The sequence below is a fragment of the Candidatus Accumulibacter contiguus genome (assembly GCF_012940005.1).
Taxonomy (GTDB): domain Bacteria; phylum Pseudomonadota; class Gammaproteobacteria; order Burkholderiales; family Rhodocyclaceae; genus Accumulibacter; species Accumulibacter contiguus.
Window position 1 is genome coordinate 1 of record NZ_SPMX01000033.1, and the last position, 57671, is coordinate 57671.

Annotated in this window: 51 protein-coding genes and 6 pseudogenes (1 of these 57 running past the window's edge); 28 read left to right on the plus strand and 29 right to left on the minus strand. The window is 60.7% G+C overall.

Annotation, left to right across the window (positions count from 1 at the left end; genetic code table 11):
* From E4Q08_RS12230 to E4Q08_RS12250, 6 genes and pseudogenes are all read left to right on the plus strand, one after another.
* Positions 1 to 383: pseudogene (locus E4Q08_RS12230) on the plus strand (transposase); the annotation flags it as partial.
* A gap of 314 nt (positions 384 to 697) precedes the next feature.
* The gene (locus tag E4Q08_RS12235; RefSeq protein WP_308240126.1) at positions 698 to 2524 is read left to right on the plus strand and encodes an O-linked N-acetylglucosamine transferase, SPINDLY family protein; all 1827 of its coding nucleotides are present in this window, start codon (positions 698 to 700) and stop codon (positions 2522 to 2524) included.
* A 48-nt stretch (positions 2525 to 2572) separates the two neighbouring features.
* Complete coding sequence (locus E4Q08_RS12240; protein WP_169070584.1) at positions 2573 to 3241, plus strand: class I SAM-dependent methyltransferase; 669 nt, start codon at positions 2573 to 2575, stop codon at positions 3239 to 3241.
* The gene (locus tag E4Q08_RS24745; RefSeq protein ID WP_248594867.1) at positions 3241 to 3768 is read left to right on the plus strand and encodes a hypothetical protein; all 528 of its coding nucleotides are present in this window, start codon (positions 3241 to 3243) and stop codon (positions 3766 to 3768) included. Before E4Q08_RS12240 ends, E4Q08_RS24745 begins: the two co-directional genes overlap by 1 nt.
* A 44-nt stretch (positions 3769 to 3812) precedes the next feature.
* Positions 3813 to 4091, plus strand: coding sequence for a hypothetical protein (locus E4Q08_RS24750; protein WP_248594868.1), 279 nt, complete (start codon positions 3813 to 3815; stop codon positions 4089 to 4091).
* A 12-nt stretch (positions 4092 to 4103) separates the two neighbouring features.
* A complete protein-coding gene (locus E4Q08_RS12250) occupies positions 4104 to 5381 on the plus strand; it encodes a hypothetical protein (RefSeq protein WP_169070585.1) in 1278 nt (425 codons plus the stop codon).
* 407 nt (positions 5382 to 5788) lie between these two features.
* On the opposite strand, the gene E4Q08_RS12255 is transcribed toward E4Q08_RS12250, so the two are convergent.
* The 14 genes from E4Q08_RS12255 to E4Q08_RS12320 form a co-directional block, all read right to left on the minus strand.
* On the minus strand, positions 5789 to 6523 hold the full coding sequence (locus tag E4Q08_RS12255; protein WP_169070586.1) for a PIG-L deacetylase family protein: 735 nt from the start codon (positions 6521 to 6523) through the stop codon (positions 5789 to 5791).
* A 44-nt stretch (positions 6524 to 6567) separates the two neighbouring features.
* Positions 6568 to 7245 (minus strand): class I SAM-dependent methyltransferase, encoded by a 678-nt coding sequence (locus E4Q08_RS12260; RefSeq protein ID WP_169070587.1) that lies wholly within the window; start codon positions 7243 to 7245, stop codon positions 6568 to 6570.
* Positions 7229 to 7855, minus strand: coding sequence for a WbqC family protein (locus E4Q08_RS12265; protein ID WP_169070588.1), 627 nt, complete (start codon positions 7853 to 7855; stop codon positions 7229 to 7231). The genes E4Q08_RS12260 and E4Q08_RS12265 overlap by 17 nt, the downstream gene beginning before the upstream one ends.
* On the minus strand, positions 7794 to 7931 hold the full coding sequence (locus tag E4Q08_RS26135) for a WbqC family protein (RefSeq protein WP_169070589.1): 138 nt from the start codon (positions 7929 to 7931) through the stop codon (positions 7794 to 7796). Before E4Q08_RS26135 ends, E4Q08_RS12265 begins: the two co-directional genes overlap by 62 nt.
* A gap of 103 nt (positions 7932 to 8034) precedes the next feature.
* Entirely contained in the window at positions 8035 to 8478 is a 444-nt protein-coding gene (locus tag E4Q08_RS12275) for a GNAT family N-acetyltransferase (protein WP_372703659.1), read from the minus strand.
* A 42-nt stretch (positions 8479 to 8520) separates the two neighbouring features.
* Positions 8521 to 9588 (minus strand): N-acetylneuraminate synthase family protein, encoded by a 1068-nt coding sequence (locus tag E4Q08_RS12280; protein ID WP_169070591.1) that lies wholly within the window; start codon positions 9586 to 9588, stop codon positions 8521 to 8523.
* Positions 9585 to 10700: a UDP-2,4-diacetamido-2,4,6-trideoxy-beta-L-altropyranose hydrolase gene (gene pseG / locus E4Q08_RS12285; RefSeq protein ID WP_034909308.1), complete on the minus strand. Its 1116-nt coding sequence runs from the start codon at positions 10698 to 10700 to the stop codon at positions 9585 to 9587. Before pseG ends, E4Q08_RS12280 begins: the two co-directional genes overlap by 4 nt.
* Positions 10701 to 10705: 5 nt before the next feature.
* Positions 10706 to 11395: a pseudaminic acid cytidylyltransferase gene (pseF, locus tag E4Q08_RS12290; protein ID WP_034909310.1), complete on the minus strand. Its 690-nt coding sequence runs from the start codon at positions 11393 to 11395 to the stop codon at positions 10706 to 10708.
* Positions 11392 to 12537, minus strand: coding sequence for a UDP-4-amino-4,6-dideoxy-N-acetyl-beta-L-altrosamine transaminase (gene pseC, locus E4Q08_RS12295; protein ID WP_169070592.1), 1146 nt, complete (start codon positions 12535 to 12537; stop codon positions 11392 to 11394). The genes pseF and pseC overlap by 4 nt, the downstream gene beginning before the upstream one ends.
* A complete protein-coding gene (gene pseB / locus E4Q08_RS12300; RefSeq protein ID WP_169070593.1) occupies positions 12534 to 13535 on the minus strand; it encodes a UDP-N-acetylglucosamine 4,6-dehydratase (inverting) in 1002 nt (333 codons plus the stop codon). Before pseB ends, pseC begins: the two co-directional genes overlap by 4 nt.
* A 38-nt stretch (positions 13536 to 13573) precedes the next feature.
* Positions 13574 to 13885, minus strand: a complete 312-nt coding sequence (locus E4Q08_RS26140; RefSeq protein ID WP_372703655.1) for a DUF29 family protein — start codon at positions 13883 to 13885, stop codon at positions 13574 to 13576.
* A gap of 434 nt (positions 13886 to 14319) precedes the next feature.
* Positions 14320 to 14631 carry a PEP-CTERM sorting domain-containing protein gene (locus E4Q08_RS12310; RefSeq protein WP_169070594.1) on the minus strand — a complete coding sequence of 104 codons (312 nt, stop codon included), beginning with the start codon at positions 14629 to 14631 and terminating at the stop codon, positions 14320 to 14322.
* Positions 14632 to 14698: 67 nt separating this feature from the next.
* Positions 14699 to 15187 carry a MarR family winged helix-turn-helix transcriptional regulator gene (locus E4Q08_RS12315; protein ID WP_034909790.1) on the minus strand — a complete coding sequence of 163 codons (489 nt, stop codon included), beginning with the start codon at positions 15185 to 15187 and terminating at the stop codon, positions 14699 to 14701.
* A gap of 148 nt (positions 15188 to 15335) precedes the next feature.
* Complete coding sequence (locus E4Q08_RS12320; protein WP_169070637.1) at positions 15336 to 15590, minus strand: ISAzo13-like element transposase-related protein; 255 nt, start codon at positions 15588 to 15590, stop codon at positions 15336 to 15338.
* Positions 15591 to 15771: 181 nt separating this feature from the next.
* Between E4Q08_RS12320 and E4Q08_RS12325 the strand changes: the two genes are divergently transcribed.
* The 3 genes from E4Q08_RS12325 to E4Q08_RS12335 all read left to right on the plus strand — a co-directional run bounded on the left by E4Q08_RS12325 (position 15772) and on the right by E4Q08_RS12335 (position 19145).
* A complete protein-coding gene (locus tag E4Q08_RS12325; protein ID WP_169070595.1) occupies positions 15772 to 17628 on the plus strand; it encodes a phosphoenolpyruvate carboxykinase (GTP) in 1857 nt (618 codons plus the stop codon).
* 189 nt (positions 17629 to 17817) lie between these two features.
* Complete coding sequence (can, locus tag E4Q08_RS12330) at positions 17818 to 18546, plus strand: carbonate dehydratase (protein WP_248594880.1); 729 nt, start codon at positions 17818 to 17820, stop codon at positions 18544 to 18546.
* A complete protein-coding gene (locus E4Q08_RS12335; RefSeq protein WP_169070596.1) occupies positions 18525 to 19145 on the plus strand; it encodes a histidine phosphatase family protein in 621 nt (206 codons plus the stop codon). The genes can and E4Q08_RS12335 overlap by 22 nt, the downstream gene beginning before the upstream one ends.
* On the opposite strand, the gene E4Q08_RS12340 is transcribed toward E4Q08_RS12335, so the two are convergent.
* The 7 genes from E4Q08_RS12340 to E4Q08_RS12370 form a co-directional block, all read right to left on the minus strand.
* The gene (locus E4Q08_RS12340) at positions 19114 to 20253 is read right to left on the minus strand and encodes a radical SAM protein (RefSeq protein ID WP_169070597.1); all 1140 of its coding nucleotides are present in this window, start codon (positions 20251 to 20253) and stop codon (positions 19114 to 19116) included. The two genes, E4Q08_RS12335 and E4Q08_RS12340, sit on opposite strands and share 32 nt — an antisense overlap.
* A 138-nt stretch (positions 20254 to 20391) precedes the next feature.
* Complete coding sequence (locus E4Q08_RS12345) at positions 20392 to 21078, minus strand: hypothetical protein (RefSeq protein WP_169070598.1); 687 nt, start codon at positions 21076 to 21078, stop codon at positions 20392 to 20394.
* 147 nt (positions 21079 to 21225) lie between these two features.
* Positions 21226 to 21555, minus strand: coding sequence for a hypothetical protein (locus E4Q08_RS12350; RefSeq protein WP_372703656.1), 330 nt, complete (start codon positions 21553 to 21555; stop codon positions 21226 to 21228).
* 134 nt (positions 21556 to 21689) lie between these two features.
* On the minus strand, positions 21690 to 22169 hold the full coding sequence (locus E4Q08_RS12355) for a nuclear transport factor 2 family protein (RefSeq protein WP_169070599.1): 480 nt from the start codon (positions 22167 to 22169) through the stop codon (positions 21690 to 21692).
* 321 nt (positions 22170 to 22490) lie between these two features.
* The gene (locus E4Q08_RS12360; protein ID WP_169070600.1) at positions 22491 to 22913 is read right to left on the minus strand and encodes a hypothetical protein; all 423 of its coding nucleotides are present in this window, start codon (positions 22911 to 22913) and stop codon (positions 22491 to 22493) included.
* Positions 22914 to 23188: 275 nt separating this feature from the next.
* Positions 23189 to 27346 carry a DEAD/DEAH box helicase gene (locus tag E4Q08_RS12365; protein ID WP_169070601.1) on the minus strand — a complete coding sequence of 1386 codons (4158 nt, stop codon included), beginning with the start codon at positions 27344 to 27346 and terminating at the stop codon, positions 23189 to 23191.
* Positions 27339 to 29150: a hypothetical protein gene (locus tag E4Q08_RS12370; protein ID WP_169070602.1), complete on the minus strand. Its 1812-nt coding sequence runs from the start codon at positions 29148 to 29150 to the stop codon at positions 27339 to 27341. Before E4Q08_RS12370 ends, E4Q08_RS12365 begins: the two co-directional genes overlap by 8 nt.
* A gap of 194 nt (positions 29151 to 29344) precedes the next feature.
* Between E4Q08_RS12370 and E4Q08_RS12375 the strand changes: the two genes are divergently transcribed.
* A complete protein-coding gene (locus tag E4Q08_RS12375) occupies positions 29345 to 29863 on the plus strand; it encodes an O-acetyl-ADP-ribose deacetylase (protein ID WP_169070603.1) in 519 nt (172 codons plus the stop codon).
* Between the two features lie 30 nt (positions 29864 to 29893).
* Here the strand turns inward: E4Q08_RS12375 and E4Q08_RS12380 are convergent, their stop codons facing one another.
* Positions 29894 to 30346 carry a rhodanese-like domain-containing protein gene (locus E4Q08_RS12380; protein ID WP_169070604.1) on the minus strand — a complete coding sequence of 151 codons (453 nt, stop codon included), beginning with the start codon at positions 30344 to 30346 and terminating at the stop codon, positions 29894 to 29896.
* Positions 30347 to 30622: 276 nt separating this feature from the next.
* On the opposite strand from E4Q08_RS12380, the gene E4Q08_RS12385 reads away from it, so the two are divergent.
* The 4 genes from E4Q08_RS12385 to asd are packed head-to-tail and all read left to right on the plus strand — an operon-like array spanning position 30623 to position 36278.
* Positions 30623 to 32458 carry an FAD-dependent oxidoreductase gene (locus tag E4Q08_RS12385; RefSeq protein WP_169070605.1) on the plus strand — a complete coding sequence of 612 codons (1836 nt, stop codon included), beginning with the start codon at positions 30623 to 30625 and terminating at the stop codon, positions 32456 to 32458.
* Between the two features lie 11 nt (positions 32459 to 32469).
* Positions 32470 to 34308 (plus strand): 2-oxoacid:acceptor oxidoreductase subunit alpha, encoded by a 1839-nt coding sequence (locus E4Q08_RS12390; RefSeq protein ID WP_169070606.1) that lies wholly within the window; start codon positions 32470 to 32472, stop codon positions 34306 to 34308.
* A 1-nt stretch (position 34309) separates the two neighbouring features.
* Entirely contained in the window at positions 34310 to 35365 is a 1056-nt protein-coding gene (locus tag E4Q08_RS12395) for a 2-oxoacid:ferredoxin oxidoreductase subunit beta (RefSeq protein ID WP_169070607.1), read from the plus strand.
* Positions 35366 to 35381: 16 nt separating this feature from the next.
* Positions 35382 to 36278, plus strand: a complete 897-nt coding sequence (gene asd / locus E4Q08_RS12400; protein ID WP_169070608.1) for an archaetidylserine decarboxylase — start codon at positions 35382 to 35384, stop codon at positions 36276 to 36278.
* Here asd and E4Q08_RS12405 read toward each other — a convergent pair.
* Positions 36238 to 36444 carry a hypothetical protein gene (locus tag E4Q08_RS12405; protein WP_034909888.1) on the minus strand — a complete coding sequence of 69 codons (207 nt, stop codon included), beginning with the start codon at positions 36442 to 36444 and terminating at the stop codon, positions 36238 to 36240. The two genes, asd and E4Q08_RS12405, sit on opposite strands and share 41 nt — an antisense overlap.
* Before the next feature lie 44 nt (positions 36445 to 36488).
* Between E4Q08_RS12405 and E4Q08_RS12410 the strand changes: the two genes are divergently transcribed.
* Positions 36489 to 36674, plus strand: coding sequence for a hypothetical protein (locus E4Q08_RS12410; protein ID WP_169070609.1), 186 nt, complete (start codon positions 36489 to 36491; stop codon positions 36672 to 36674).
* A gap of 127 nt (positions 36675 to 36801) precedes the next feature.
* Positions 36802 to 36981: pseudogene (locus E4Q08_RS26385) on the plus strand (IS701 family transposase); the annotation flags it as partial.
* Between the two features lie 183 nt (positions 36982 to 37164).
* On the opposite strand, the gene E4Q08_RS12415 reads toward E4Q08_RS26385, so the two are convergent.
* On the minus strand, positions 37165 to 37692 hold the full coding sequence (locus E4Q08_RS12415; protein ID WP_248594871.1) for a PEP-CTERM sorting domain-containing protein: 528 nt from the start codon (positions 37690 to 37692) through the stop codon (positions 37165 to 37167).
* 670 nt (positions 37693 to 38362) lie between these two features.
* On the opposite strand from E4Q08_RS12415, the gene E4Q08_RS12420 reads away from it, so the two are divergent.
* Genes E4Q08_RS12420 through gnd form a run of 3 tightly spaced genes read left to right on the plus strand, consistent with a single transcriptional unit; the run spans position 38363 to position 41062 of the window.
* Positions 38363 to 39145 (plus strand): glucose-6-phosphate dehydrogenase (NADP(+)), encoded by a 783-nt coding sequence (locus E4Q08_RS12420; RefSeq protein ID WP_169070611.1) that lies wholly within the window; start codon positions 38363 to 38365, stop codon positions 39143 to 39145.
* A complete protein-coding gene (pgl, locus tag E4Q08_RS12425) occupies positions 39142 to 39858 on the plus strand; it encodes a 6-phosphogluconolactonase (RefSeq protein ID WP_169070612.1) in 717 nt (238 codons plus the stop codon). The genes E4Q08_RS12420 and pgl overlap by 4 nt, the downstream gene beginning before the upstream one ends.
* Positions 39803 to 41062, plus strand: coding sequence for a decarboxylating NADP(+)-dependent phosphogluconate dehydrogenase (gnd, locus tag E4Q08_RS12430; RefSeq protein WP_169070613.1), 1260 nt, complete (start codon positions 39803 to 39805; stop codon positions 41060 to 41062). Before pgl ends, gnd begins: the two co-directional genes overlap by 56 nt.
* 144 nt (positions 41063 to 41206) lie before the next feature.
* Here gnd and E4Q08_RS25450 read toward each other — a convergent pair.
* Positions 41207 to 41365 (minus strand): annotated as a pseudogene (locus E4Q08_RS25450) ((2Fe-2S)-binding protein); the annotation flags it as partial.
* A gap of 233 nt (positions 41366 to 41598) precedes the next feature.
* Here E4Q08_RS25450 and E4Q08_RS12440 point away from each other — a divergent pair.
* A complete protein-coding gene (locus E4Q08_RS12440; protein WP_169070614.1) occupies positions 41599 to 42093 on the plus strand; it encodes a Dps family protein in 495 nt (164 codons plus the stop codon).
* A 50-nt stretch (positions 42094 to 42143) separates the two neighbouring features.
* On the opposite strand, the pseudogene E4Q08_RS12445 reads toward E4Q08_RS12440, so the two are convergent.
* Positions 42144 to 45258, minus strand: a pseudogene (locus E4Q08_RS12445) (efflux RND transporter permease subunit).
* The gene (locus E4Q08_RS12450; RefSeq protein WP_169070615.1) at positions 45255 to 46430 is read right to left on the minus strand and encodes an efflux RND transporter periplasmic adaptor subunit; all 1176 of its coding nucleotides are present in this window, start codon (positions 46428 to 46430) and stop codon (positions 45255 to 45257) included. Before E4Q08_RS12450 ends, E4Q08_RS12445 begins: the two are co-directional and overlap by 4 nt.
* 694 nt (positions 46431 to 47124) lie before the next feature.
* Between E4Q08_RS12450 and E4Q08_RS25755 the strand changes: the two are divergent.
* From E4Q08_RS25755 to E4Q08_RS12460, 3 genes and pseudogenes are all read left to right on the plus strand, one after another.
* Positions 47125 to 47622: pseudogene (locus E4Q08_RS25755) on the plus strand (FtsX-like permease family protein); the annotation flags it as partial.
* Positions 47623 to 48682: 1060 nt separating this feature from the next.
* On the plus strand, positions 48683 to 49084 hold the full coding sequence (locus tag E4Q08_RS24780; protein WP_308240130.1) for an FtsX-like permease family protein: 402 nt from the start codon (positions 48683 to 48685) through the stop codon (positions 49082 to 49084).
* Between the two features lie 125 nt (positions 49085 to 49209).
* Positions 49210 to 50172: a histidine phosphatase family protein gene (locus E4Q08_RS12460; RefSeq protein WP_169070616.1), complete on the plus strand. Its 963-nt coding sequence runs from the start codon at positions 49210 to 49212 to the stop codon at positions 50170 to 50172.
* A gap of 24 nt (positions 50173 to 50196) precedes the next feature.
* Here the strand turns inward: E4Q08_RS12460 and E4Q08_RS12465 are convergent, their stop codons facing one another.
* Both E4Q08_RS12465 and E4Q08_RS12470 read right to left on the minus strand, forming a co-directional pair.
* Positions 50197 to 50463: an RNA recognition motif domain-containing protein gene (locus tag E4Q08_RS12465; RefSeq protein WP_169070617.1), complete on the minus strand. Its 267-nt coding sequence runs from the start codon at positions 50461 to 50463 to the stop codon at positions 50197 to 50199.
* Positions 50464 to 50524: 61 nt separating this feature from the next.
* Positions 50525 to 51935, minus strand: a pseudogene (locus E4Q08_RS12470) (DEAD/DEAH box helicase).
* Between E4Q08_RS12470 and E4Q08_RS12475 the strand changes: the two are divergent.
* The 5 genes from E4Q08_RS12475 to E4Q08_RS12495 form a co-directional block, all read left to right on the plus strand.
* Positions 51840 to 52082 carry a hypothetical protein gene (locus tag E4Q08_RS12475; protein ID WP_169070583.1) on the plus strand — a complete coding sequence of 81 codons (243 nt, stop codon included), beginning with the start codon at positions 51840 to 51842 and terminating at the stop codon, positions 52080 to 52082. The pseudogene E4Q08_RS12470 and the gene E4Q08_RS12475 overlap by 96 nt on opposite strands.
* A gap of 206 nt (positions 52083 to 52288) precedes the next feature.
* Positions 52289 to 53404, plus strand: a complete 1116-nt coding sequence (locus E4Q08_RS12480; protein ID WP_169070618.1) for a phosphoserine transaminase — start codon at positions 52289 to 52291, stop codon at positions 53402 to 53404.
* Positions 53405 to 53445: 41 nt separating this feature from the next.
* Positions 53446 to 54618: a phosphoglycerate dehydrogenase gene (locus E4Q08_RS12485; protein ID WP_034912627.1), complete on the plus strand. Its 1173-nt coding sequence runs from the start codon at positions 53446 to 53448 to the stop codon at positions 54616 to 54618.
* A gap of 151 nt (positions 54619 to 54769) precedes the next feature.
* The gene (locus tag E4Q08_RS12490) at positions 54770 to 54928 is read left to right on the plus strand and encodes a hypothetical protein (protein ID WP_169070619.1); all 159 of its coding nucleotides are present in this window, start codon (positions 54770 to 54772) and stop codon (positions 54926 to 54928) included.
* Positions 54929 to 55177: 249 nt separating this feature from the next.
* Positions 55178 to 57671, plus strand: partial view of a glycogen/starch/alpha-glucan phosphorylase gene (locus E4Q08_RS12495; RefSeq protein WP_034912630.1) — the 5' portion only. Its footprint extends 50 nt past the window's final position; 2494 of the gene's 2544 nt are visible here — the first part of the coding sequence; the start codon lies at positions 55178 to 55180; the stop codon falls past the right edge of the window.

Genomic DNA, 57671 nt, shown 5'->3' on the forward strand with positions numbered 1-57671 from the left:
GCTTTGTTCAAAGGCTTCAAAGGGGGTCGGACCGTGTACGCAAGCGAGTCTGATGGGGGCATTGCCTGAGTTGGGCCAACTCACCCATGCGCAGATTGGCAAGTTGGTCGGAGTCGCTCCATTAAACGCGGACAGTGGTCGCCACAAGGGTAAGCGCATCACCTGGGGTGGTCGAGCGACGGTCCGTACCGCTTTATACATGGCGGCCTTAAGTGCCATACGTTACAACCCCGTCATCAAGACCTTTTATGAACGTTTGCTTGCTAACGGAAAACTCAAAAAAAGTCGCGCTGGTCGCTTGCATGCACAAGATGCTGACGATCATGAACGCCATAGTCAAATCGGGTATTCCGTGGAATCCAGAGCATGCAAAATGCGCCTAAAAAAAGCTTGACTGGGAACACAGTTGCTCTCCCCTCGCGGGAGAGGGCTCGAGGGAGAGGGGAAACGGTCATGACCGTTTGGCTGAAGATGTCCCATGCCATCCTGGACAGTCTTTCGATTGATCGCAAGCTGCGCGTGCAGAATCCGTCTGTCGCCTGATCTACAGCAAACGTACCGCTTGAACGGATGATTTTGTTCAATTATTACAATCAGTTATGATTATCCTGCAAAGATCGCCGAGGCCAGTTTTCAGGATATAATCCAGGCTCGTTGTGACAGTGGATTCGGGACGGCGGCCTTGAGGGGAGTGGTAGTGCGCGACGATGTATTTGTTTCTCTGCTGATGCAGGCATGGAACGGGCAACTCGAACTGCTGCAACTCATCGACCAGTGCAGCAAACTGGAGCAAGAGCAGCGCGCTCCTCTGGCAGCGATCCTCTACCAGACCTGGCTCAAGAGAACCCCTTCAACCCACGCCCATGCGGCGTACTTCAACCTCGGCGCGACGTTGTCGAATCTCGGGGATCTGGCGGCTTCTGAAGAGGCTTACCGGCAGGCGATCGCCCTGTCTCCTGGCTTCATTCAGCCTCGACTCAACCTTGGGCTGGTCCTTGAGCGCCGGGGCCTGCTGGACCAGGCGGTCGAAGAGTGGCTGTGGGTTGAGCGCAATGTTCCCGCCGACACGGATGAATACCAGGCCTTCCTGCTGCTTGCCCTGAACAATCTTGGCCGGGTGCTGGAGATCAAAAAAGAATATCGGGATGCCACGGACTATCTCGACAGGAGTCTGTCGATCGATCCCACCCAGGCGGATGTACTCCACCACTGGGTATTTCTGCGCATGAAACAATGCTGTTGGCCAGTTTATCGACGCACCGGCAAGGTCAGCCCGGAACTGATGGAGAATTCCACCTCCGCCCTGGCCATGCTTGCGATGACCGATGATCCTGCGGTACAACTGGCCGCCTCGCGACGCTACGCGGACAAGAAGGTACTCAAGGATCTGCCATCCCTCGCCAAGCCTGGCGGCTACGGACACCGGAAAATCCGCATCGGCTATTGCTCCTCGGATTTCTGCCTGCATCCGGTCGCGATGCTGATGGTGGAGATGTTCGAATCTCATGACCGAGAGAAATTCGAGGTCTACGCGTATTGCTGGAGCCCGGAGGATGGCTCGGAAGTGCGCAGGCGGGTGATTGCCGCCATGGATCACTTCCAACGTATCGATCAACTCGGCGACGAGGAAGCGGCTTGCCTGATTCGGGAACACGAGATCGATATTCTGGTGGACCTGCAGGGCCAGACTGCCGGTGCCCGAATGAACATGCTGGCCTACCGGCCGGCGCCAATCCAGATCACCTATCTCGGCCTGCCGGCCACCACCGGCCTCCCGTTCATCGACTACGTCATTGCCGACCGCTTCCTCATCCCCGAAGAGGAAGCCCGCTACTATTCCGAAAAACCCCTCTATATGCCTGACATCTACCAGGTCAGCGACCGCAAGCGGGCGCTGGGTCCCTCCCCTAGCCGGGCGAGCTGCGGGCTGCCGGAAGACTGCTTTGTGTACTGCTCATTCAACAACAACTTCAAGTTCACCCCCGAAATGTTCAGCATCTGGATGAACATCCTGCGCCGCGTGTCCGGCAGCGTTTTGTGGTTACTGGCCGACAATCCCTGGGCCGAAGAAAACCTGCGTCAGGAAGCCATCAATCAGGGCATCGAACCCTCCCGTCTGATCTTCACCGAGCGGGTTGCCCCGGAAAACTATCTGGCTCGCTACCAGATTGCGGACCTGTTCCTTGACACCTTCCCATTCAATGCCGGCACGACCGCCAACGACGCCCTATGGATGGGCTTGCCCGTCCTGACCCGGAGTGGACGTACCTTTGCGTCCCGGATGGCCGGTGCCCTGCTGACCGCCGCCAATCTGGGAGAACTCATCACCTACCAGCTCAATGACTATGAAGAAAAGGCGGTTGCCCTGGGTCATCGTCGAACTGAATGCCAACGGATGCGGGCACACCTGATCAGGGAGCGCACTCAGGGAGTGCTGTTCGATACCCCCTTGTTCGTACGCAATCTGGAAAGCCGGTTGTTGGAATTGACCATGCATCCACCGGCAACTTCATCGCCAATGTGAAGCAAATTCAGCCCCCTTGAAAGGATCACCGTGCACCCGGCACAAGCAATGAGACAAACCCCGATCAATCAGATTCATAATCCGGATGTTCTCAACTTCATGCGTAGCGACTATACCGAAGTGGTGGAGGTGGGCTCCAGCAGCGGTGCTTTGGCGCGTGCCTATCGTGACATCAATCCAGGCTGCCGCTATGTGGGCATAGAAATCGATGCGGACTACGCCGAAGCGTCCAGGCAACATTGCACCGAGGTGATCCATGGTAACGTCGAATATCTATCTGCCGAAACATTCCGCCAGCTGGGTGATGCCGAGTGCTGGGTGTTTGCTGATGCTTTGGAGCATCTCTACGATCCGTGGCAACTGCTGGAACGTATCAAGGCCAATGCACGTGGCAACACCGAAGTGATTGCCTGCATCCCGAATGCGCAATACTGGGGCGTCCAGTCCCGCCTCAACGCCGGCCTGTTCATCTATCAGGATTCAGGCCTGTTCGATCGCACCCATATTCGCTGGCTTACCCGTCTGACCATTATCGATCTGTTCAATTCGCACGGATTCCAGGTGATCAACATGATTGCCCGTCTCCTCGATCAACCTAGCGATGAAATGGCGGCAGCGATCCGGCAGATGGCGCGTGCATCCGGTAACGATCCCGAGATGGCCCTGCAAGATGCAACTCCATTTCAGTATGTGGTCAAGGCGCTAGCAGACAGCTGATGCAAACCGGGAATACTACTGACCCGATGCAAGTGATGAGTCCTGCATTGCCTCCGGTCCATCTCTATCATATTGCCTACTCTGAAAAGACCCTGGCTGAAGTCCCTCCGGGATACCTGATCCTGGACAATGTCAATAGCCCTCGCAATGATTGGCGTGAGTATTGGCCGATTCGCAGATTCCTGATCGATGAAGATCTCGACGAGAATGCGTTTTATGGTTTCTTCTCACCACGCTTTCAGGAAAAGACCGGGCTGAGCCATGCCCAGGTAAAAACCTTCGTGCAAGCCGCCGGCGCAGAGACCGATGTGGTTTCATTCAGCCCGCAACCTGACATGGGAGCTTTTTTCCTCAATGTATTCGAACAGGAGGAACTGTTTTCACCAGGTTTTATCGCAGCCAGCGAAACCTTTTTTTGCGGCAGTTGGCATGCCCATCGGTCTGGCGCCGCTGGTCATGGATTCACGGCAGATCATCTTCAGCAATTTTTTTTGCCGCGCGCCCTGCATTCTGGCGCGCCTGGCTGAATCTCAACGAGCAGCTATTTTCCATTTGCGAGGGTGAGGACAGCGTGCTGAAACAGTTGCTGACTGTCGAAACAGCCTATCCGGGCTCCGTGCAGAGAAAAGTCTTCCTCATGGAACGTATTGCTTCAGTCATGCTGACGGTCCATCCCCAGTGGCGTGTACGCGCTTACAACACCTTTGATTGTGCCTGGTCGAATAGCCGTCTGAATCAGTTCAGGACCGAAGCCGTGCTGAGCGATGCGCTGAAGATCGCGATGAAGGAACAGGGCTTCCACGATTACAAGGAAGCCTACTCGCAATTACGTGACAAGTTGCGCGAATAGAAAACTCTTGCGATGGAAAATTTGATCATAATCATCAGTGCTGCCGATATTTCCCCAGCCATACAAATCGCCAGAAACCTGCCTTCGTATACTGTTTACACATTCGACCCGATACTGGTTGACCAAATTTCTTCGAGCGGACTGGAGAATATAAATTTCATTCCTTTCGACAATTGCCCGCTCTATCACGAACTGGATGGCAGCGCTCACTCTGCCGCTTTCGACCTGGAGAGTGCACTTGATCTCGAAGTCAGGGAGATCGTCCCCGAGGTATCAATAGCTGGATGGCAGCATCTGAATCTTTATTATATTCTTATTGCTCTCAAGTGGTACACAGCCCTATGGGAAAATCTGGGAAACAAGCTGGCCGGCACGAAAGTACATCTCTTCATCTGCGATACCCCTGGCTCGTATTACTTCAATTCATACATCCCATCGATCTTGCTCCTGTGGTACCTGAAATGCAGTGACATCGAGTTTTCAGGATTTACCTACGGCAGCAAGGATGAGGATACCCATCTGATCCCCGAATTATCAGAGGAAAATCCTAATGAAGAACTTGAACAGCTACTGATTCATTTGCCGACCTGCTGGTATGATATCAAATATTTTTTCCAGGAAATGATCTCGACCGGAAAAACGCTGATAAATATCGAAGCAACGAATTTCAATATCCCATTACCGGCAATCAGGACGCTGGCACTGGTGGAAGCCGGGAACACCCTCTCCGGTTTACCGGAAGAAATTCGCAATAGGATTCACGATTTCTCCATTGCATTAATGGAAAAACTCGATCAGATATTCGCGCCATATCTGGTCATTCCCAATTACCGCCAGCGCCAGATCCGACATCTCACAAACATTTACTGCGCCCAGCTAGTCACCTATTACCAGCTTTCCCGGTATTTCGAAAAATCGAAACCATCAAGAATAATATTATCCGATCACGATGCCGGATTTCATGGCCCGATCATTTCTTTTGCGCAGAAGCACTCACTACCCGTAATTTTCCTACCCCACTCCAAGTGCGTCAATGACATCGAGTTCAAATACAGAAATATCACGGTACTCAGTCATCCAATACATGGGCAGGAAATTTTCGATGCCAATCGCAAAAGCGTACTGAACTTCAAGATCGCTTATCCGGAAACCTTCAGCGGTTCGACCATCGTTAGCGAAATAAAAAACGATTTCGCTGTTGCTCAATTCGCTGTCTCTCAATGGAGTCTATTTCACACGCTACCAACCCTACATGCACGGAATACGGCAGATCGTTGCCTGGTGCAATGATAATGGCATCGCACTAAAAAATACGTTGCAAACCGAGTTACTCAATTATCAGCTTGTTGGAAAGAGATATTGGAATTTCTGCCGCCGAGTTAATGAAAAATGCCAATGAGACCATGGAGCAACATACAAACGGTTGTGATTTATGCCTGATGTATGATATGCCGACAACCGGTGCACTGCATTTTCTGAATGATTCCATTCCCATTCTCAACCCTATTGTAGAGTCCCTGGCTCCTTCGGAAATGACCCTTGGTAATGCCAGGCTCGTTCCTCAGGAAAGCGTCGAGAATACTCTGCTCCGATTGAAGTGGTTTACCTCGGACCCTAGCAGTTTATTTTACTTTCGCACTGAACAGTTCAGGAATTACATCAGCTTGTTCCAGAATGCTCGGCCATTGCGAGCCTACTTATAGATGCCGCGCCATGAACAGGGCATCTAGCATCCGACCCACCACGAAGGCCTCGGCTGCCTCCACGCCGATACTTGCACCTCGCCATCTCGCCAGATGCTCGCAGGCAGTGACTGAACGCGCATGTGGCCAACCCCTCATTTCCAGGGCATAGCTATCAAGCGCGGCCAGCTTGCGATCAAGCATCGAAGAAATATCACAGAAATAGTTCGGCACAAAACCGTTGTTTCCTGACATGCGCCACTCGGTACTCGAAGGCACCTCGAAAAACAGGACCTGACACAGCCGGTTTCCTGGTTGCGGGCGGCAGGCGGTCTGCACGGCTTCGCTGGTAATCCGGTGATCGATGTTCAGATCGCCAGGGAAATGGGTATAAATGATGTCCGGATCGGCCTTCCTGAAATGGGATTCCACGGCCTTGACCACATCGAGCAAATGCACGCTATCCATCCGGTTATCCGGAAAATCGAGCATTGCCAGGGAGGTTGATCCGAGTCGAGCATGCGCCTCCCTGGCGGCTGCAGAGAGAACCAGCAATTGTTCTCCGGCTGCGGTGCGATCACGCTGCTCCGAACGACTGGTGGCACCTTCTGCCAGGATCAGCACATGGACATGGTCACCCTGGGCAAGATGCCTGGCAATGGTACCCCCGCAACCCAATACTTCGTCATCCGGGTGGGCGGCAACGACCAGAACACTTCTAACGCCCTCTCCCCCGACCCCTCCCCCCACAAGTGGGGAGGGGAGATTCGTGAGTCGCTGACGCGACTTTCACATTAATCATGCGGCTTCCTGGCGACGATGTTCCAGGAGGCGAACTGATGGTTGTCCTGTGGCTCATATCGTCGCATCAGTTTCTCTTCCATGAACAAAATCTCGAAACTCGAAAACAGATCTCGAAGATGGGCTGCATCGGAAAAGTGGACTTTTCCTACCCCAGTGAATTGACCCTTGCTGTAACTTGTTCTTGTAAAATCATCATCAACAGCTTTCCCAGACAAAAAATCACTATGATTCATGGAAAACCAATCAGAGCCGATAAATATGCCATCAGGCTTGAGCGCATCCGAAACGATCTGCAATGCACTTCTTATCGACACTGTGTTGTTGTGGGTCAACGAAGCTCGGTCGAGAACCAGATCAAATCTTTGCTCGAACGGCTGCTGAATTGTAAAATCCGCTTCAATGATATTTGTGATGAGATCAGGATAGCGTTGATGTAGTTTTTTCACTATTGTTGGGCTACCCTCTATGCCATAATAGTCCATACCCAGAGAAATAAATAATGGTATATTCGCACCTGCACCTGAGCCAAGTTCAAGAACACTCCCACCGCCCGCCACAAGGATCGGTTTAAGGTGCCGATGTACCAGGCTGACCACATCGGACCACGGCCATACCGACAGATGAGTGCCTTCTGCGTAACGCTGCTCCCATTCAGAACTCAGACTCATGCCATTTCCCAGTCAAAATCTTATGTATGTCCGAACCGCAGTTCATCCAGTAATCGACGATGCACATATAGGGTTCGAAATCTCCCCATAATTGCGGATAAACTGGATGCTGAAAGTCCTGATAATCGATCGATATTCCGGAGGCTGCGAAACGATCCTCGTCCAGATAGTTTTTCCCCAAAGCACCGGACAAATATTTTTCTGCCCCGAAGTGCTGGCACAGATCCAGGATCAATTGCGATTTTCTGCTGGTTATCGGCAATTCCGATGCACGCACAATCCTTGTGTGTATTTCGAATTCCGCCACCCAGAATCGAAGTTGCTGCCAGCACAACTCGGCAAGATTGGATTCCGGCGTTGCCAGCAACTGTTCGATTATTGGAAAGCACTCCCTGAATCTTGGCGCTTTTCGGTAATTCATTTCCAGCGACTTCAAATGCTTGCTGCGCCAGGGTTGCATCTCGTCGGTCAAGGTTTCACGAAGTGATGCCTGAATATGCCCTTTGACCCTGACCGGAATGGTCAGCCATTGTGGGCCTTGTGCCGTTTTAATCTTGTTGCGGTTGATGAAGCTGTTTTTTTTCGAACTGCACGGTATCGAGAAAAACATAGACATCAGCGCGTGCAATTTTATCAAAATATCCCAGCCATGGGAGATAGGCTGGCTGATGAGCAGAGATAATCACCAATCGGCTAGCTGGCGCTGAACAAGGTCTTGTTCAAATCGCCTTTTATCTTCATCCAGTCCTCTCGAAAAAAGCGCCATCACCACCACGCCGAAAAACCCCATCATCCCTGTATATATGCTTTTGAAGAAATCCCTCCTTGATGAATCCAAAGCGCTGATGAAGGCGAACCACTGCAGTATTGAAATCCAGAACCTCGCAGCAAAGCTTCTCGATGGGCATTTTTTTCAAATACATGTTCGATGGCAAAGTACTCCATCACGGCGCCAAGCCCCTTCTGAAGACTATCCCTTTCGTCTGACAAATTATATGCCCAGGTACAACGACGATCGCGAGCATTGATATCCGTAAAGGACACAAAACCAACAGACCTGCCTTTTTCCTTGAACATGAAATGCCGCGACTTTTCATTCTTCAACTCTCTGCGGAACCACTCGTCGTGCATTTCCGGAGTGATTATCCTGGTGTCGTACATGTAATGGCGAATCGATTCCGAATTACGCCATCTCAAAATCAGATCCTTATCCTGATCGTCTAGTGCTGTCAGCGCATAGTCGGAATGATTAAAAAAAAACCCTGGTGACCATTTTCATCCTTGATTTGAAATATCAGTCAACCGGAGATAGCACCCCTTTTTAATCTGGCGCGCCACTCGCAGACCCATCACCTGATCAATCAGCTCTGGAGACAACCCGGCACCGGGTCGCCGCAAACCAATATTCTCGGCGTTCAATTCTTCACCTATTTCTATATTTCGTAATGCTACGATGCTGCGCCTCGCCTGCAAGCGCATCCCTCTTTCTGCTTTTGTTGGCATGAGAAATGGACTACCCAATATTTCATGCGCGCACTTGATGATTCGTATCCATTCGCGCAGCCCCTCGGTGTCTTCGGCAAACCAGTGATCCGGCCCCGGCAGATCATGGTCCAGAGTGAAGTGCTTCTCGAAGACCCGTGCACCCAGAGCGACGGCCAGTCCTGCAGCCAAGGGACCCTGTGTATGATCGGAAAAACCGACCAGCAGGCCTGGGAAAGCCTGCTGCAGGGTCGTCAGCTTGCGGATATTAACGTCCTGCGCAGGCGTAGGGTACTGGGAAGTGCACAGCAATAAGGCCAGAGGCTTGCCGGTAAACCATCCGACCGTTTCCAGAGCCTGGTGCACTTCGGCCAGATCACTCATGCCGCAGGAAAGAATCAGCGGCAGATTGGCTGCCGCGTAACTTCGGAGTAACGGCAGGTTCGTAAAGTCGTCGGAGCCCACCTTGATCGCCAGCACACCGATCGCCAGCAGCAGATCGAGGTCGGAACGGTTCTGTGGAGTCGAGAAAAAGGTAATGCCTACAGCATCGCAGTGCGCCTTGATTGCACGCCATTGCTGCGGGGCGAATTCGTAGCGCCTGAACATTTCCAGCATGGATTCGGTGACGGTTTGCCCTTGCGATTGATAGGTAAACATCTGTTCAGGATCACCGCAGAATTCTTCCGCTTTGAAGGTCTGGAACTTGACGGCATCGGCACCCACCTCTTTGGCAATTTCTATCATCCGTTTGGCGATTCCAAGATCGCCATTATGATTGATGCCGACTTCGGCGATGCAATAAGGGGGTTCATTGGGGCCGATCCTCCGCCCGGCGATGGCCAAGAGGCTGTCATTCATACGCAGTTCTCATCCTCGAGAATTCTTAATACCTTTTCAACACCTGAACCATCGCACACTCTGCTGGCACAGTCGATCATTGCCGGCAATGCAGCGCTTACGACCTCGTCCAGATATTTCGCATAGCAAGCTGGGGTCAGTTCAGAGGCCACACCCAGTGTTCGTTGAGCCCCCTGCCGATGCATCATCGTGGCAACCGAGCGCTGGTTCTCTCCAAGGATGACGACGAGACTGGGCAGTCCGAGGATACATTTTTCCCAGGTCACACTCCCGCCTGCAGTGACGGCCAGATCCGCAGCCGCCATCAATTTCGCCATATCGGGTGTCTGGATGTGCAGCGTGGCGGACGGGAAGTTCACCAGGGTGTCCTTCAGGGTTTGCAGGGCAGAATGGCTTTCCCCGACGACCACGTCGATATGCTCCCAAGGTTTCCTGGACAGCATCACCCCATCGAGAACCTTGCCGGTTTCATTGTCCGGGTCGCTGCCTCCCATGAAAATCAACAATCGCTTCAAAGCAGGCGTTTTACGCCGGGCAAGACTGGCAGGCCGAAGCATGCTGAACTCTGGTCTCAGCAGTGCGTATTGCGGGCCGACCAGGCAGATACAATGGCCGGGCACTTTGCCCTGGTAGCGGTTTTCCATTCCATCGACCAGATTCTGATCAAGCAAGAGATCAGCAATATGTTCGCGGTCGGCAAGGTCGTCAATGACCATCAGCTTTCGGTATTGCGCCTTGAGCGCAGATTCCCAGCGCGCATCGAGAGCATAATGGTCCACGATGAGCCAGTCCGTGACCAAACCATGCCATACCGCCTGGGTTTGCCCTGCGTCGGTCGCCCATTCGGCGCCAAGCCAGGCCGCATGCGCCAGTTGAAACTGGTGCCCATGAGAAGCAAGGGAAGCGTTCGCAGCCGTGCCAGGCAAGGCAATCGCTGCATGCCCACGTTGCCGGATCAGGCCAAGAAGATGGCCTGGGTGCTCACGACAGATGAAACGGCACTTGGCACCCGCGGATCGTAGGGCATCGGCCAGTGTCAGACAACGCATGACGTGGCCTGTGCCGATTTGCAGGGAGGCATCAACCCGAAAAGAAATTTCTTGCCCGGTCATCCGGGTCATCCTGTCTGCAATGCCTTGAACATCCACTCTGCACGCTCCCAGTCTTCCGGCGTGTCAATGTCCTGTACGCGGTGACGGGGCAGAATCACCGGCATTGCAATCGTTGAAAAGACCGGTTTGTCGGCTATCCACGCCGCAGCACGCCCCCAGTAGAACTGCCCTGCATCATGGAAAGCCTCTTCCAGGTCTTGCGAACGGGTGTTGAAATGTGCGGGTTGAAACATCTGAACCCTCCCTTCTTCAGTCAGCTTGATTGCACGCTGAATCGGGAATGTATAACGGGTGACCGAGAAAGCAAAATCAGAACCGCTGTCAGTCAGCAATTGCAGGCCCCGCTGCAGATCCGCCGTGCTGACGAATGGTGCGGTCGCGTAGATGCAGCAAACCGGGTCAGGCATGCCGCCCTGTGCTCGATACCATTCGATTGCATGCGCAACTACAGGTGATGTTCCGGTGTGATCGTCGGAGAGGGCTGCCGGTCGCATGAACGGCACTTCCGCCCCATACGCCTTCGCCACTTCGGAGATTTCAATATCGTCGGTCGAAACGACGATGTGATCGAAAAGACCGGAGGCGTGTGCCGCATCAATCGACCAGGCGATCATCGGCTTGCCGCAGAACAGTTTGACGTTCTTGCGCGGAATGCGTTTGCTGCCACCACGGGCAGGAATGATTGCCAGCTTCATGCCAGGGCACTCGACAGCGCAGCCACCACCTGGTCCTGCTCATCGTCTGTCATCGAATAGAACAGGGGCAGACTGATGGCGCCACGGTAAAAATGCTCGGCTTGTGGGCACTTCCCGACGCGAAAGCCGAGCATTTGGTAATAGGGCTGTAGATAGACGGGCAGGTAATGCACATTGGCACCGATGCCTTGGGCGCGTAGCGCGTCGAACACGACACGACGCCGCTCGGACGCTACCCAGACCGGGTATAGATGGTAGGCCGAACGGCCGTATCCGGCCTGCCGCGGCAATACCAGCGGCAAGTTGGCCAACAGCCGGTCGTAGCGCGCGGCCAGTTCGCGCCGGCGTGCCACGAACCTGTCCAGACTTGCCAGCTGGCTGAGGCCTAGTGCCGCCTGAAGATCGGTGATTCGGTAGTTGTAGCCCAGTTCGATCTGTTCGTAATACCAGGCGCCTTCATTCTTGTTCTGCAAATCGGCCGGGGCGCGTGTCATTCCGTGCGACCGCAGACGCTGCAATGCCTGGCTCAATGCCGCGCTGTTGGTCATCACCATGCCGCCTTCAGCAGTGGTCAATATCTTGACTGGATGAAAACTGAACACCGTCATGTCGCTGAAGGCGCAATTGCCGACCTTGCCGGCCTGGTAGTCGGCGCCAACCGCATGCGATGCATCCTCGATCACCCGGCATCCGTATTGCCTTGCCAGCGCTCCGATCGCCTTCATGTCGCAGGATTGGCCTGCGAAGTGAACCGGGATGAGCACCGCCGGCAGCACACCATCGAGACTTGCCTGTCGCAGTTTTTCTTGCAGCGCCGCCACGCTGATGTTGTAGGTCAGCGGGTCGATGTCCACAAAGTCGACCCGGGCACCACAATACAGGGCGCAATTGGCCGAAGCCAGGAAGGTGTTCGGAGAGGTCCAGACCCAGTCCCCAGGGCCGACACCGAGCGCCAGGCAGGCGATGTGCAGCGCTGCCGTCGCATTGGCCACCGCCACCCCGTGGGCCACGCCGCAATACCCTGCCAGTGCGCATTCGAAAGCGTCGATACAGGGTCCCTGCGTGATCCAGTCCGAACGTAGCACTGCCACGACGGCAGCGATATCCTCTTCAGAAATCGATTGGCGACCGTAGGGAATCAATTCTCGCGTCCCTGTGCGATCAGCATGCGAATGGCAGCAACATCAAGGAACTCGGGATTGGTGCCGGAACTGTATTCAAAGCCACCGACTACCGGGATGCCGATCTCGCCCAGCCGATTCTTGTGGTAATCGACTTGCAGGGTGAACGAAATCGCTGGCTTGATCACGAAATGGTCATGAAATTCAAGAGTCAGATGAGAATCATCGCCTGGGCACATGGTTTCATGCAGCTTTTCGCCGGGACGAATGCCTATGATCTTCAGTGGCAGGTGCGGGGCAATGGCCTTGGCCAGGTCGAGGATGGTCGCCGACGGAATCTTGGGAATGAAGATCTCGCCTCCATGCATGCGCTCAAAATTCCTGATGACGAAGTCAACCCCATTTTGCAAGGTGATCCAGAAGCGGGTCATGCGCTCATCCGTGATCGGCAATTCGGTGGCGCCCTGCGCAAGCAACTTCTGGAAAAAAGGAATGACCGAGCCGCGCGAACCAACCACATTGCCGTAGCGAACGACCGCAAACCGCGTTCGGCGTGCACCCACGATATTGTTCGCTGCGACGAACAATTTATCGGACGCCAGTTTTGTTGCACCATACAGGTTGATCGGATTGGCCGCCTTGTCCGTCGACAGGGCGATCACCTGTTCCACTTCAGCGGCGATGGCGGCCTGAATCACGTTTTCGGCCCCATATATATTCGTCTTGATGCATTCCATCGGATTGTATTCGGCCACCGGCACGTGCTTCAGGGCCGCTGCGTGGATCACATGATCGACCCCATCCATGGCTTGCCTGAGACGCGGCTGGTCGCGCACGTCGCCAATGAAATAGCGCATCTGCGGCGCATTAAAAATCTGCGCCATTTCATACTGCTTCAATTCGTCGCGTGAGTAGATGATGACCTTTTTCGGCTGATAGCGCGCCAGAATGGTCTTCACGAACTGCTTGCCGAACGAACCGGTACCGCCGGTGATGAGAATCGTCTTGTTGTCGAGCATTGTCTCTCCCGGTCAAAAGCGGGCGTCAGAACACCAGTTTATTGATAATCACTGCTACCGCGTCGATTCGGGTGGTACTTGACCAGGAGGATGGCCATACGGTTGGCCATCCCGCACTGTTCACTCTTGCCCACGTCCTCAATCTCCTCCGCCATGTGCTCCAGGTCGAGCAGATCAAAGCAATCGGCACAAATCAGCCGAGTCTGTTCATTGGCCCATGCCACCACATCCATCTCATATCTTGTGCTCACTTCACCCTCCTGCACCCGGACTCTTGTTCCGGAATCATGCCGTGTGAACTGCGCCAGCAGCTTGTCGCTCCGGCAAATCGGCATGAAATCGTTCGGCACCTTTGGTCTGTTTCACTATAGCGTGTATCCCTTTGAATCGCACCACACGCGCTGAAATTTCGGCCTTGATCATCATTTCGGCCAAGGCCGAGTGCTACGCCCGATGAAAGTCCTGCGGGAGAGTGGCAGGGCCTTCGAAATTTCGTACCCTTGGAAGGGCAAACTAACCGAGGGGAAGAAAGATGCTCGAAGATCCTGCGGGCATTGACTATAGCTCAGACACGAGGCCGGTGCTACTGCGCACGGCACGGTCGTCGATGGATCGGTGGGTCGTGAGGCGCGCTCGCGCCTGGAGCGGGTGAAGTGAAGCAGCGTGGGGCGGCCACTGTGTGCTTGACGCCGGGACAGCCGCAACGGCAGGTAACCGCCCAATCCTCACAGCACTTTGCCATGCCGCCCCTATTCGCTTGCTGAAGCAAGGTGCAGTTGTTGAGTCAGGCCTCCGGCCGGCGACGCCGAATCCACCCCAGGCCGCAAAGCAGGCCCAGACCGGCCAGCGCCAGACTCGACGGCTCCGGAACGGCAGTCGGTTCGGCATAAAGGAAGTCGTCCATCACGACGACATCGTCGGACGGGTTGCCCAGAATACCGTTGGACGTGATGGTGTTCGCGCCGGAGGTCAGCCGGACCCGGGCGATCTTCTCGCCGGCATTGGCAACAGCGCCCAAGAAGCTCAAACCCTGGTTGGCCCCCGCCAGGACGTTTCTCGAAAAAATCAGCGAATTGCTCGGATCGAAGAACCCCATTCGAGACCAGCAGCGGGCAGCGGCAGCCACCGAAGCACAGCTGGTTCTCGGCTCCCGCAGCAGGAACTCAGCCGATTGTGTCTTCGGATTTCCGCGTGTGAAGTTCCGACCGATCAAGTTCAAGGGCTGCTGAGAGACTCGACTTTACGGTTTGCAGGATCTCGGACAAGTACTGTTGTTGTTCCGGTGACAGGCTGTGCAGCATTTCCGTGCGGCTACGGAGAATGACAGTCTCGACCTGAACGAGCAATTGCCGTGCTTGGTCGGTCAAGTAGATGCCCCATACGCGCCGGTCGCCAGGAATTCGACGCCGCTCGATCCAGCCGCTTCTCTCGACCTGATCGATCAGGCGGCCGGCGGTGGATTTCTCGATCTCGAGCTTGGCCGATATTTGCGACTGGGAAAGCCCCTCCTGATTCGACAGGATCGCCAGTATCGACCATTGCGCACGCGACAAGCCCAGTGGCTGCAATCGTCGGTCGATCAGTTTGCGCAGCAGTCGCGCGGATTCGGTCAGGAGGAAGCCCGGGCCCCGTTGGAAATCATCGATGATCATGGATGCGGCCTCAGTGACGATCTAAGGAATGGCCCTTGGCTGCCGGTACGACGGTGCTGTGTTCGGCGCAGGCGTTTTCCTCAGATCAAGGTGATTTCTACGAATATTCATAACGTGCAGGCCGGTCGGATCAAGATGTCCCACTTGGCTAGAAGCGGCTTCGTTCCAGTCGGGACTCGACAGCTTGCATGCCATCCTTGGCCACGGTGACTCCTTTTGCACAGACCGTGTGGCTCAGTTCGACGACGGGATGAACGCCTTTCCGGGTCAGGCTCTTGGCCCACCCCAACATCGTTTGGCCATCGGTCAGCTTGGCCCCGTTGCAGTACTTTTCCAGGATTCGCCAGCAACGCTCCGCCGGATTGTACTTGCTATGGTGCTCCGGATAGTAGTCTTGATTGATGACACCAAACGATTAGTAAGCTTGCTTATGGTAAGTTGACTTCAAGTAGGCTAGCATAGTAATATTTTTCTGCCAACAGTATTTCCATACCGTCGATATACCCCGTTTGCTGATAGCGGGCGGTGAGGTATTTTCGACGCGTCCTGCAAGCTGATACCACTACCCGAGACAAAGGAGAAACATGAACAACGCAACGAAATCCGCCAATGTTCCGACCACCAACCCGAAACTGATCGCCTGGGTCGAGGAGGTGCAGGCGCTGTGCAAGCCGGAGCAGGTTGTCTGGTGTGATGGCTCGAAGGCTGAATACGATCGTTTGTGCAACCTCATGGTAGAAGGCGGAACATTCATTCGCCTCAATCCCGAAAAGCGGGCGAATTCCTACCTTGCACGCTCGCACCCTTCCGACGTCGGAAGGGTTGAAGACCGCACCTTCATTTGCTCCATCAACAAGGAGGATGCCGGTCCAACCAATAATTGGGCGCCGCCGGCAGAAATGCGCGCCACCTTGAATGGCCTGTTCGACGCTTGTATGCGCGGACGAACGATGTACGTGATCCCTTTCAGCATGGGTCCGCTGGGCTCGCCGATCGCCAAGATCGGCATTGAAATCACCGATAGCCCCTATGTCGTGGTAAACATGGGAATCATGACCCGGATGGGCCGTGCCGTGCTCGACGTACTCGGCAGCGACGGCTTTTTCATCCCCTGCGTTCACTCCGTCGGCGCTCCGCTCGCGCCCGGTCAAAAGGACGTCCCGTGGCCGTGCGAGGCGGACATCAGTCGCAAGTACATCGTGCATTACCCGGAAACCTACGAGATCTGGTCCTACGGCTCGGGTTATGGCGGCAATGCACTCCTGGGCAAGAAGTGCCTGGCATTGCGCATCGCCTCCGTAATGGCCCGCGATGAGGGCTGGCTCGCCGAACACATGCTGATCATGGGTCTCGAATCGCCGCAGGGTGAAAAGACCTATCTCGCCGCCGCTTTCCCCAGTGCCTGCGGCAAGACCAATCTGGCGATGCTGGTTCCGCCCAAGGGCTTCGAGGGCTGGAAGGTCACCACGGTGGGCGACGACATTGCCTGGATCAAGAAGGCACCGGACGGGAGGCTGCGGGCGATCAATCCCGAAGCCGGTTTCTTCGGCGTTGCTCCTGGTACCAACAGGAGTTCCAACCCCAACGCAATGTTGACCATACAGACGAACTGTATCGTCACCAACGCTGCGCTGACCGACGACGGCGACGTCTGGTGGGAAGGCATGGACGGTCCGCCGCCGGCGCACGCCATCGACTGGAAGGGCGAGGATTGGACTCCCGGCTGCGGCCGCGTGGCAGCGCATCCCAACGCGCGCTTCACGGCGCCGGCGAGCCAGTGCCCGAGCATCGACGCGGATTGGGAAAATCCGGACGGCGTACCGATCAGCGCTTTCGTCTTCGGCGGCAGAATGAGCAAGGACATGCCGCTGGTGTTCCAGGCCTTCAACTGGAGTCACGGCGTGTATCTGGCCGCCACCATGGGTTCCGAAGCGACAGCCGCGGCGATCGGCCAGGCGGCGATGCGTCGAGACCCCATGGCGATGCTGCCGTTCTGCGGCTACAACATGGCGGACTATTTCAGTCACTGGCTGAACGTCGGTCGCCAAGTACCTAATCCGCCGCGCATCTTCCGCGTCAACTGGTTCCGCAAGGGGGACGACGGCAAGTTCCTTTGGCCGGGCTTCGGTGAAAACATGCGCGTATTGAAATGGATTGTCGATCGTGTGCACGGCCGCGGCTTCGGCATCGAAAGCCCGATGGGCTGGATGCCGCGCCACGAAGACATTGCATGGGACGGTCTCGACTATCCTAGCGATACCTTCTATGACCTGATGTCGGTCGGCCGCAAAGCAGGCTCGGCCGAGGCGCATGCCCACGAAGAGCAGTTCGAGCTGTTCTTTGACCGCCTGCCCAAGGAGTTCATCTTCGAACGCGAACTGCTGCGCTCGCGGCTGTGGCGTTCGCCCGAGAAATGGGAACTGGCGCACGAGACCAATTGAACCGTCGTCGTTGACCATGCTGGCCGCGCCCGCGGGCAATCTGCTGCCGAGGGCGCTGCCCGGACCAGCGTTGCCGGTCGGATTGCCGACAGGCAGTTGCGCTCATTCTTCGTTCGCCGTATCGTGGCGCGGCGTTCGGTGTCCGGCACGTCGCCACAAGCATGCGTCCACTCATGGAAAGACTCCAGTATGAAATATCTGCCTGAACTGTTTGCCGCCAATACCCGCTGGGCTGAGGACATGCGAGCAGCTGACCCCAATTTCTTTGCCGGCCTGGCCGGCTTGCAGGACCCTGACTACCTGTGGATAGGGTGTTCGGACAGCCGGGTGCCGGCGAATCAGATCACCGGCCTGAAGCCGGGCGAAGTGTTCGTGCATCGAAATATCGCCAACGTCGTGGTGCATACGGACCTCAACTGCCTGTCGGTGATGCAGTACGCCATCGATGTGCTCAAAGTCCGCCACATCATCGTTTGCGGTCACTACGGCTGCGGCGGTGTCCGGGCGGCTCTGGAAGGGCCCTCCCTGGGATTGATCGATAATTGGTTGCGCCACATCCAGGATGTGCGCGATCGGCACATGGATTTCCTGGCGGCGCAGCCGGACACCACGACGCGCTGGCGCGCCCTGTGCGAACTAAACGTGATCGAGCAGGTGCGCAATGTTGCCCGCACCACGCTGGTCGGCGACGCCTGGAAGCGTCACCAGCCACTGATGTTGCATGCCTGGATCTATGGCCTGGAAGACGGTCGCCTGCAAGACCTGCAAGCTTCTTTCAACGAGGAAGGCGAAGTTGATTCGGTCATCGCCCAAGCGGTGGCAGCTGCCCATTCGCGTTACACTACGAATCAAACCATCCGAGATGAAAGGACGGGAAAACGAATACTGGCCAACCAATGCCTACCAGAATCTACCTAGTGCGCCACGGCGCCACCGATCTCACCGCCGAAGACCGATTCGCCGGTTCCTCCGATGTGCCTCTCTCCGACGAAGGTCGCAGACAGGCGGCATGCCTGGCGGAGCGGCTGAAACGAGAGAAGCTGGATGCCGTTTACGCCAGTCCGTTACGACGCACCATGGAGACCGCGCACACCTTGGCGATTCCCCACGGTCTGGAGCCGATAGCCGAGCCCGGGCTGCGCGAAATCGATTATGGCCACTGGGAGGGGCTACGTCGATCCGAGGTCGAGAGTACGTTCCAGGCCGAGTACGCCATCTGGCAGGAGGATCCGTTCGCCATCGCGCCCCTGCATGGAGAATCCGGCGTCAATGTGCTCAACCGCGCATTGCCCGTAATGCGCAGGATAGTCGAGCGGCATCGCCACTGCACGGTTCTGTTGGTATCCCACAAGGGAACCAACCGACTCCTGATCAGCAGCCTGCTGGGCTTCGACATGCGGGGCTATCGCGACCGCCTGGAGCAAAGCCCGGCAGCGCTGAACATTCTCGACTTCATGAGCGAGGTACACGCCCGCTTGCACTTGTTCAACGACGTCTCGCATTACGAAGAAAGATAGGAAATCTCGACATTGCTTCCATACGGGCGAAGATCTTCTTGTACAGGTCACAATAGGGATCTTTCGTGAGGATGTCGCCGTGAACGCTGTAGGCTCTCACCGGGCATCCGCCGTGGCAGATGGCGAGGTAGTCACAATCCAGGCACTCTTCGGTTTTTATCAGGGAACCGGGTCTCATCTGGAACTCCCGGCGTGCATCGCTCCGTCGCAGCAGGTCCGAGAGGCTGACCGGATCAAGAATGTTGCCAAAGCGATACTCGGGATAACTGCTGACCCAGCAGTCGCATTGGGCTACGTGCCCACGGGGATCGATACAGACGAATTCGTTTGCGCAGTTCTCGCGCCAGATGCAGAGCAGGTCTTTCGTGCCCTGCTCGAAGTAGGCGAGCAGCTTGTCGAAGGGTCCGATTCGTACACCTGCGTCCCTGCCTCGTCTCTCCCAGATATCGGCCAGATCCAGTAGAAAGCGGCTGAAGTCTTCCGTTTCCAGAGGATGAGCACACTTCACCGCTTTCGACGTGCCTCCCGGGAAGGGCGTATTGACCTGAAAATCCCGGATTCCCAGACGGTCGACGAAATACGAATAGAAGGCCTCCGCTCCGGCTTCGACGGTCCCGGCATTGGGTATCGCGATGACGCCAATCTCGATGCCGGCTTCCCTGGCCTCGAGAACCTTTCTCTCCCACAGATCCTGATACTGTTGCGGCGTGCCGCCCTTGACGCGGCGGTGGAGATTGGGGAAATCCATCGAAGTCCCCAGGCTGTTGCCGAACATTTCCGTGATGACCGGTTTCCATTTCGGGCCGTAACCAATCATGTTGGTCTGCAGGTAATTGCCTATTCGCTTTTCCCGTGCGGTCGCGATCTCCTGGACGAGTTCATGGGCGCGCTCGAACCATTCGGGTGGCTGGGTCATCACCTCACCGCCCTGCCAGTAGATGGACAAGGTGTCGATCTGCCGGTCCTGCATGTGGTCAAGGACCTTCCGGAGCACGACGGCAAGTTGATTCAGGGTGAGTCGATCTTCGGTTCGGGTCTCGAAGCAGTACTCGCAATCGGCGTTACAACGCAGCGTGGGCAGCAGGATGAGGGAAAAAGGAGGCTTCACGCGACTCCTGTCCCGTTCGGCGGGCAGGCAGCGAGATCGCTCCGCAACTCCCTTGCTGCCTCGGCGAGCGTCCGGAAGAGGGCCTTGACGGTGTCGCAGCGATAATTCCTAGCGGGCCATTTGAAATAGCCGGAGCAGCTATCGACGAATTCGCATCCTCGGCATTCCCCCCCTTCCGTGATCAACCCGGCAATCTGCCCGCTGACAAATTCGTTGAAATCGGATGGCGGCGCCATGCCGATGAATCGCTTGCCGACGATCTCTTCGTTCTGGTCGGTTACGTAGCGGATCCGGCGCGGATCTTCCTCCTGCACGGCCCAGAGGCTCACTGGCTCCTGGCGAAAAAAAAGCCAGGAAGAGGCTGTGGACGAACTCGACGGGCACCGAGACACTCGGCCGGTAAAGGTAATCGCTGGCCACGCCAAGCAACTCTTCGGCGAGGGAATGCGCTGGCTGAGATCCTTCGAGCTTCACTGCGAAATCGAGCGATATCGCCAGCCTCACCACCTTGCCGAACCCCGGCGCAAAAGGCACCGAAACCCGAACCGGTCGATCGCTCAGCAAGGGCGAGTACTTGTAGAGTAGCGGTAACTCTTCGGTCGGCTTTTCCACCACCAGATCGAGAGGAGTCCCGCATTCCCAGCGCAACAGGCCGTCCACCGGCGCACTCAGGCCAAGGATCTGCACATAGGCGAGGTCGTCGCGGTCCTTCGTCGAGAGTGCTGCGCCGATCAGGTCCGGATCCCGGGAACGAACCACGAGATGACGTCCCCGATAGGCATCGACCAAGGCAAGCGGGACGTTGTACAAGAGGGAATCAGTCAAGAAGCGTACTTTCGCGGACTACCAAGGATATCGCCGTTGATCGACCGAGGACGTCTTCTTCCCGTGCTGACACGCGGACACCGACGCATGCCCATACCATCCCGCTTCCCGCGTCAGGCAGTACGAGAAGGGGAAAAGAGTGGGCGGCTAGAAGCGGTTGACCCAGGAACCGCCGCCATTGACCCAAGTGCCGCCACGGTTGGCCCAGGCGCCGCCACGATTGGCCCAGGCACCACCACCGCCCGCACGGTTGGCCCAGGCACCGCCTCCGCCCGCGCGGTTGGCCCAGGCGCCCGCCTCGGCGTCCGGCACAGCACCCAGTTTCAACATTGCCCCACCGAAGAGGGCGCTGCCGATGACGACCTTGGACCACTTGTCGAGACTGCGGAGGAAGTCCCTCCGCCCCATCAACGTCGTGTCATCGGCTGTATTGTCGTCAGTTCCCTGCTGTGATTTCATGTCGTCGTTCATGTTCAACCTCGGTTTCCTGCTCGCAAAAATCCGGCCATGGCCCCGTAGAACTGGTCTCAAACCAGAGGCAAAGTACCATGCGGATCGGTTCGATGGCCTCATGCGCTTCACTCAGATGCTTTCGCCGGCTCTGCTACTCGCTACTCGGCACCCAGCCGGGAAAAGTGCACGCTGACAAAACGCCACTGGCCTTTCTCCTTTTGCAAGGTTCCGGACATGTTGAAGGCGCGTTCCCGCGTTTCCTGGTCGACGGGGGCTTTCATCGTGGTGGTCATCGCAAACCAGGCGATGTTACCGCTCGCACCGGTTGAAATCCACTGGTTGCTGAAGCTGATGCTGTTCGGCTTGAACTTGGTAAAGAACTGAGCGTAGGCAGCAGAGATCCCTTCCCCGCCCAGATAGGCTTCGCCAGCACCGGTACCCAACAGGACGGCACCGGGCGACGAGGAATAGGTCGCCATCACGCCCTCGAGATCCTGCGCGTCAAACGCCTTGTTGTGACGTTCCACCAGGGACTGCACCCCGGGCAGGGGGTCTGTTTTCGGGGACTCCGCCAGACAGGGAGAAGCCATTGCCCCACAAACAGCCGTCACCAGGACGAAGCTCCGCATCGCAGACATCAATGATCTCCTTTCGTAATCAAGCCGCTTGGGAAATTACCGGCTGAACCGGCTCGAAAAGTTCAGGCCTCAACACAACCGATGCGTTACGTTCCCGACCCAAGAAGACAGCTAATCAACACATCTTAAAGGGTAGAAGACGCGAAGGGAAAACACAAGACAATTTTTCGGCGGTGTCCGTGACCCCTGTTACTATGAAAGTCGCGAGCGACTCTCGAATCTCCCCTCCCCCTCGCGGGGGGAGGGGTTGGGGGAGAGGGGAAACGGTCATGACTTTCATCATCGGGGGTGTCTTGCAAAGTCATGACCGTTTGGCTGAAGTCAGCCGTCGTTCAAACCACCCCCTGGCCCCCAGCCGGGCTGGGGAGCAATGGGTGGGCCGTTGTAGGGGCTCTTTGGGATGTGACCGCTCGGTGGCACGTAACTCCCTGGCGGATCGTAAGCCTTGGGTTGGCGGTAGGCGTCGCGGTTTCGATACTGCTCCTTGGCCTCCTTCTTGGCCTCCTTCTTGCCACGCTCATAGCCTTTCTCGTAGTCATGCGACCTGTAATTCTGGTTGTAGCTTGAACGTTCGGCATCACGGTAACCGCGCTCGTACGCCGAGTCGCGATCGGCTGCCCAGTAGCCATCGTTGGAGTAGCCGCGGTAAGGGCTGTCGTACGGTGAATTGTAATTGCAAGCAGTCGTTGCGAGCAGGCCACCGATGGCAGCGAAGATGGAAATACGCTTGACGTAAAGGGACATCGATGTTCCTCCTCAATCAACAAACGATCAAGCCGTGGATAACGGTTAACGGTTCGCCAGCGCAAGCGCTGACGACTCCGCAGCCGAAGCGTACGACCAATCTCAGTACAGGATTCGTGAGTCGCTGACGCGACCTGCAGATTAACAGACTTGATTGTATAGCCGGCGCGCTGTGGGCGCGATTCCCATTTCCCAGCCTTGCCCCAGCAATTTCTCCCGAACTCAAGCCGAGGGCAAGCGTACCGGCCCAACCCCGCCCAGCCAAGCGCCGCGTCTCACTCGCCTGCGCCGCGCCCCAGCACCAGCGCCAGCATATCCGCGTAGCTCAGCCGCCCGCCGTCTTCGGTGCCGGCGAGCAGCCCGTCGGCCAAGTCGCGCTTGCCGGCGTGCAGCTGCAGGATGCGCTCTTCGATGGTGTCCTGGGCGACCAGGCGGTAGATGGTGACCGGGCGCTCCTGGCCGATGCGGTGGGCGCGGTCGGAGGCCTGGTCTTCGACGGCGGGGTTCCACCAGGGGTCCATGTGGATGACGTAGTCGGCGGCGGTCAGGTTCAGCCCGGCGCCGCCGGCGCGCAGGCTGATCAGGAACAATTCTCCCTCGCCGGCCTGGAAAGCGGCGACCGCGGCGCGGCGCTGCGCCTCGGCGGTCGAGCCGTCGAGATACTGGTAGCGGATGCCGTGGGCATCGAGGTGGTCGCGGATGAGCTTGAGGTGATCGACGAACTGACTGAAGACCAGCGCCTTGTGGCGGTTGTCGAGCAGTTCGTCGACGATCTCGGCGAAGGCCTCGAGCTTGGCACTTGGCAGCTCGCTGTCGGGAAGCGCGAGCCGCGGATGACAGCAGGCACGGCGCAGACGCATGATCTCGGCGAGGAGCTGCATGCGCTGCTGGCCGGGGTGATCCTCCGGGGCCTCTTCTAGGCGTTCGATGGCCTGCCGGCGCAGGGCTTCGTAGAGCGCCCTCTCGCCGCTGCTGAGCTCGATCTGCAGGGTAATCTCGGTGCGCGCGGGCAGCTCGCTCAAGACCTCGCTCTTCAGGCGGCGCAGAATGAAGGGTCGCAACAATTGGCGCAGCCGCTGCCGGGCGCTTGCATCCTTGGCCTGCTCGATGGGAATCGCGAAGCGTCGGTTGAAGGTCTCCAGCGAGCCGAGCAGGCCGGGATTGATGAAGCGGAAGAGGTTCCACAGCTCGCCGAGGTGGTTCTCGATCGGCGTGCCGGTGGTGATCATGCGAAATACGCCACGCAGGCGCATCATCGCCTGCGAGCGTTTGGTGAGCGCGTTCTTGAAGGCCTGCGCTTCGTCGGCGACGATGGTCTGCCACTGCACCTCGGCGAGGCGTTCGCCCTCGCTCTGCAGAAGGCCGTAGCTGCAGACGATGAGGTCGAAGGGGCCGGCCTGTTCGAGCAGCGCGGCGCGGTCGGCGCCGCCGAAACGCAGCGGCTTGAGCGTCGGGGCGAAGCGCTGCGCTTCGTCGATCCAGTTGCCGCAGACCGACATCGGCGCCAGCACTAGCGTCGGACCTGCAGCGGCCCGCGACACGATCAGTGCCAGCGCCTCGACCGTCTTGCCCAGCCCCATGTCGTCGGCGAGACAGGCGCCGGCGCCCCAGTGGGCAAGGCGGGCGAGCCAGCGGTAGCCCTCGGCCTGGTAGTCGCGCAGCTCGGCCTGCAGCGTCGAAGGGAGTGGCGGTTCGAGGGCCTGCAGCGCAGCCAGCCGGTCGAGCAGCGCCCGCCACGCCGGATCGGCCTCGACTGCCATGCCATCGATGATCTCGTCGATGGCCGGCGCCGCGAAGGGGTGGAAGCAGCCGTCGTCGGCCACCAGTCCGCGCAGCTTGTCGAGGCGCCGGCGCAGGGCCTGGCTGAGGATCAGATAATCGTTTTCGCCGAGGCGGACAAAGCGGCCCTGGGCGGCGGCCGCGCGGTCGAGCAGCTCGCGCATCGCCAGCACGCGCCCGTCGTCGAGGGTCAGCTCGCCATTGATCGCCAGCCAGTCGGCCTGCTGCCGGAGGGTGACGCGCATCTGGCTGAGCTGGGTTTCCTTGCCAAGGCCGATGCGCTTGCCCTGCGGCCAGTCGAGCACGACCGCATCACCGAGGCCATGGAGCTCTTCGAGTGCGCTCAGGGCCTGCTCGAGGTCGTCGAGATGCCAGCTCCAGCCGTCGTTGCCGGCGAGTGCCGGGCATTGACGGATCACCGCGCGGGCCGCAGCCAGCTCGCTTCGGAGGTCACGGGGGCAGCGCAGGGCGCGACCGTCGCGCTCGCTGAACAGGGTCGCACCACCCTGCCCCGGTCGGAACTGCGGGCCGGCGTCACCAGCGGGGTGCACATAGCACTCGAGGCCGAGGCCGCCATCGAAAGCGTTCAGGTGCAGGTGCGGGCGCGGGTCGGCGACGATCGTCTCGGCGACGCCGGTGCCGCCGCCGATGTCGGAATGGACGGTCAGCAGCGGCGCTACCGCAGTGAGCCCTTCGAGCAAGCGCGGCTCGGCACCCTTGGGGACGCTGAGGCCCTTCGGGCCGAGAATGCGGGCGATCTCCCGGTGCCGGACATCGAACTGCACCAGCCGGATGCACTGCGGGGTCTCCTCGACCGGCAACAGCGACCGGTCCTCGGCCGGGAAGGGCTCGATGCTGACCAGAAAGTCCTTGCTACGGCGCACCGCCGCCAGCGTCGGCAGCGCGCGCACCAGTTCGACCGGGGTATCTGTGGTCGCGTCGCGGACGACCAGGGGGTGACCGACGGCGGCCAGCAGGGCGCGCTCGGTATCGATCCGATAAACGGTCCGCGCGTAGCCGCCGTGCCAGCTCGCTTCCTGCTCGCGGACGATGCAGGCGCAAATCTCGCGATCCTGGGGCGTCAGGTAGGGGAAATCTTCGGGGGTCTCGGCGAGCCGCTGCAGCGCCACCGGCCGGCCCTGGCTCCAGCCGCCACGCTTGCTGCGCTTCTGCTCGCGAGGTTCGAGCAGGGCGTCGTTCTGGTGCAATTCGAATACCCAGGCCATGCGCAGATCGGCGGTCTCGGGCGCAACGCTGCCGGGATCGGCCGCCTGGCTGCCGAGCCCCTTGAGCGCATCGAGGGCGATCTCCCAGGCTGCCCTGGGGGCCAGCAGATCGGTCATCCGGACCACGCCGGCGGGCGGATCGCCAAGTGCCGCAAGGGTCGGGGTCGCGCCCTCGAAGCCGAAGGCCACCAGCAGGGCAACGGCCTCGTGTGCATACCAGTCGATCCCGGCCTGCGCCGCCTGCTCGGCACAGGTCGCCAGGACTTGCAGCGCGTCCGCTGCCGGGCGCTCGCCAAGCCAGTGCAGTGCCAGGAAGCGGAGTAGTTTTGGAAATGCGCCGCGCACGCTCAGGCTGGACTGCAGCCAGACGGCGTCGGTCAATTGGCGTTGGCCGGCCAGCACCGCGGCCAGGTCGCCGAGCACCCGGAACCCTTGCTCGAGGGGGTCGGTCACGCTGGCCCGCAGACAGAGGGTCACCTGCCGCTGCATCCGTTCGTAATCGGCCTTGCCGCCGCGGTGCAGCAGGGCGATGAGATAGAGGGCACCGGCGATGCCCGGCGTATAGACGTTGCGCTTGCGGCTCAGCTTGCGCGCCGACAGCTCGGCGGCCTCGATCCTCTCAATGGTCTGTGTGTAATCGCCCTGCAAAAAGTGTAGCCAGCCTTGCAGGGCCAGCGCCTCGGGGTCGCTCTGGCCAGCCAGCAGCGCCGGCACCGCATCCAGGCGGCCGCGCAGCAGGTGTTGCTCGGCCAGGGCGTCGGCAACGTCCGGGCGGGTTGCGGCCAAAGGAGTCAGCAGACGTTCCATCAGCACGTAGTGATCCGGCTGTGGAACCAGTTCCAGAGCCGCCTGGTGCAACAGCGGGGCGAGGGCCAGGATCTGGAGACGGGGATCCAGGCCGGCGATCCATTCCGGGTCCGGCTGGGACAGGCAGACCTCGGCCAATTGTCGAACCTGGTGATAGGGAACCCGGGCCAGCGATGCGGCTGGGCCGATCCCGAGCCCTTGCAAGACCTCGTCTTCGCGCCCGGCGTAGAGCGCGTTGCGCAACACCCGCAAGCGGCGCATCTCGCTCGGCTGCTCCCAGGAGTTGCGCAGCGGCGTCGGGAAGCAGCGCTCTGCGGCTTCGACGATCGTCGCGAAGGTTCCGTCGGCGACGGTCTCGCGGGTCAGGGTTTCGCGCAGGTCGGGACGACAGAACAGAGCGCCCTTCGGTAGATCGATCAAGCCGTCGCTGCACAGCCGCTCGCGCAGGGTCTTGTTCAGCAGGCGACTCAGTGGGGTGCCAGCCCGGTCATGCCAGGCGAGGGCGTCGAGGATCTGCTGCAGCACGGTCTGCCCGACCGATTCGCAGACCACCGACAACACCCGCAGGATGCGTTGCTCGTCGGGACTCAGACGCTCGTAGCGCGCATGCAGCTCAGCCAATGGGGGTCTCGGGAAGCACCAGGCCGAGCCTGGCGAGTCCCTTGCGGAAGGCCGCGAGCTTCGGATCGGGAACACAGACCAGGCGGTCGCCGGCACGCATACAGTGCGGCGCGGTGCTCGGGTCGGAGGCGAGCAGCGCGGCAATGGCGGCGTCCTTGCAGCGGATCAGGCGCGCCGACCCGGCGTCGACGAGAGCGGTGGCACGCTCGCCGACGCTCTCCAGCAATTGGCAAAACTCCGCCGGCAGTTCGCCAACGGTCGCAGCATCTAGGAAGTCGCGGATGCGCCCGCGCTCGTTGGCATCGGCACTCTCTCGTAGCAGGGCATCCGGGTCGAGTCGCCAGCGATCGGCAGACAAATGCTGGGCGATTCGCTCGAGGAGCAGCCGCTCCGCAGGCTCCGGATCGCGCAGCAGGGTCAGACCGAGGTCGGCCCCGGTGGCCAGTAGCGGCGGCTTCTTCTCGACAGTCGGTCGGTAGTCCGGGGTCAATCCGAGGCAAAAAGCACCGAGGGCATTGAGGCGAACGTAGCGCAGGCCATCGTAACGGCTCAGGAACAGGAAGTCGTCGGTTCCCCAGGCCTCGCTGTAGTCGGGTCTGGCGTGGTAGGGGCTGGTGTAGGCGACGTCGAGCAGGCCGAGCGTCGCCAGATACTCGAAGAGATAGACGAGGATGTAGCGCGCCTGCAGGATCTCGAACCCCCCGAAGCCCTCGGTGCCCAGGCTGCCGTAGTTCGGGTCGGAAAAGTACAGGGCCCAGGCATTGTAAGTGACCTCGAAGTCGTGGTTGCGAAACCGCATCTGGCGGAAAAACTCGTCGAGGGAGATCCAGCGACCGACGGGACAGCAATCCTTGAGGGCCTCAGCGATCACCGTACGGCGATCGGCCAGGGCACTGAGCTGTGCCGATCGGCTGGTCTGGCCCTTGATCAGGTCCACGCGGCGCAGTTCGTCCGGCGCCCCCTTCGCCTGCCAGCGCTCGAACAGATGCGAGACGACCGTTTCGAGCGACTGCGACAGCGCCTTGCTGCCGCGGGCGGTCAGTGCCAGCTTGCTGCCGTCCAGCTTTGCCAGCCCAGCGACCTGCAGCAGCAGCGGCCAGGCAAAGGGGCGAATCGGACGGATCGCCCCGCCAGCCCAGCGCTGGCTACCCAGGTCGTCTTCCGGCTGGTACCAGTCGCCGCCGAGCAGGATCGACTCCAGTTTCGCCACTGCGGCACTGCTCGGCAGACCGGTCTTCGGGCCGACCGCGATGCCGCCCTGCCCGATCAGCCGCAGCACCGCCGGCAGGTCATTTCGCACCAGCGCCTCGGTGGCGACGAGGCGCAGCGGCTCGGATGCGCCGGCCGCCCCATTCGACGCAACGGTGGTCGGCAGTTCCTCGTCGCTCAGGGTGGTGATCGCCAGCTCGGCAGGCCGCGGTGCCAGCCCGGCCAGACGCGGCAGCAGATCCTCGGGGATCTCGCCCTGGTAGAAGAAGAGCTTGAGGACGCTGGGTTGTTCGACCTTTAACGTGCCCCAGGAATAGCTGCGCCGCCCGAAGTACTCGGGGATCTTGCCGTACCGGAGCCGGAAGCGCACCGGGTCGAAGCGCCCTCCCCAGTGGTGGACCGCCTCGGCGATGGCGTCGATGTCCAGTGCGGACAGGCGCTGCCAGACGCTGCTCAGATCGCCGGCCAGAAGATACTGGGCGAGCGCCTCGATGATCTCCGCCTTGCGCGTCGAGCGGTCGCCAGTGGGCGTCAGGTCGCGTCTCTGCTTCAGCTCGTCCACCGTCAGGAGATTCAATTGCTCGTGTAGTTTCATGGTCATTTCCGCTGGGTGAATGCATGCGCCTGTGTCGCACGCGCCAGGCCAGGCCAGTAGAGTGCGCCGGGGTGCGTATTTTACACAGCTCACGCGGATGCCGATTGAGTAGGCTCATTGCTTGCCTGCTCGCAGAATGCTGGGCATACTTGCTTTCCTGTTGTTGATCAGAAAGCCTTCGAGATCCTCTGACCATGCCAGCCCTGTTGCAAGCCCTGCAAGCCGACATCACCACGCTCGCGGTGGATGCGATCGTGAACGCCGCCAACTCGTCGCTGCTTGGCGGCGGCGGCGTGGACGGCGCCATCCACCGCGCCGCTGGTCCCGAATTACGACAGGCCTGTCGTCTGCTCGGCGGCTGCCCGACTGGCGACGCCAGGCTCACCCAGGGCTTTCGCCTGCCCGCCCGCTACATCATCCATACCGTTGGTCCGGTCTGGCATGGCGGCAGCAGTGGCGAAGCCGAGTTGCTGGCTGCGTGTTATCGGCGATCGGTCGAACTTGCCACTGCCCAGGGCGTGATGACCATGGCCTTCCCGAGCATCAGCACCGGCATCTATGGCTACCCGATCGAACAGGCGGCGACGATCGCGGTGTCGACAGTGCGTTCTTCGCTACCCGCAGGCGGACCCATCCAGGAAGTATTCTTCTGCTGCTTCTCGCGGCGAGACCTGGAGGTGTATGCAGCACTGCTCGGGGAGAGCCTTCTCTGACTCCCTGAACTCGCCCGCCGCGCAGCGCCGTCAGCAGCGCGTGCCGGCCCCGGCCGCACAGGCGGCGACTGTGCTCGTCGCCGGCGTCAGCGAACGACCTTCCTTCTCCCAGGCACGAATGCCGCCTTTCACGGTGTACACCGTCCGGTAACCCGCCTGCTCCGAGAGAAACTGGCTGGCTGCCCTGGTACGGTTGCCACTTCGACAGATGACGATGAGCGGCTGGTCCGGCCTGGCCACTTCCTGCACTTTCTGCAGCCAGACTGGCGGATTGGAGCGACCGCGCTCGTCGAAATAGGTCAGCAACTTGCTGCCGGCGACGACTCCGGTTTCCTGCCATTCACCGGCAGTGCGGATGTCGATCAGCGGCACCCCTGCAGCAACCAGCCGCGCCAGCTCGGCATTGTCGATATCGACCACCTCGGCGCGAACCAGGAACGAAAAACATACGGCGAAGAACGACAAACAGAACTTGCGGACCATGCTCGATACTCCCGGAACACTGAGGTTCACACATCTTACAGCAATGGTACGCCTGTAGCACAAAGGCATGCGTATTGCAGGTTTCGGCAGCTTTCTCGAATGCCGAAGAATCGCTGACATGAAGTCGATCATTGCACAAAGGTTAGTGCATCCGCAAGAATCACACCGATCAATCTCCACAGCCCTTTTCAGCGCTGCAGCGGCGCGCTAGTATGACGATCTTTGGAGCCAGCGGCCGTGGCTCCGGACCCGTACCGATGAAAGGATACGTTCGTCTTGAAGCCCACCGATATCGGCGCACCCGACTATTTCCACAAAGTCGTTGATTGCCAGTGGGCGTGCCCTGCCCACACCCCCGTTCCCGAGTACATCCGCCTGATCGCCGCCGGCCGCTATAGCGAGGCCTATATGGTCAACTGGGTGTCGAACGTCTTTCCCGGCATCCTTGGACGCACCTGCGACCGTCCCTGCGAACCGGCGTGCCGGCGCAGCCGCGTCGAGGACGAAGCGGCCGATGGTCGCGAGCGCAAGGAACCGGTTGCGATCTGCCGCCTGAAACGCGTCGCTGCCGACTACAAACAGGACATCCGGCCACTGCTGCCGCAACCGGCCAAAGAGAAGAACGGTCGACGCGTGGCCTGCATCGGCGGCGGTCCGGCTTCGCTGACGGTGGCGCGCGACCTCGCACCGCTCGGTTATCAGGTCGTAATCTACGACGGCGACGCCCGCGCCGGCGGCATGATGCGTACCCAGATCCCGAAATTCCGGTTGCCCGAAGCGATCATCGACGAGGAAACGGGTTACGTTCTCGGCCTCGGCGTCGACTTCCGCGGCGGCGAGTACGTCAATTCTCTGAAAAACCTGCTCGCCGAAGGTTACGACGCGGTCTTCGTCGGCTCCGGGGCACCCCGCGGTCATGACCTCGATATCCCAGGGCGCAAGGCAGCGGCCAAGTACATCCATCTCGGCATCGACTGGCTGGCCAGCGTTGCCTTCGGGCATACCACTTCGATCAGCAAGCGCGTGATCGTTCTCGGCGGCGGCAACACGGCAATGGACTGCTGTCGTTCTTCGCGCCGGCTCGGCGGCGAAGACGTCAAGGTCATTGTCCGCTCGGGTTTCGAGCAGATGAAGGCCAGTTCCTGGGAAAAGGAAGACGCGATGCACGAAGGCATCCCGATCCTCAACAATCTCGTCCCCAAGGCGTTTACCCACAACAGTGGCCGCCTCACCGGCGTCACCTTCGAGAAAGTACGTGCGGTTTTCGACGAGCAGGGACGGCGCAGCCTGATACCGACCGGCGAACCCGACGCGCACTTCGAATGCGACGAGGTACTGGTCGCCGTCGGCCAGGACAACGCCTTTCCCTGGATCGAACGCGACATCGGCATCGAATTCGACCGATGGGGACTGCCCAAACTCGATGAGCGGACCCTGCAATCGACCGTTGCGAATGTGTTCTTTGGGGGCGACGCCGCTTTCGGCCCGAAAAACATCATCTGGGCGGTCGCGCACGGCCACGAAGCGGCAGTCTCGATCGACCGGCTGTTGAACGGCGAGGACATTGCCGCCCGTCCTGCGCCAATGACCCATCTGATCTCGCAGAAAATGGGCATCCACGCCTGGCGCTACGACAATGCCATCTCGGCTGATCGCCGCCTGCGCGTGCCGCTGCGCGACATCAGCGCTGCACTCAAAAACATCAGGATCGAGGTCGAACTGGGTTTCGACCCGCAACTCGCTTTCAAGGAAGCGCAGCGCTGCCTGAACTGCGATGTCCAGACGGTATTCACGTCGAAGCTGTGCATCGAATGCGATGCCTGCATGGATATCTGCCCGATGGACAGCATCAGCTTCACCGCCAATGGCGAAGAAAACGAACTGCGCCCGCGGCTGCGCGCCCCGGCGCTCAACCTGAGCCAGGATCTCTACGTGTCGGAGACGCTGAAGACCGGTCGGGTGATGGTCAAGGACGAGGATGTCTGCCTGCACTGCGGCCTGTGCGCCGAGCGCTGCCCGACCGGGGCATGGGACATGCAGAAGTTTCTGCTCAAGATGACATACGCGGGCGCCGGCTGTCGCAGTGCCGGTATGCAGCCAGCAAGCGCTTAAGGAAAACAGCCATGCAGAAGATCGAAGCGGTCAATGATTTCGTCGTCAAGTTCGCCAACATCAACGGCTCGGGGTCGGCATCGGCGAACGAGCTTTTTGCGCGCGCCATCCTGCGCATGGGCGTGCCGGTCTCGCCACGCAACATCTTTCCTTCCAACATCCAGGGGCTGCCGACCTGGTTCGAAGTGCGCGTCACCGAGCACGGCTATCTCGGTCGCCGCGGCGGCGTGGACATGATGGTGGCCATGAATCCGCAGACCTGGGACCAGGATGTCCGGGAAATCGACCCCGGCGGATATCTCTTCTACGACAGCTCGAAACCGCTGCCGCGCGCGAAATTTCGCGACGACATCCACGTCCGCGGCATGCCGCTCACCGAGATCTGCAACCAGGCCTACAGCGACGCGCGCGAGCGCCAGTTGTTCAAGAACATCATCTATGTCGGCGCGCTGACGGCACTGCTCGACATCGACCCGGCCGAGATCGAGAAGCTCTTCGGTGAGCAGTACAAAGGCAAGGAAAAGCTGCTCGACTCCAACATCCAGGCGCTCAAGCTGGGTATCGACTACGGGCATACCCACCTCAAACCAATCGCGATCAAGGTCGAGCGCCGCGACTGCGTCGGCGACCGCATTTTCGTCGATGGCAACCATGCCGCCGCGCTCGGCTGCATCTACGGTGGCGCGACGGTCTGCGCATGGTATCCGATCACCCCATCGTCTTCGGTCGCTGAAGCTTTTCAGCGCTACGCACAAAAGCTGCGCGTCGATCCGGAAACTGGTGCTCATCGCTATTCGATCGTACAGGCCGAAGACGAGCTGGCGTCGATCGGCATGGTCATCGGCGCTGGCTGGAATGGCGCGCGCTCATTCACCGCAACTTCCGGCCCCGGCATTTCGCTGATGAGCGAGTTCATCGGTCTCGCCTATTTCGCCGAGATCCCGGCGGTGCTGATCAACGTGCAGCGCGGTGGCCCGTCCACCGGCATGCCGACGCGCACCCAGCAGGCCGATGTGCTCGCCTGCGCTTACGCCTCGCACGGCGACACCCGGCACGTGCTGCTGTTTCCCGAAGATCCCTACGAGTGCTTCGAGATGTCGGCGCAGGCGCTCGATCTCGCCGAGCGCCTGCAGACGCCGGTGTTCGTCATGAGCGACCTCGACATCGGCATGAACCAGCGGCTATGCCGGCCGTTTACCTGGGACGACAGCCGGTCATATGACCGTGGCAAGGTGATGACCCGCGAGGCGCTCGACGCCGGTGCCGATTTCGGTCGCTACCTCGACGTCGACGGCGACGGCATTCCCTACCGTACCTATCCGGGAACGCATCCGACCAAGGGTGGTTACTTCACCCGCGGCACGACCAAGAACGCCTACGCCGGCTACTCGGAAGCCGGCGCCGATTACATCTACAACATGCAGCGGCTGCGACAGAAGTTCGAGACCGCCAAGTCGCTGCTACCCTTGCCGGTACTCTGTGCCGCCAGATACCCGGCACGCTTTGCCGCCCTCTTCTACGGTTCGACCGGCCCGGCCATGCAGGAGGCACTCGACACGCTCGCCGAGCAGGGAATCTACATCAACGCCCTGCGCATCCGCGCTTTCCCGTTCCAGAACGAGATCGCGGACTTCATCGCTTCGCACTCCAAGGTCTTCGTGTTCGAACAGAACTTCGACGGCCAACTGACGACGCTGCTGGTCAACGAGGCCGGAGTCAACCCGGCCAACCTGATTCCGGTACTGCACTACGACGGCACGCCGATCACCGCGCGCTTCATCACCCAGGAGATCGCCGAGCGCGTTTCGCGCCTGAACGTGCGCCCACTCCGACACGACATGGTGGCCTGAGATGACCTACCTCGCAAAACCCAAGCTGCACCACCCCTCGCTCGCCAAGAACCGTGTCGGCTACACCCGCCGCGACTACGAAGGCCGGATTTCGACGCTCTGCGCCGGTTGCGGCCACGACTCGATCTCGGCCGCCATCATCCAGGCCTGCTGGGAACTCGACATCGAGCCGCACCGCGTCGCCAAGCTCTCGGGAATCGGTTGCTCGTCGAAGACGCCTGATTACTTCCTGGGCAACTCGCACGGTTTCAACACCGTGCATGGACGCATGCCCTCGGTGCTCACCGGCGCCTATCTGGCCAACCGCGAACTGATCTACCTTGGTGTCTCGGGTGACGGCGACTCGGCGTCGATCGGCCTCGGCCAGTTTGCGCACGTCATGCGCCGGGGCGTCAACATGACTTACCTGGTCGAGAACAACGGTGTCTACGGACTGACCAAGGGACAGTTCTCGGCGACCGCCGACAAGGGCTCCAAGTCCAAGAAGGGGCAGACCAACAACGACGCACCGATCGACCTGGTCACTCTCGCCCTGGTCATGGGAGCGACCTTCGTCGCGCGCGGCTTCTCCGGCGACAAGTCCCAACTCGTGCCACTGATCCGCGCCGCGCTGGCCCACCAGGGCGCGGCGGTGATCGACATCCTCTCACCGTGCATCGCCTTCAACAACCATGGCGGCAGCACCAAGAGCTACGACTACGTGCGCGAGCACAACGAGGCGGTGAATCGCCTGGACTTCTTTCCGCAGCGCGAAGAGATCACCGCCGAGTACGGCGCCGGCGAAGTGACCGAGGTACGCCAGCACGACGGTTCGGTGGTGCGTCTGCGCAAGCTGCACGCCGATTACGACCCCGGCGACCGCATCCGGGCGATGAGCTACGTTCAGGAACACGCCGCACGTGGCGAGGTGGTCACTGGCCTGCTCTACCTCGACAGCGACGCCTGTGATCTGCACCAGCAACTCGACACCGTCGAAGCGCCCCTGAACACCCTTGGCGCTGCCGAACTCTGCCCCGGATTGGCCGCGCTTGAGAAGATCAACGCTTCGCTGCGTTAATCTCAGCGCCGCGATCGTGTCCGACCGTCTCGCCGTACTGTTTCAATACCTTCTTCCCAAACAGGCACTGACCACAATCGCCGGCAAGCTCGCCGAGCGTGCAGCCGGCAGCCTCACGACGCATGTCATTCGCTGGTTTGTTCAGCGCTACGGCGTCGACCTGAGCGAGGCCGCCAATCCCGATCCGGCCAGCTACCGGAGCTTCAATGAGTTCTTCACCCGGCCGCTGCGTGCCGGTGCGCGGCCGCTTGCCGACGCCGCTTTTCTCTGCCCGGTCGACGGCGCGATCAGCCAGTTTGGCGGCATCGAAGGCGACCAGATGTTCCAGGCCAAAGGCCATCGCTACTCGACCGCTGCCCTCGTCGGCGGCAACCGCCAACTCGCTGCCCGCTTCGAGAATGGCGCTTTCGCCACCCTCTACCTCAGCCCGCGCGACTATCACCGCATCCACATGCCGGTCGATGGCCGCCTGACGCGAATGATCCATGTTCCCGGCGAGTTGTTCTCGGTCAACCCGACGACCGCACGTGGCGTGCCGGGTTTGTTCGCCCGCAATGAGCGTGTCGTCTGCGTCTTCGAGGCCGAGTTTGGCCCCTTCGTCCTGACCCTGGTCGGCGCCACCATCGTCGGCAGCATGGCCACCGTCTGGCACGGCACGGTCAACCCACCGCGTGTCCGCGAAATTCGCGAATGGCTTTACGACGACCCGCAGATCGTCCTGAAGAAAGGCGATGAAATGGGACGCTTCCTGCTCGGCTCGACGGTGGTCATGCTCTTCCCGAAAGACGCGCTCTGCTTCAATCCCGCCTGGGCGCCTGCCCGCCCGATCCGCATGGGCGAGATGATGGCCAATCCTGCCGAACGATGTGGGCTTACGCCCGGCGGGTCAGGCGACAATTCCGGTAGAACTTGATGACCTGAGCGATTCCCCAGCAGATCAGCGTTGGCAGCGCGGCAATGATTGCGGCGCTGACCGCCACCCTGGCAAAGCTGCCAGCCGTGATCAGCGGAACTTTGGCGGCAATGCCGGCGAAAGCCGCCACGAAGGCGGCAAGGAAGATGATACCCAGGATCCTCATGATCAGGTTTCCTTGCGTGAAACTTTGAGACTGCGGAAGTGGTGATGGCGCTGGCTCGACTGGACGAATCCCCGCGAGCGGGCCGGATGCCGATGCAGAAAACCGCACTGGCGTCGTTCGTGCTCTGTCAGGATTTTCGTTTGAAGCAAACGGATTATGAGTTGCGCTGGCGAGAAAGCGAGGAACTACTTCTCGGTTTTCGAGAACGGCTGAACGACTGTAGAGGATAGGATATGAAACATCACTGAAATTTAGACACTCGCGACCGCCGACACATGCCGGGAGCACTCCGGCGCCGCGAAAAAAACTTGACATGGCTATGGGATAGTGAGCGCGCGGCGCCTAATGAGGGACCGTATCAGCATCCAGCACGATCACAGCCACAAGGCCAATCGTCCGACCTTTGTGAACAGTCCGTGCTGGGTCACCCTGGCCCGGGTGCTCCGGGTACGTCTGGGCTCTGCCCTGACGGTGCCGATTCGCTCGTGGTTGCTCGAAGAATCGGGCCAACGCGGCAAACTCTGGATAGCGCGGCAACCATGCTGAAGGCTGCGCCGGTTCGTTGCCTAGGGTGAGAATTCGTTGGGATCTCCGGTCTTCGGTGCGACGTGCAAAACCAAAATGGGCGCCCGCAACCGACGGACGCCCATCCTCGCAAACCCGACTTGCCTAAGTTCCTCTTGTCAGCCTCCGGGCTCGGGGGTGGTCGATTCCTGCCGGTCAGTTGCGGCGGCGGCGCGCCATGCCAAGGCCGGTCACGGCGAGGCCAAGCAGAGCAAGCGACGAAGGCTCAGGAAGGCCGGGAGGCGGCGTCGTTGAATTGTTGAACGAACCGTTGATCTGGCTGCCTGGGCCAGCGTTCTGCGTGTACGCGGCGGACCAGTACACCGGCGTCGGATCGAAACCGATTCCAACCGTTTGCGTGATCGTACCCACGGCAAGAATGCCCAGCGAGGTCGCGCCAGGGGTGCGCGCCGTCACCGTCAGAGTTTCCAGGAACGTTCCCATCGCCGTGGTGAACTCTTTCGTGAAGACGCTACCGATGGTCACTCCCAATGGGTCGGACAGGGTCACCGGTTGGCCAGCGACCAGACCGACGTTGTTCGCTATGATTGCGCCAACCAAATCCGGAGCACCGCTAGAAATGGTGGCTGCAGTCGTTACATCGCCGGTATTGGCAGTGAAGGCGCCAAGCGCCGCGACGTTGAAGATGACGTCAATCGGAATGGCAGAGGCTGGAGTGGCCAAGGCAGCTGCAGCCGACGTTACGGCTACCGCGCACAAGCGAGAAAATTTCATAGGTTAGTCCTCTATTGGTTGTTTGCTGCGCGGAATTGCGCGGCTGAAGAATACTAAGCAAAGGGTGTGCCAGGTTGATGTATCCATCTTTTTTCAAGCATTTATGTTGCTTCCTCGGTCTGGGGCAAGCCTCAGGTGTAAGATTTGCCGACACTCCTTCGGATTGGCGACCGCCGATCCGGCGCTCTACCTGTCCCTGACGATGGCAATGACCGCACTCGCCGGGCTGTTGTACATCGGTGCCAGTTTCGCCCAGCGCGCGAGAGATCGCCAGCAGGTCGGGTTCGGCGATGGTGGCTTTGCGCACATTCCAGTTTTGCCCTGGAATCACTGTCCAGTATATGCCCTGAGGTACTCGTGGAATACGCACCGCGAAAGGGGTTGTGCATCGTCCTGCCCGCCGGCAGCCCACATCCCGGACGAACTCCCTGGGCTGCACGCCCCTCGAGAAGACGATCGGCGTCCAGCCGGCAGGCGCCGTTCCCGGCACTGGCATTGAACCTGCGCCCACTGCCTTGTCGAATGACAAGCGGCCTCGCTTCGACGAGGACGCACTGACACAGGCGCAGCGTCCTCCGGCTGTTCCGGCACCACCAAACTCGCTATCGAGGTTCCGCCCATGCTTGAGAACCATATCGTCGTCATCTTCGGCGCCTCCGGCGACCTCACCCGTCGCAAACTGCTGCCGGCGCTGGCGAGCCTGCACGCCCAGCGCCTGCTGCCCGAGCGCTTCGCCGTGCTCGGCGTCGGCCGTACACCGCTGGACGACGCCAGTTTTCGTCAGGAGATGGCCAGCGCCCTGCCCCGCTTCGCCGCTCACCTGCCGGCGGAAGCCGCCGCTTTCGTGCCGCTGCTGCACTACCAGTCGATCGATACCGGCGATCCCGCAGCCTACGAGCAGGTCAAGCAGCGCGTCTATGGGCTCTGTGCGGAACTCGGAATTCCTCACAACTGCCTCTTTTACCTCAGCACGCCGCCCGACCTCTATCCGAAGATCTCGGCCTGCCTTGCCGCAAGCGACCTCAACACGAGCGGCGACGGCTGGAAGCGACTGGTGGTGGAAAAACCATTCGGACGCGATCTGGCAAGCGCCCGCGAACTCAACCGGCAGTTGCTCGCGGAGTGGCGCGAAGACCAGCTCTACCGCATCGACCATTACCTGGGAAAGGAAACCGTTCAGAACCTGCTGGTGTTTCGCTTCGCCAACGAGATTTTCGATTCGCTGTGGAACCATCGTTACGTGGACTACGTGGAAATCACCAGCGCCGAGAGCCTTGGTGTCGAAAGACGCGCCGGCTATTTCGACGGTAGTGGAATCGTCCGCGACATGGTGCAGAACCATCTGTTCTGGCGCTATCCCTGCCAGAACCTCGCTTCCGGCGGTGAGTACTGCGAACTGTGAACGCCTGGCACGTCCACCCCGACGCCACGGCCAGCGTTCAGGCACTGGCTTGCGATCTGGTGCGCTGGTTACGGGAACGGCGCGGCGAAATTCACCTGGCGCTCTCCGGTGGCAATACACCACTTCGCCTGTATGCCATACTCGCCGCGGCGGCAGGCATCCCGTGGCCGCGCGTGCATCTGTGGTGGGTCGATGAGCGCCTGGTTCCGCCCGACGATCCACGCAGCAATTACGGTGCCGCCAGGTCGCTCCTCGTGGAGCCGCTGCGACTGGCCGCGTCGAGAATCCACCGCATCCGGGGCGAAGTTCCGCCTGAGCAGGCGGCGGCCGACTACGACCGTCAACTCGCCGAACTCGCGGGCGCCGGTTCGTCGCCCGTTTTCGACTGCGTCCTGCTCGGTGTCGGTGAGGATGGCCACACGGCCAGCCTCTTTCCCGATACGCAGCCAGGGTGGACTGGCCGGCACTGCCTGCTCGCACGCCACCTCGACGACGGGACGCTGCGCGTCTCGCTGAACGAGGCCACGCTGCTCGCCGCTGCCCGCGTGGTCTTCCTGGTTGCCGGCGCCGGCAAACGCAGCATTCTCGCGCGCATTCTTTCGGGCAACGCGCCCGAGCTGCCAGCCAGCCGCATCATCGCGCGTGCGCCGCAAGTCCATGCCTACCTGGACGCGGCTGCCGCCCCAGACCTTACAAGTTCTCCGGAGGGATGAGAGCATCGACCACCTCCTGCCCCACCTCGAGCCCGGCGACATCGTCATCGACGGCGGCAATTCGCACTACAAGGACAGCCAACGCCGCGTCCAGGCCCTTGCCAAGCAGGGCATCCGCTTCGTCGGCATGGGCATTTCCGGCGGCGAGGAAGGCGCCCGCCACGGCCCGAGCATCATGCCCGGCGGCAACCGTGAGGCGTGGCCGCACCTGAGAAACCTCTTCCAGACGATCAGCGCCCATACCGATTCCGGCGAGCCCTGCTGCGACTGGGTCGGCGAAGGCGGTGCCGGCCACTTCGTCAAGATGGTGCACAACGGCATCGAATACGGCGACATGCAGCTCATCGCCGAGGCTTGCCATCTGCTCAGGGATCTGGGCGGCTGCCAGCCTGCCGAAGTGGCGGCGATATTCGCGCAATGGAATCGCGGCGACCTCGCCAGCTATCTGGTCGAAATCACCGCAGAAATCTTTCGTGTCAGCGAAGCCGACGGCAAGCCCCTCGTCGACCGCATCCTCGACACCGCTGGCCAGAAAGGCACCGGCCGCTGGACCAGCGGAAGCGCCCTCGAACTGGGTGTGCCGCTGACGCTGATCACCGAGTCGGTGTACGCGCGCAGCCTCTCTGCCCGGCTCGACGAGCGTGTCGCTGCTGCGGCGATCCTGCCCGGCCCGTCGCCACGACCTGGCGTCGAGCGTGGCGCGCTGGTCGCTGCCGTGGGTGATGCGCTGCTGGCCAGCAAGCTGGTGAGTTACGCGCAGGGCTTCATGCTCATGCGGGCTGCCAACGACGAGTATGGCTGGCGACTCGATCTCGGCCGCATCGCCCTGCTCTGGCGCGCCGGCTGCATCATCCGCAGCTCATTCCTCGGCCGTATTCGCGATGCTTACGAGCACGACGCCGATCTCGCCAGCCTGTTGCTCGATCCCTGGTTCCGGCAAGTGGTCGAGCGCTCCCAGAACGGCTGGCGCGGCACGGTGATGCTCGCCGCCGAGCACGGGATCGCGGCTCCCGGCCTGTCGGCGGCACTCGCCTTCTACGATGGCTACCGCTGCGCGCGCAGCCCGGCCAACGTCATCCAGGCGATGCGTGACTACTTCGGCGCGCATACCTTCGAGCGCACCGACCATCCGCGCGGGGTCTTCTTCCACCACGACTGGATCGGCAGCGGCGGTAGCGCCACCTCGGGCAGCTACACGGCCTGAGATCGAATGGCGGGGTCGGGCATCAAATGCCCATTCATGACTTTCATGACAGCCAAGCTGCGCAAGCGCTCTGCGTTTGCCGTCTCCCGGCCTGGCGCCGCCACGTGCATCCTGCAGGCACTCATAAGCACAACTGGCGCAGCGACCACAATCCCGGATAATGCCAAGATTATGACAAAGATCCTTCAGCGTGCGCGCACCGTCCTGTACTGCTGCACGGATGTGCTTATCAGTCACTGCCCGGCACACGCAAACGTACATCAACGGCCTCCACCAGAAGAATGAAAGGATGAAATCAAGCATGCGGCAGCCAGCCCCAATAATAGCAAGAAACTATTGCATCCATACTGACAATCAATTATACAAATGAAACAATTCTTCATAGAATGTGTTCATCGGGTTCCCGCGCAACCGGCCTCGGCTTCCCGAAAACCACAGGACGACGCAGTTTGCGGGCATCGGGAAGGAAGACCTTCCGCACGCAAAGTGGTCGAACTTCTCCCCGCACCAAAGCTTTCAACCCAGGAGAAACGACGATGAACGCCAAGAAAACCCAAACCCCTTCGATCAATATCGGCATCAGCGCCAGCGATCGCGAAAAGATTGCCCATGGCCTGTCTGCCCTGCTGGCCGACAGTTACACGCTCTACCTGATGACGCACAACTTCCACTGGAATGTTACGGGACCCATGTTCAATACCTTGCACCTGATGTTCATGGGCCAGTACACGGAACAGTGGAACGCGCTCGACGTCATCGCCGAGCGGATTCGCGCACTCGGCCATCCCGCTCCCGGCACCTACAAGGAGTTCAGCAGGATGAGTTCGATCAGCGAGGTGGAAGGAACGCCCAAGGCAACGGAGATGATTCGGCACCTGGTTGATGCCCAGGAAGCCACGGCACGCACCGCGCGCGAGTTGTTCCCGGTGGTGAGTGCCGCGAACGACCAGCCCACCGCCGATCTGCTCACCCAGCGTCTGGAAGTGCATGAGAAGACCGCCTGGATGCTCCGCAGCCTGCTCGAAGAGTAAGTTGCTTGCATGGGAGATTGGCGTCAGCGACTCACGAACAGGAATTGACCTCAAGTGCCGGAGCCTGGCTTTCCGTTTTCCAGCGCTGGGATCATCTCGCGCGCATCCTCTCGCGAAAATCGATCGAGATAGAGGTAGATCACCGGCGTCAGGTAGAGCGTCAGGAACTGTGAGAGCAGCAGACCGCCGACCACCGCCAGGCCGAGCGGTCGCCGGACTTCGGCGCCGGCACCGAGACCGAGGGCGATCGGCAGGGTTCCGACCAGTGCCGCCATGGTGGTCATCATGATCGGCCGGAAGCGGATCAGGCAGGCCTCAAAGATCGCGTCGCGCGCGGCCATTCCTGCCTGCCGCTGCTGCGCCAGCGCAAAGTCGATCATCATGATGGCGTTCTTCTTGACGATGCCGATCAGCATGATGACGCCGACGAAGGCGTAGAGACTGAGATCGATGCCAAAGAGCAGCAGCGTCAACAGCGCGCCGAGGCCCGCCGAGGGCAACCCCGAAAGAATCGTCAGGGGGTGGATGAAACTCTCGTAGAGAATGCCGAGCACCAGGTACACCACCAGAATCGCCACCAGCAGCAGGACGCCGAGTCCCTGCTGTGACGACTGGAAGGCCTGTGCGGTGCCTTGCAGGCTGGTGTTCAGCGAGACCGGGATGCGCAGTTGCTGTTCAAGCCCCTTGATCCGGTCCACCGCTTCGCCCAGCGATACCCCCGGCAACAGGTTGAACGACAAAGTGACCGACGGCAACTGCCCCTGATGGTTGACGGTCAGCGCCTGCGTCTTGCGACTGAAGCGCGCGATGGTGTCCAGCGGGATGAGCTTGCCGTTGCTGCTGCGCACGTAGAGGCGTGACAGCGCTTCCGGATTGGCCTGGTATTCCGGGTCTACTTCGAGAATCACCTGGTACTGATTGGTCGCACCGTAGATCGTTGACACCTGTCGCGCGCTGAATGCGCTCTGCAAGGCATCTTCCACCTGCCCATAACTGAGACCGAGCGTCGCCAGCTTGTCGCGGTCGATGTCCAGCGCCAGCACCGGGCTGAGGTGGTTGAGGTTGTTGGTGACATCGACGAATCCGGGCAACTGGCGGAGACGTTCGGTCAAGGTGGCGGTCCATTGGTACAGCTCGCCGAGGTCGGTGTCCTGCAGGGTGTACTGATACTGCGCGGCGGTGAGCTGGCCGCCGATGCGGATGACTGGCGGATTCTGCATGTACGCCTTGATTCCCGGGACTTCCGCGAGTTTGGGGCGCAGGCGCTGAATGATCTCGTCTGGCGACGAGCGACGTTCCGAGCGGGGTTTGAGGATCATGAAAATGGTCCCGGTATTGGCCGTCGGGCGGATGCCGCCGGCACCCACCGCCGACATGAACGAGCGGATGTCGGGTTCCTGCGCGACGATTTCGGCCAGCGCGCGTTGATGTTTCACCATCGAGGCGAAGGAGATGTCCTGCGCGCCTTCGGTGAAGGCGATGATCTGACCCGAGTCACCGCTCGGCAGGAAATCCTTGGGCACCACGGTAAACAGATAGCCGGTGAGCAGCAGGGTGGCAAAGAAAGCCACCAGCACGCTGCGTGGGTGCGCCATCGCCAGCTTGAGCGTCCGCTCGTAGCCCGCGAGCAGGGCAGCAAAAAAAACGCTCGAAGATCTGGAACAGACGGCCATGCGTATCAGGCTCGGCGTGCTGGATGTAGCGGCTGCAGAGCATCGGGGTCAGGGTCAGCGACACGAAGCCGGAGACCAGAATGGCGACGCAGATGGTGACCGCGAATTCGTGCAGCAGGCGGCCGACGATGCCGCTCATGAAGAGCACCGGAATGAAAACGGCAATCAGCGAGAGGGTCATCGAAAGGATCGTGAAGCCGATCTCGCGGGCGCCCTGGATCGCCGCCTCGAACGGTGTTTCGCCCTTTTCGACGTGGCGGACGATATTCTCCAGCATCACGATCGCATCATCGACGACGAAGCCGACACTCAGAGTCAGCGCCAGCAGCGAAAGATTGTCGAGGCTGTAACCGAGGACCGCCATCGCCCCGAAGGTCCCGACCACAGAAATCGGCAGCGCCAGCGCCGGAATGATCGTCGCCGACAGGTTCCTCAGGAACAGCAGGATCACCAGAATCACCAGGAAACCGGCCAGGATCAGCGTGAACTGGACGTCGTCGATCGCGTCGCGGATCGAGACGCTGCGGTCGAAAAGCACTCTCATCTCGATCGCTGCCGGCAGCTTGGACTGGAACGACGGCAAGATACGCTTGATGGCATCGACCGTCTCGATGGTATTGGCGCCGGGCTGGCGCTGAATCGCCAGGACAATGGCACGCTTGTCGACGTTCCAGCTGGCGATCTTGTTGTTCTCGACGCTGTCGATCGGGGTGGCGACTTCGTCGAGCCGCACCGGCGCGCCATTTCGCCAGGCAACGATCAGTGGGCGGTAGGCCGCGGCACTGGAAAGCTGTCCGCCATCCTTGATGGCAAAAGTCTGGCGGCTGCCATCGAGCTGGCCGATCGGTTGGTTGACGTTGTTCTGGGCCAGCGTCTGTTGCAATTCGTCGAGGCCGATTCCCCGGCTGGCGAGCTGGTCGGGGTTGGCCTGCACGCGCACGGCGAATTTCTGCGATCCGAAAATCAGCACCTGGGCGACGCCGGGGATCGTCGACAGACGCTGCGCGAGCTGGGTTTCCGCGTATTCGTTCACCAGCGACAGCGGCAGCGTCGGTGACAGCATGGCGATATAGAAGACCGGCGAGTCGGCCGGGTTGACCTTGCGGAACGACGGTGGCGCCGGCATGTTCGGCGGCAACTTGCGCAAGGCGGCGGAGATCGCCGCTTGCACATCCTGCGCGGCGGCGTCGATGTTGCGTTCGAGCGAGAACTGCAGGGTGATCGAGGTCGATCCCTGGGCGCTCGTCGAGGTCATCGAATCGAGGCCGGCGATGGTCGAGAATTGCCCTTCCAGGGGTGTGGCGACCGCCGCCGCCATGGTTTCCGGGGAGGCGCCGGGCAGATTGGCGGTCACTGCAATGGTCGGGAAATCGACCGTCGGCAATTCGGAAACCGGCAGAGCACGGTAGCCGATCAAGCCGAAAATGAGGAACGCCGCCATCAGCAGCGTGGTCATGACCGGGCGGCGAATGCAGAGTTCAGGCAGATTCATTTGGTGTTGCCGCCCGGCTGAGTGGCCGGCACTGGCGTGGCGGCGGCGGCTCCCTCCGGCTGTTTCACCTGCACCAGCGATCCCGGGGCCAGCCTGAGCTGGCCGTCGGTGACGACCACTTCATCGCTGGCAACGCCCCTGCCGATCGCCGAGATGCCACGGAAGCTGGCCGACACGTCGATCTTCCTGGGTTCTACAGTGTTGTCCGGGCGGACGACAAACAGGAAGTTGCCCTCCGGCCCCTGCTGCACGGCTTCCGCGGGAACGACCACGGCATTGCTCAGGGTATCGAGGGAGAGGCTGACCTCGAGAAATTGTCCGGGGATCAGTCGTTCATCACGATTTTCCAGCAGGGCCTTCATCTGGATGGTGCCGGTGCCGGCATCGACGGTGTTGTCGAGAAACCTCACCGTGCCTGCAAAACGCTGCTCCCGGTTGCCGGGAATCGTCACACTGGCGGGCAGATCGCCGCTTGCCATGGCCTTGCGCACACGCGGCAGATGCTTCTCGGGAATCGAAAAAGTCACGTAGAGCGGTTGCACGCGATTGACCACTGCCAGCACCGTTTCATTCATCTTGACGGCGGAACCGGGGAACACCAGACGCGCGCCGACCACGCCCGCAAATGGAGCGCGGATGCTGGTGTAGGCGAGTTGGAGCGTGGCCAGTTCCAGAGCGGCCCGGTCGGCCCTGACCGTCGCGCTTGCCGTAGCTTCGCCGGTACGCAGTTCGTTGACCTTTTCCTCGGAAACGAAGCCGCGTCCCTGCAGGGACAGATAGCGCTGCACGTCGGCCCTGGCCTTGGCGAGCTGGGCTTCGCTCCTGGCCAGATTGGCCTGCGCCTGCAGCAGCCGCGCGTCGAAGTCGCCGGGGTCGAGCCGGACCAGGACCTCGCCCTGCCGGACATGTTGCCCTGCGGCGTAGGTCACCGCCAGAACCTGTCCGTCCAGCCGTGATTTCAAGGTCACGCTTTCGTACGCTTCGGCGCGTCCTACCACCTCCAGCAGGACGGGTATGTCGCCGACCGTCGCCCTGGCCACGGTCACCGGCACCGGCGCTGCGCTCCTGGCAGTCGTACCGGAGTTGCTCTGACGAGTGTTCTGGTACCAGTATCCTGTACCGGCAACGCTGGCCGCGATCACGGCCAGCAACAGCATCTTGGATCTTGTCATTTGGCGCTACCATAACAGTCGGAAACAGGAGCTAGGAGATAGGGGAAGGGTTGTACTCTGAACATCCTGCCTTGGTCAAGTACGCAAAGTATTCTCGAACAGGTGATTCATGCGAGTCCTGCAACTGTGCTCCTTCTCCTGGCGAATGCTGCGGCGCGACGCGCGCGGCGGTGAGTTGCGCCTGCTGGCGGCGGCTCTGGCGGTCGCCGTGGCCGCCCTGTCGGCGGTGGGATTTTTTGCCGACCGTGTTCGTCAGGCGCTCGATCGCGAGTCTCATCAATTGCTCGGCGCCGATCTCTTGCTGACCGCCGATCATCCGTGGCCGCAAGCCTTGACCGACGAGGCGCGCGCGCGCGGCCTGCAGGTGGTCGAGACCCGTACCTTCCCGAGCATGGTGACGCACGGCGAAGCTGACGAGCTGCGTGCGCAGCTCGCCGAGATCAAGGCGGTTGGTGCCGCTTATCCGCTGCGCGGCACCCTGCGCATTGCGCCGGCGCTGAATGTCCCGGATGCGCCGGCGCGTGGCGGGCCTCCTGCCGGAATGATCTGGATCGACGAGCGTCTGGCCTCGGCACTGGGCGCGCGCGTCGGTGACCAGATCGCCGTCGGGCAAAGTTCGCTGCGCGTCGATGCCGTACTGACTCTCGAGCCGGATCGCGGCATCAACTTCTTCAGCGTCGCGCCGCGCCTGTTGATGAACCTCGACGATCTGCCGGCCACGGCCCTGCTGCAAATCGGCAGTCGTGTCGGCTACCGCCTGTTACTGGCCGGCGACCTGCCGCTGGTGCAGCGTTTCCAGCGCGACATCGAGCCACGCTTGGCGCGTGGGCAACGCATCGAAGACCCGCAGAACGGCCGCCCGGAGATCCGTACCGCGCTCGAACGGGCGCAGAAATTCCTCGGTCTTTCGGCGCTGCTGACGGTGGTGCTGGCGGCGGTGGCGGTGGCGCTGGCTTCGCGACGTTATGGGCAACGCCATCTCGATCCCTGCGCCGTGATGCGCTGTCTAGGCGCGACACAATCCTTGCTGTTGCGCCTGTACCTGGGCCAGTTTGCCGTGCTCGGCGTACTCGCGGCCAGCATTGGCTGCGCGCTCGGCTACCTCGCCCATTTCGCCCTGCACGCCTGGCTCGCACAGTTGCTGGCGACGCCACTGCCACCGCCGGGTCTGCTGCCGGCCGTACAGGGGGTGGCGGTCGGTCTGCTGCTGCTCTTCGGCTTTGCCGTGCCGCCCCTGCTGCAGCTCAAGAAGGTGTCGACGCTGCGTGTTCTGCGCCGCGAACTGGGCAATCCGCGCAGCGGTCTGCTCGGTGGCTATCTGCTCGGCTTCCTGGCGCTGGCCGGCCTGATGTTCTGGGTGGCCGGCGAAGTCGAGCTTGGCGCCTACGTGGTCGGCGGCTTCAGCGTCGCACTGATCTCCTTTGCGCTGATTGCCCGGCTCGCCATCCGGCTGGCAGCCGCGCTGCGTGGCGGTAGGCGATCCGCCAGCGCGAGCGGAATCGGCTGGCGTTACGGGCTGGCAAGCCTGGAGCGGCGTGCGGGCACCAGCGTCCTCCAGATTGTTGCACTGGCGCTCGGCTTCATGGCGCTGCTGCTGCTGACCGTGACGCGCGGCGAGCTGCTCGATGCCTGGCGGCGGAGCGTTCCACCCGAGGCAGCGAACCGCTTTGTCGTCAATATCCAGCCCGACCAGGTCGAAGCAGTACGCGCGGCGCTGCTGGCGCAGGGCCTGGTGGCCGAGCTGGCGCCGATGGTGCGCGGGCGATTGACGCGCATCAACGACGTCGAAGTCAGTGCCGCAAGCTACACGGACGATCGCGCGCAGCGCCTGATCGACCGCGAGTTCAATCTGTCGATGCGCGCCGATCTGCCGGAAGGCAACCGACTCAGTGGCGGGCGCTGGTTCTCTCCCGCCGAAGTCGCTGGCCGGGGGGGGCGACGCGGCCGCGTCGGTCGAAGATGGGCTGGCGAAGACGCTCGGACTGTCTGTCGGCGATCGGATCGAGTTCGTCGTCGCCGGCGAGCAGGTCGGCATGTCGGTGGTCGGATTGCGCAAAGTCAACTGGGATACCATGCGCGTCAATTTCTTTGTCCTGACGCCGCCGCTGGTCCTGCAAGGCTACCCGGCAAGCTGGATCACCAGTTTTTATCTTCCCCCGGAAAAGGCGGAGTTCATCAATCGGCTGATTCGCGAATTTCCCAATCTCACGGTGATCGACGTCGCAGCAATCCTGCGCCAGTTGCAATCGATCATGGATCAGGTGGCGCGGGCGGTGCAGTTCGTTTTTCTGTTTACTCTGGCCGCCGGAGTCATCGTTCTCTACGCGGCGCTGGCTTCAGCAGCGGAAGAGCGACGCTACGAGCTGGCCGTGATGCGCGCCCTCGGAGCACGCCGGGAACAGCTCAGGCGGGCCTTGCTGGCCGAGTTTGCGGCGATTGGCGGGTTTTCCGGCCTGATTGCCGCGCTCGGAGCCATCGGCGTTGGCCAGTTTCTGGCGCGCCAGGTCTTTCGCTTCGAAGTGACGATCGATCTGTGGCTGTTGCCGGCAGCGATCTGCCTTGGCGCTTTGCTGGTCAGCGCCGCCGGCTGGTTCGCCGCCACCCGGCTGCTGCAGAGCGCGCCACTGGAAGCGCTACGCGGCGGCAGCGCCTGACTTGGCTCTGGCGAGGTTGATGGCGCGCCAGCGTGAACCATCGTTTATCATAGCGCCGTGAAGAGCGACTACGCCGGGACACCGAGCTTGTCCTCGTTGACCAACATTGAGGGGAGAGTTTCGCCATGAAAGGAAAGACATTGCTGGTATTGCGGCACGGTAAGTCGGACTGGGGCACCGGTCACGAGGATTTTCACCGCCCGCTGGTCGAAAGAGGCCGCCTCGGCAGCCAGAAAATGGGGGCCTGGATCAAGCGCCAGAAACTGGTTCCGGACGCGGTGCTCAGTTCCACGGCCGAGCGCGCGCGTGCCACGACGGCAGCGGCCTGCAAGGCGATGGGGGTACCGTTGAGCAAGGTGCGCTGGGACGAGCGTCTCTATGCGGCGCCAGTCGAAGATCTGCTGGCGGCGCTGGCCGATTGCCCGAAGAGTGCCCACCGGGTGATGGTGGTCGGACACAATCCGGGGCTCGAAGAACTGATCGATTATCTGAACGAAGGCCAGATCGAGGTTCCGGACGATGGCAAGGTGCTGCCGACTTCGGCACTCGCCCAACTGGAAATGATCGAAGACTGGACGAAGCTCGAGCCCGGCTGCGCCACTCTGGTCTCGGTCACCCGACCCGGACAGGTGCCGGACGATCTGGCCGTAGACGACGAGCCGCAGGGTCCCGTTCCCGACTACTTCTTTACCCAGTCGGCAGTGCTCCCCTATCGTCGGATCGACGGCCAACTGGAAATCATGGTCATCGCCTCGCGCAAGGGCACTCGCTGGGTGATCCCCAAGGGCGTCAAGGAACCCGAGCTGTCCTTGCGTGACTCAGCCGGCAAGGAAGCCCTGGAGGAGGCAGGCGTGCGCGGTCGCCTCGACGAGGAGCCGATTGGCCATTACGACTACAAGAAATGGGGCGGCGTGTGCCATGTGGCGGTATTTCCGATGGAAGTCAGCGAAAGCGTTCCCGAAGACGAGTGGGAAGAGAGCCACCGCGAACGGCGCTGGCTGGAGGCCGGCAAAGCCAGGAGCATGGTCGACGAGCGTGCCCTGCGCAAGCTGATCGACAAACTGGCCAAACGGGTCGGCAAACGCTGAAGCGAAGAAGCATTCTGCAAGCGGCTAGCGGTGGCGCATGCCGCCACTGCTCCGCGCCACGGCTTCGTTTACCCGCAACGGCTGGCCGTGCAGGTCCTTGCCGTCGAGGGCAGCGATCGCGGAAAGCGAATGCGCCCTGCCGGGCATTTCGACAAAGCCGAAGCCCTTCGATGCACCGCTGAACAGCTCGCGCATCACCTGCACGGACTTCACCTGGCCGAAGGCCTTGAACAGATTGGTGAGTTCTGTTTCGTCCGTCTCGGGTGCGAGATTACCCACGAATATATTCATTGCCGGCTCCTGGTCTGACGATTCGATAAATGGCTCGTGGCTGGTGGCGCAGGTCCGCTGCTCAACTGCCGCGTCGGGTGGGGCTGCGAAACAGCGCTGGCAGTGCAGCACCGGCCCTGGCGCTCTGCGGCGCCCGCGGTACATTCGGCAGCGGCGCCTGACTGGCACGCGCCGGCGTTGACGCGCTCGGGCGTGCCGGTGGCGTCGCCGAGGTCTGCGTCCGCTGCGCACTAGCCTTTCCCTGGCCGCCGCCGCGTCGCTTGCCATCGCGACCGCCTCGTTCAGCAGCTTGCACTGCGACCAGCAGATGAGGCGGCGGCGGCTGACCGGGCTCGAATCCCGGCACGATCTGGCGATCGATGCGACGCGTCAGCAGCTTCTCGATGTCGGCGAGCAGCGCGTTCTCCTCAACCGAAACCAGTGAAACCGCCTCGCCGGTGCTCCCCGCACGCCCGGTCCGGCCGATGCGATGGACATAGTCCTCGGGAACGTTGGGAAGCTCGAAGTTGACCACATGCGGCAACTCTTCGATGTCCAGACCGCGCGCGGCAATGTCGGTCGCCACCAGGACACGCACCGTGCCGGCTTTGAAGCCGGCCAGTGCCCGGGTACGTGCCGGCTGGCTCTTGTTGCCGTGGATCGCCGTGGCCTCGATGCCTTCCTTGCACAATTGCTCCGCCAGCCGGTTGGCGCCACTTTTCATGCGCGTGAACACCAGCACCTGGCGCCAGTCGCCCGACGACACCAGATGGGTCAGCAGTTCGCGCTTGCGCCAGGCATCGACCGGATGGATGCGCTGGGCAACCAGTTCGGATTCGGCGTTGCGGCGTGCAACTTCGATCATCGCCGGCGCGTGCAGCAGGCCGTCGGCGAGCTGGCGAATCTCGCTGGAAAAGGTGGCCGAGAACAGCAGGTTCTGCCTCCGCGCCGGCAGCAGCGCGAGGATGCGCCGAATGTCGCGAATGAAGCCCATGTCCAGCATGCGGTCCGCTTCGTCAAGCACCAGGATCTCGACATGCGCCAGGTTGGCGGTCTTCTGCTGCAGGTGATCGAGCAGGCGGCCCGGCGTGGCGACGAGGATATCGACGCCACGGCGCAAGGCTTCGATCTGTGGATTGATGTTCACGCCGCCGTAAACCAGGGTGGACTGGAGCGGCAGGTACTGGCCGTAGGTGCGCACGCTCTCTTCGACCTGCGCCGCGAGTTCGCGGGTGGGTGTCAGGATCAGCGCCCGTACGCGCCGGGGGGTGGTGTGCAGCAGTGGGGGAAGCTGCCGACAGCCGCTGCAGCAGCGGCAGCGTGAAGCCGGCGGTCTTGCCGGTTCCGGTCTGGGCGCCGGCGAGTACATCACGTCCAGCAAGAATGACCGGGATGGCTTGCGCCTGTACTGGCGTCGGTTCGGTGTAGCCCTGTTCGGCGACAACACGCGTGAGTTCGGCCGCAAGGCCGAGAAGGGCAAACGATTGGGACAAGAAAATCTCCTGCAAACGACCTGCTGCGGCACGGCACCATCAGAGCCGGTTCAGGCGGATACCACAATTTTGGGGTGGGATGATTCGGGGCGCTCGGCACTTGCCGGGGGGAGAAACCGCGAGAAAAGCAAACTGCCGACCGGATGAAACACAGCTCGCTTCCGGGCAGAACTATACACGGTTTAGCGCGGCGCAAGCAGATTATCGGCGCCGGCGACCCGTCGACAAGCGGCTGCCTGCTGCCTGCGACGTGCCCCTCTGTTACAATTCCATGCTTGTTCGATACTGATACTGGCTGGTGGACCTTCGGGGAGGCGCCAGCCCCCGGTTTCTTTTTCTAGATAGAGGCAATCATGCAACCCACAGCGAAACCCAAAAACCCCAATTTTTCCTCAGGTCCCTGCAGCAAGCGCCCGGGCTATGATGTCAGCGCCCTTTCGCTCAACACCCTGGGCCGCTCGCACCGCTCGGCGCTGGGCAAGAAAGCCCTCGCGCTGGCGTGCTCGGAAACCGCTCGCATCCTCGGTTTGCCGGAAGGCTATCGCGTCGGCGTCGTGCCGGGGTCGGACACGGGTGCAGTGGAAATGGCGATGTGGTCCTTGCTGGGTCAGCGCGGTGTCGACGTTCTGGTCTGGGAGTCCTTTGGCGCGGGCTGGGCGACGGACGTGGTCAAGCAACTGAAACTTTCCGACGCGCGCGTCCTGAAGGCCGATTATGGCGACATCGTCGATCTCGCGCAGGTGAATTTCGACAATGACGTGGTGTTTACCTGGAACGGCACGACTTCCGGCGTCAAGGTGCCCAATGGTGACTGGATTCCGAATGAGCGCACCGGCCTGACGATCTGCGATGCCACTTCGGCGGTATTCGCCATGGACCTGCCCTGGGACAAGCTCGACGTGGTGACTTTCTCCTGGCAGAAGGTCTTGGGCGGTGAGGGGGCGCACGGCATGCTGATCCTCGGCCCACGCGCGGTTGCCCGTCTGGAAAGCTATAGCCCGCCGTGGCCACTGCCCAAGGTGTTCCGCCTGACCTCCGGCGGCAAGCTCAGCGAAGGTATCTTCCGCGGGGAAACGATCAACACCCCTTCGATGCTCTGCGTTGCCGACTATCTCGACGCCTTGCAATGGATCGAGGCGATTGGCGGCGTCCCGGCGGCGATCGCGCGCAGCCAGGCCAACCTGGCGGTGATCGCCGAGTTTGTCGCCGCCAACGACTGGATCACTTTCCTGGCCAAGGATCCGGCAACGCGCTCGAACACCAGCGTCTGCCTGAGCGTGCAACTCGATGCCGAACAGGTCAAGAAGCTCGTCAAGCTGCTCGACAGCGAAGGCGTTGCTTTCGACATCGGTTCGTACAAGGACGCACCGGCAGGGATTCGCATCTGGTGTGGGTCTACCGTCGAGACTTCCGACCTGCAAGCGCTGATGCCATGGCTGGCCTGGGCCTATCAGCAGGTCGCCGCCTGATTCCCGTCATTCCACCGATCATCTATCCGAGTCACATAGCCATGTACAAGGTCAGAACCTACAACAAGATTTCGATCAAGGGTCTCGATCGATTTCCGCGTCAATCCTATGAAGTCGGTAGCGACATTGCTCACCCCGACGCTTTTCTCCTGCGCAGCCAGAAGCTGCAGGGTATCGACGTCCCCGCCTCGTTGCTGGCCGTTGCCCGCGCCGGCGCCGGGGTCAACAATGTTCCGGTCGCCGAATACGGCAAGCAGGGGATCGTGGTGTTCAACACCCCGGGAGCCAATGCCAACGCCGTCAAGGAACTGGTGATGGCCGGCATGCTGCTGAGCGCGCGCGGCATCGTCGATGGCATGAATTATGTGCAGTCGCTCGCCGATATCCAGGATCCGGCGGAGATGTCGCCGCTCGTCGAAAAAGCCAAATCCCGCTTTGCCGGCCACGAAATCCGTGGCAAGACGATCGGTATCGTCGGTCTCGGAGCGATCGGCTCGATGGTCGCCGACATGGCGCTGGCGATGGGCATGACGGTAGTCGGTTTTGACCCGGTGTTGTCGATTGATGCGGCCTGGCGCCTGTCGAACGAAGTCAGCCGCATGGAAAACCTGCAATCGCTGCTCGCCCGTTCCGACTACGTCTCGCTGCATGTGCCGGCGGTCGATGCCACCCGGCATATGCTCAACGACGACACTCTGGCGGTCATCAAAGAGGGTGCCGTGCTGCTCAACTTTGCCCGGGACGCGATCGTGAACCCGGCGGCGGTCCTGCGCAGTCTTGACGCCGGCCGGCTCGGCAAGTACGTCTGCGATTTTCCCGAACCCGCTCTGCTCGGACACCCGCGAATCATTGCCATGCCGCACATCGGCGCCAGTACCGAGGAATCCGAGGAAAACTGTGCGGTGATGGCTGCCAACCAACTGGTCGACTATCTGGAAAACGGCCACATCGTGAACTCGGTCAACTTCCCGAAGATCAACATGGAGCGCAGTCCGGGCACCTCGCGAATCACCTTCTCCAACGACAATGTCTCCGGTGTTCTCGGCCATGTCCTGTCCATTCTGGCCAACCACCAGGTCAATGTCGTAGACATGATGAACAAGAGCCGCGGTGAACTGGCTTTCAACATTGTGGACGTCGAGAAAAAGCCCGGCGAAGAGGTGATCGACGCCATCAAGGCGGTCGAACGCGTGATTCGCGTACGTGTGATCTAGAGTTTCTGTCCGAAACGGCGAGCCGGACGCAGCTCATGGCCCTGCCCTTCCTGCGGCTGGAACCAGGACGCTTGAGCACGGGTCATATGCCAGTCAATGTGGTTTGGCGCCTGCCTCCGCTGGCTGCTTGCATCGACGACGGGAGAAAGCAATGCCTCTTCAACTGCTCGCAAATCTCGGCTGGCACGAGTTCTCGGTCCTGCTCTTCGCGCTGCTCCTGGCGCTCGTCTTCTTCCTGGTCCTCCGCCAGAACCAGAAGGATTTTCTCGAAATCGAAGCCTGGGTGACTGAAAAGAAGCCCGGCTTCTAATCCCGGCGCGAGCAGCATCCCGGTGATCTCCAGCGCACGCCGATGACACCGAACCCATCTCCATGCTTTCGTTAGAATGAGAATTGTTGCGTTTGAACGGCACAGCGTGCACAGCTTCGCGCAATGTTATAGACTCGCCTTGGACGTGGATCGGTGAACACGGATTCGCGATCTCTTACATATCGATAAACAAGAAATATGAGGGTGCCGACATGAAAGTTGAAATCGAAAAAAGAAAATGCGCCACCGCTGGAGGCAGATTCCGCTCTGCTGGTGGGGCGCGAAGACCGGCGCACCGGACTCAGTGTGGACGCACTGAAACGTGCCATGCTCGACAAACTGGTCTATGTGCAGGCGCGCTTCCCGCAGGTGGCGACGCGGCGTGACTGCTTCATGGCGCTCGCGCAGGCGGTACGCGACCGCCTGTTGCAACGCTGGGTACAAACTGCGCGCACCTATCGCGATCGGGGCAGCCGTACCGTCTGTTACCTGTCTGCCGAATTCCTGATTGGTCCGCAACTCGGCAATAACCTGATCAATCTCGGGATCTTCGATCAGGCCCGGCAGGCCACCCAGGAGTTCGGACTCGATCTGGAAATGCTGCTCGATCAGGAGGAGGAACCGGGGCTGGGCAACGGCGGTCTTGGACGCCTGGCGGCATGTTACCTCGACTCGCTGGCAACGCTCGAAATTCCTGCCATCGGTTATGGCATCCTGTACGAGTTCGGCATCTTCACGCAGGCGATTCGCGATGGGCAACAGATCGAGCTGACCGACAAGTGGTTACGTGCCGGAAGCCCATGGCTGATCCACCGTCCGAATATCGCTTTCGACATCAAGCTTGGTGGTCATACCGAATATCAGTATGAGGCGAACGGCGATCGCCGCCTGCGCGTGCAATGGGTTCCGGCCAAACTCGTTCGCGGTACCGCCTGGGACATGCCGGTGTTGGGTTACGGGGTGAATACGCCGAACCGGCTCCGGCTGTGGAGCGCCGAGGCGCCGGAGAGTTTCGATTTTGCAGCCTTCAATGCCGGCAACTACCATGAGGCCGTCGATGCCCAGATTCGCTCGGAGACCATCACCAAGGTGCTGTACCCGAACGACGAAACCGAAGCAGGCCAGGAACTCAGGCTAGAACAACAGTACTTCTTCGTGGCTTGCTCACTGAAGGACATGATTCGCCTGCAACTGCAGCGCGAGAAGAATCTCGATCATTTCGACGAGAAGTTCGTCGTCCAGCTCAACGATACGCATCCGTCGATCGCCGTGGCGGAACTGATGCGCCTGCTGGTCGATGAATATATGATGGAGTGGGACCAGGCCTGGGCGATTACCCGCAAGACCTTCGCCTACACCAACCACACGCTGCTGCCGGAGGCGCTCGAAAAGTGGCGACTGGCCCTGTTCAAGCGCGTGCTGCCGCGGCATTTCGAGATCATTTGCGAGATCAACCTGCGTTTCCTCGACGAAGTGCGGATTCGCTATCCGGGCGACGACGCGCGGCTGCGAAGAATGTCGCTGATCGACGAGGATGGTGCGCACTACGTGCGCATGGCGAATCTGGCGGTCGTCGGCAGCTTCGCGGTGAATGGTGTGGCCAAGCTACATTCCGAACTGCTCAAGTCGGATGTCCTCAAGGACTTCTACGAGATGTGGCCGGAGAAGTTCAACAACAAGACCAATGGCGTCACGCCGCGCCGCTTCGTGGTCCTGGCGAATCCGACGATGTCCGGGCTGATCGAGGAAACCATCGGCACCGGCTGGGTGACCGACATGACACGGCTGCGCGAACTCGAACCGTATGCCGACGATCCCGCCTTTCGCGAATCCTGGCGGCGGATCAAGAGCGGCAACAAGAAGCGGCTGGTCGGCGAGATCAAACGTTTTGCTCATGTCGACGTCGATCCGGCGTCGATGTTCGACATCCAGGTCAAACGTTTTCATGAGTACAAGCGGCAGCACCTCAACATCCTGCACGTGGTTTCCTTGTACAAGCGCCTGAAGGACAACCCCGACCTCGTGATCGCGCCCCGCACCGTGATCTTCGGCGGCAAGGCGGCGCCGGGTTACTTCATGGCCAAGCTGATCATCCGGCTGATCAACGCCGTCGCCGACGTGATCGGTCGCGATCCGGCGATGCACGGCAAGCTGCAGGTGGTGTTCTTCCCGAACTACAACGTCAAGCACGCCCAGTCGATCTTTCCTGGTGCCGATCTGTCCGAGCAGATTTCACTAGCCGGAAAGGAAGCCTCCGGAACCGGCAACATGAAGTTCCAGATGAACGGTGCGCTGACCATCGGCACGCTCGATGGTGCCAATGTCGAAATCCGCGAGGAAGTCGGTGACGAGAACTTCTTCCTGTTCGGGATGACCACACCTGAGGTGATGGAACTCAGAAGAACCGGCTACCGACCACGGACCTATTACGACGAGAACCCGCACCTGCGTGAAGTGATCGACCTGATCGCCAGTGGCTTCTTCACCAAGGGCGACCGCGAGATTTTCCGGCCCCTCGTCGATCACCTGCTCAACCATGACGAGTACATGCTGATGGCTGACTTCCAGTCGTACATCGATTGTCAGTCCAGGGTCTCTGATACCTACCTGGACATCGATCGCTGGACACGGATGTCCATCCTCAACGTCGCACGTTCCGGATTCTTTTCTTCCGATCGGGCGATCTGTGAGTACTGCAACGAGATCTGGAAGGTGAAGCCGGTGCGTATCGAACTCAGTGACC

Excerpts from the sequence above, each read along its gene's own strand:
- E4Q08_RS12465 (WP_169070617.1), bottom strand. The coding sequence starts at position 50,463 with ATGAATATATTCGTGGGTAATCTCGCACCCGAGACGGACGAAACAGAA.
- E4Q08_RS12315 (WP_034909790.1), bottom strand. The coding sequence starts at position 15,187 with ATGATCATCGATGATTTCCAACGGGGCCCGGGCTTCCTCCTGACCGAA.
- E4Q08_RS12395 (WP_169070607.1), top strand. The coding sequence starts at position 34,310 with ATGACCTACCTCGCAAAACCCAAGCTGCACCACCCCTCGCTCGCCAAG.
- E4Q08_RS12265 (WP_169070588.1), bottom strand. The coding sequence starts at position 7,855 with ATGTTTTTCTCGATACCGTGCAGTTCGAAAAAAAACAGCTTCATCAAC.
- E4Q08_RS12460 (WP_169070616.1), top strand. The coding sequence starts at position 49,210 with ATGAAAGGAAAGACATTGCTGGTATTGCGGCACGGTAAGTCGGACTGG.
- pseB (WP_169070593.1), bottom strand. The coding sequence starts at position 13,535 with ATGCTCGACAACAAGACGATTCTCATCACCGGCGGTACCGGTTCGTTC.
- E4Q08_RS24745 (WP_248594867.1), top strand. The coding sequence starts at position 3,241 with ATGCAAACCGGGAATACTACTGACCCGATGCAAGTGATGAGTCCTGCA.
- pseG (WP_034909308.1), bottom strand. The coding sequence starts at position 10,700 with ATGACCGGGCAAGAAATTTCTTTTCGGGTTGATGCCTCCCTGCAAATC.
- E4Q08_RS12360 (WP_169070600.1), bottom strand. The coding sequence starts at position 22,913 with ATGTCCCTTTACGTCAAGCGTATTTCCATCTTCGCTGCCATCGGTGGC.
- pseF (WP_034909310.1), bottom strand. The coding sequence starts at position 11,395 with ATGAAGCTGGCAATCATTCCTGCCCGTGGTGGCAGCAAACGCATTCCG.
- E4Q08_RS12260 (WP_169070587.1), bottom strand. The coding sequence starts at position 7,245 with ATGAGTCTGAGTTCTGAATGGGAGCAGCGTTACGCAGAAGGCACTCAT.
- E4Q08_RS12390 (WP_169070606.1), top strand. The coding sequence starts at position 32,470 with ATGCAGAAGATCGAAGCGGTCAATGATTTCGTCGTCAAGTTCGCCAAC.
- E4Q08_RS12485 (WP_034912627.1), top strand. The coding sequence starts at position 53,446 with ATGTACAAGGTCAGAACCTACAACAAGATTTCGATCAAGGGTCTCGAT.
- E4Q08_RS12310 (WP_169070594.1), bottom strand. The coding sequence starts at position 14,631 with ATGGGGTTCTTCGATCCGAGCAATTCGCTGATTTTTTCGAGAAACGTC.
- E4Q08_RS12410 (WP_169070609.1), top strand. The coding sequence starts at position 36,489 with ATGGCGCTGGCTCGACTGGACGAATCCCCGCGAGCGGGCCGGATGCCG.
- E4Q08_RS12440 (WP_169070614.1), top strand. The coding sequence starts at position 41,599 with ATGAACGCCAAGAAAACCCAAACCCCTTCGATCAATATCGGCATCAGC.
- E4Q08_RS12375 (WP_169070603.1), top strand. The coding sequence starts at position 29,345 with ATGCCAGCCCTGTTGCAAGCCCTGCAAGCCGACATCACCACGCTCGCG.
- E4Q08_RS24780 (WP_308240130.1), top strand. The coding sequence starts at position 48,683 with ATGGATCAGGTGGCGCGGGCGGTGCAGTTCGTTTTTCTGTTTACTCTG.
- E4Q08_RS12370 (WP_169070602.1), bottom strand. The coding sequence starts at position 29,150 with ATGAAACTACACGAGCAATTGAATCTCCTGACGGTGGACGAGCTGAAG.
- E4Q08_RS12250 (WP_169070585.1), top strand. The coding sequence starts at position 4,104 with ATGGAAAATTTGATCATAATCATCAGTGCTGCCGATATTTCCCCAGCC.
- E4Q08_RS12325 (WP_169070595.1), top strand. The coding sequence starts at position 15,772 with ATGAACAACGCAACGAAATCCGCCAATGTTCCGACCACCAACCCGAAA.
- E4Q08_RS12380 (WP_169070604.1), bottom strand. The coding sequence starts at position 30,346 with ATGGTCCGCAAGTTCTGTTTGTCGTTCTTCGCCGTATGTTTTTCGTTC.
- E4Q08_RS12335 (WP_169070596.1), top strand. The coding sequence starts at position 18,525 with ATGCCTACCAGAATCTACCTAGTGCGCCACGGCGCCACCGATCTCACC.
- gnd (WP_169070613.1), top strand. The coding sequence starts at position 39,803 with ATGCCTACCTGGACGCGGCTGCCGCCCCAGACCTTACAAGTTCTCCGG.
- E4Q08_RS12280 (WP_169070591.1), bottom strand. The coding sequence starts at position 9,588 with ATGAATGACAGCCTCTTGGCCATCGCCGGGCGGAGGATCGGCCCCAAT.
- E4Q08_RS12490 (WP_169070619.1), top strand. The coding sequence starts at position 54,770 with ATGCCTCTTCAACTGCTCGCAAATCTCGGCTGGCACGAGTTCTCGGTC.
- E4Q08_RS12355 (WP_169070599.1), bottom strand. The coding sequence starts at position 22,169 with ATGTCTGCGATGCGGAGCTTCGTCCTGGTGACGGCTGTTTGTGGGGCA.
- E4Q08_RS12420 (WP_169070611.1), top strand. The coding sequence starts at position 38,363 with ATGCTTGAGAACCATATCGTCGTCATCTTCGGCGCCTCCGGCGACCTC.
- E4Q08_RS12240 (WP_169070584.1), top strand. The coding sequence starts at position 2,573 with ATGAGACAAACCCCGATCAATCAGATTCATAATCCGGATGTTCTCAAC.
- E4Q08_RS12480 (WP_169070618.1), top strand. The coding sequence starts at position 52,289 with ATGCAACCCACAGCGAAACCCAAAAACCCCAATTTTTCCTCAGGTCCC.
- can (WP_248594880.1), top strand. The coding sequence starts at position 17,818 with ATGAAATATCTGCCTGAACTGTTTGCCGCCAATACCCGCTGGGCTGAG.
- E4Q08_RS12450 (WP_169070615.1), bottom strand. The coding sequence starts at position 46,430 with ATGACAAGATCCAAGATGCTGTTGCTGGCCGTGATCGCGGCCAGCGTT.
- E4Q08_RS12405 (WP_034909888.1), bottom strand. The coding sequence starts at position 36,444 with ATGAGGATCCTGGGTATCATCTTCCTTGCCGCCTTCGTGGCGGCTTTC.